At 39.2% G+C, this 42,637-nt stretch carries 35 protein-coding genes, 1 pseudogene and 1 riboswitch; of the genes and pseudogenes, 15 read left to right on the top strand and 21 right to left on the bottom strand.

Translation table 11 applies throughout. The annotated features are described in order from the left end of the window. Positions 1-152: 152 nt before the first annotated feature. The 5 genes from gmhB to H4J56_RS17485 form a co-directional block, all read right to left on the bottom strand. The gene (gene gmhB / locus H4J56_RS17505) at positions 153-689 is read right to left on the bottom strand and encodes a D-glycero-beta-D-manno-heptose 1,7-bisphosphate 7-phosphatase (protein WP_182217466.1); all 537 of its coding nucleotides are present in this window, start codon (positions 687-689) and stop codon (positions 153-155) included. 169 nt (positions 690-858) lie between these two features. Continuing rightward, entirely contained in the window at positions 859-1,620 is a 762-nt protein-coding gene (locus tag H4J56_RS17500; RefSeq protein WP_182217464.1) for an SDR family oxidoreductase, read from the bottom strand. Between the two features lie 19 nt (positions 1,621-1,639). Next, entirely contained in the window at positions 1,640-2,746 is a 1,107-nt protein-coding gene (locus H4J56_RS17495) for an enoyl-CoA hydratase/isomerase family protein (protein WP_182217462.1), read from the bottom strand. A 49-nt stretch (positions 2,747-2,795) separates the two neighbouring features. Next, positions 2,796-3,839, bottom strand: a complete 1,044-nt coding sequence (locus tag H4J56_RS17490; protein ID WP_182259668.1) for an oxidoreductase — start codon at positions 3,837-3,839, stop codon at positions 2,796-2,798. Positions 3,840-3,952: 113 nt separating this feature from the next. Beyond that, entirely contained in the window at positions 3,953-7,333 is a 3,381-nt protein-coding gene (locus tag H4J56_RS17485) for a methylmalonyl-CoA mutase family protein (RefSeq protein ID WP_182217459.1), read from the bottom strand. 192 nt (positions 7,334-7,525) lie between these two features. Between H4J56_RS17485 and H4J56_RS17480 the strand changes: the two genes are divergently transcribed. Both H4J56_RS17480 and recQ read left to right on the top strand, forming a co-directional pair. After that, positions 7,526-8,449, top strand: a complete 924-nt coding sequence (locus tag H4J56_RS17480) for an AraC family transcriptional regulator (protein ID WP_182217457.1) — start codon at positions 7,526-7,528, stop codon at positions 8,447-8,449. Positions 8,450-8,754: 305 nt separating this feature from the next. Then, positions 8,755-10,551: a DNA helicase RecQ gene (gene recQ / locus H4J56_RS17475; protein ID WP_182259667.1), complete on the top strand. Its 1,797-nt coding sequence runs from the start codon at positions 8,755-8,757 to the stop codon at positions 10,549-10,551. A 139-nt stretch (positions 10,552-10,690) separates the two neighbouring features. Here recQ and H4J56_RS17470 read toward each other — a convergent pair whose 3' ends face one another. Then, complete coding sequence (locus tag H4J56_RS17470; RefSeq protein ID WP_182217453.1) at positions 10,691-11,875, bottom strand: acetyl-CoA C-acyltransferase; 1,185 nt, start codon at positions 11,873-11,875, stop codon at positions 10,691-10,693. A gap of 251 nt (positions 11,876-12,126) precedes the next feature. On the opposite strand from H4J56_RS17470, the gene H4J56_RS17465 reads away from it, so the two are divergent. The 10 genes from H4J56_RS17465 to H4J56_RS17420 all read left to right on the top strand — a co-directional run bounded on the left by H4J56_RS17465 (position 12,127) and on the right by H4J56_RS17420 (position 22,857). Next, on the top strand, positions 12,127-12,528 hold the full coding sequence (locus tag H4J56_RS17465; protein ID WP_070376356.1) for a MerR family DNA-binding transcriptional regulator: 402 nt from the start codon (positions 12,127-12,129) through the stop codon (positions 12,526-12,528). A 39-nt stretch (positions 12,529-12,567) separates the two neighbouring features. Further along, positions 12,568-13,737 (top strand): isovaleryl-CoA dehydrogenase, encoded by a 1,170-nt coding sequence (locus H4J56_RS17460; protein ID WP_182217451.1) that lies wholly within the window; start codon positions 12,568-12,570, stop codon positions 13,735-13,737. Positions 13,738-13,860: 123 nt separating this feature from the next. Then, a complete protein-coding gene (locus H4J56_RS17455) occupies positions 13,861-15,468 on the top strand; it encodes a carboxyl transferase domain-containing protein (protein ID WP_182259666.1) in 1,608 nt (535 codons plus the stop codon). 11 nt (positions 15,469-15,479) lie between these two features. After that, the gene (locus H4J56_RS17450; protein ID WP_182259665.1) at positions 15,480-16,304 is read left to right on the top strand and encodes an enoyl-CoA hydratase/isomerase family protein; all 825 of its coding nucleotides are present in this window, start codon (positions 15,480-15,482) and stop codon (positions 16,302-16,304) included. Between the two features lie 34 nt (positions 16,305-16,338). Next, complete coding sequence (locus tag H4J56_RS17445; RefSeq protein WP_070377225.1) at positions 16,339-18,363, top strand: acetyl/propionyl/methylcrotonyl-CoA carboxylase subunit alpha; 2,025 nt, start codon at positions 16,339-16,341, stop codon at positions 18,361-18,363. After that, entirely contained in the window at positions 18,363-19,280 is a 918-nt protein-coding gene (locus H4J56_RS17440) for a hydroxymethylglutaryl-CoA lyase (protein ID WP_182217445.1), read from the top strand. The genes H4J56_RS17445 and H4J56_RS17440 overlap by 1 nt, the downstream gene beginning before the upstream one ends. A 68-nt stretch (positions 19,281-19,348) precedes the next feature. After that, on the top strand, positions 19,349-20,056 hold the full coding sequence (locus tag H4J56_RS17435; protein WP_182217443.1) for a CoA transferase subunit A: 708 nt from the start codon (positions 19,349-19,351) through the stop codon (positions 20,054-20,056). A 20-nt stretch (positions 20,057-20,076) separates the two neighbouring features. Continuing rightward, positions 20,077-20,733, top strand: coding sequence for a 3-oxoacid CoA-transferase subunit B (locus H4J56_RS17430; RefSeq protein ID WP_182217441.1), 657 nt, complete (start codon positions 20,077-20,079; stop codon positions 20,731-20,733). A 248-nt stretch (positions 20,734-20,981) separates the two neighbouring features. Next, positions 20,982-21,081, top strand: a riboswitch (cyclic di-GMP riboswitch). 63 nt (positions 21,082-21,144) lie between these two features. Continuing rightward, positions 21,145-21,504: a DUF3718 domain-containing protein gene (locus tag H4J56_RS17425; RefSeq protein WP_070376350.1), complete on the top strand. Its 360-nt coding sequence runs from the start codon at positions 21,145-21,147 to the stop codon at positions 21,502-21,504. A 198-nt stretch (positions 21,505-21,702) separates the two neighbouring features. After that, on the top strand, positions 21,703-22,857 hold the full coding sequence (locus tag H4J56_RS17420; protein WP_182217439.1) for a patatin-like phospholipase family protein: 1,155 nt from the start codon (positions 21,703-21,705) through the stop codon (positions 22,855-22,857). Positions 22,858-23,176: 319 nt separating this feature from the next. On the opposite strand, the gene H4J56_RS17415 is transcribed toward H4J56_RS17420, so the two are convergent. Next, a complete protein-coding gene (locus H4J56_RS17415; RefSeq protein WP_182243792.1) occupies positions 23,177-25,144 on the bottom strand; it encodes a monovalent cation:proton antiporter family protein in 1,968 nt (655 codons plus the stop codon). Between the two features lie 250 nt (positions 25,145-25,394). On the opposite strand from H4J56_RS17415, the gene H4J56_RS17410 reads away from it, so the two are divergent. Continuing rightward, positions 25,395-26,285: a GGDEF domain-containing protein gene (locus H4J56_RS17410; protein WP_182217435.1), complete on the top strand. Its 891-nt coding sequence runs from the start codon at positions 25,395-25,397 to the stop codon at positions 26,283-26,285. Between the two features lie 10 nt (positions 26,286-26,295). Here the strand turns inward: H4J56_RS17410 and H4J56_RS17405 are convergent, their stop codons facing one another. The 14 genes and pseudogenes from H4J56_RS17405 to H4J56_RS17335 all read right to left on the bottom strand — a co-directional run bounded on the left by H4J56_RS17405 (position 26,296) and on the right by H4J56_RS17335 (position 41,769). Continuing rightward, entirely contained in the window at positions 26,296-26,949 is a 654-nt protein-coding gene (locus H4J56_RS17405) for a hypothetical protein (protein WP_182217433.1), read from the bottom strand. Between the two features lie 20 nt (positions 26,950-26,969). Beyond that, positions 26,970-28,289 (bottom strand): DEAD/DEAH box helicase, encoded by a 1,320-nt coding sequence (locus H4J56_RS17400; protein WP_182217431.1) that lies wholly within the window; start codon positions 28,287-28,289, stop codon positions 26,970-26,972. A 79-nt stretch (positions 28,290-28,368) separates the two neighbouring features. Then, entirely contained in the window at positions 28,369-29,772 is a 1,404-nt protein-coding gene (locus H4J56_RS17395; RefSeq protein ID WP_220465352.1) for a sodium:alanine symporter family protein, read from the bottom strand. A gap of 153 nt (positions 29,773-29,925) precedes the next feature. Further along, positions 29,926-31,329: a Re/Si-specific NAD(P)(+) transhydrogenase subunit beta gene (gene pntB / locus H4J56_RS17390; RefSeq protein ID WP_182217430.1), complete on the bottom strand. Its 1,404-nt coding sequence runs from the start codon at positions 31,327-31,329 to the stop codon at positions 29,926-29,928. A gap of 11 nt (positions 31,330-31,340) precedes the next feature. Then, positions 31,341-32,876 carry a Re/Si-specific NAD(P)(+) transhydrogenase subunit alpha gene (locus tag H4J56_RS17385; protein ID WP_182217428.1) on the bottom strand — a complete coding sequence of 512 codons (1,536 nt, stop codon included), beginning with the start codon at positions 32,874-32,876 and terminating at the stop codon, positions 31,341-31,343. Between the two features lie 233 nt (positions 32,877-33,109). Further along, positions 33,110-34,447, bottom strand: coding sequence for a lipopolysaccharide assembly protein LapB (locus H4J56_RS17380; RefSeq protein ID WP_182217426.1), 1,338 nt, complete (start codon positions 34,445-34,447; stop codon positions 33,110-33,112). 10 nt (positions 34,448-34,457) lie between these two features. Beyond that, the gene (locus H4J56_RS17375; protein ID WP_070377222.1) at positions 34,458-35,075 is read right to left on the bottom strand and encodes an energy transducer TonB; all 618 of its coding nucleotides are present in this window, start codon (positions 35,073-35,075) and stop codon (positions 34,458-34,460) included. 15 nt (positions 35,076-35,090) lie between these two features. Continuing rightward, positions 35,091-35,504, bottom strand: coding sequence for a biopolymer transporter ExbD (locus H4J56_RS17370; protein ID WP_070376341.1), 414 nt, complete (start codon positions 35,502-35,504; stop codon positions 35,091-35,093). 27 nt (positions 35,505-35,531) lie between these two features. Next, complete coding sequence (locus tag H4J56_RS17365; RefSeq protein WP_070376340.1) at positions 35,532-36,062, bottom strand: MotA/TolQ/ExbB proton channel family protein; 531 nt, start codon at positions 36,060-36,062, stop codon at positions 35,532-35,534. A 3-nt stretch (positions 36,063-36,065) separates the two neighbouring features. Further along, positions 36,066-37,460, bottom strand: a complete 1,395-nt coding sequence (locus H4J56_RS17360; protein WP_182217424.1) for a MotA/TolQ/ExbB proton channel family protein — start codon at positions 37,458-37,460, stop codon at positions 36,066-36,068. Positions 37,461-37,470: 10 nt separating this feature from the next. Then, positions 37,471-38,262 (bottom strand): DUF3450 domain-containing protein, encoded by a 792-nt coding sequence (locus tag H4J56_RS17355; protein ID WP_182217422.1) that lies wholly within the window; start codon positions 38,260-38,262, stop codon positions 37,471-37,473. A 475-nt stretch (positions 38,263-38,737) separates the two neighbouring features. Continuing rightward, positions 38,738-39,391: a helix-turn-helix domain-containing protein gene (locus tag H4J56_RS17350; protein ID WP_182217420.1), complete on the bottom strand. Its 654-nt coding sequence runs from the start codon at positions 39,389-39,391 to the stop codon at positions 38,738-38,740. Between the two features lie 496 nt (positions 39,392-39,887). After that, positions 39,888-40,940, bottom strand: a pseudogene (locus H4J56_RS19820) (serine hydrolase domain-containing protein). A gap of 490 nt (positions 40,941-41,430) precedes the next feature. Then, the gene (locus H4J56_RS17335; RefSeq protein WP_182259662.1) at positions 41,431-41,769 is read right to left on the bottom strand and encodes a hypothetical protein; all 339 of its coding nucleotides are present in this window, start codon (positions 41,767-41,769) and stop codon (positions 41,431-41,433) included. A 43-nt stretch (positions 41,770-41,812) separates the two neighbouring features. Here H4J56_RS17335 and H4J56_RS17330 point away from each other — a divergent pair, with 43 nt between their 5' ends. Both H4J56_RS17330 and H4J56_RS17325 read left to right on the top strand, forming a co-directional pair. Then, positions 41,813-41,971, top strand: coding sequence for a hypothetical protein (locus H4J56_RS17330; RefSeq protein WP_182244839.1), 159 nt, complete (start codon positions 41,813-41,815; stop codon positions 41,969-41,971). A gap of 28 nt (positions 41,972-41,999) precedes the next feature. Beyond that, positions 42,000-42,637: transposase (locus tag H4J56_RS17325; protein WP_182259661.1), on the top strand; the 638-nt coding region annotated here is incomplete at its 3' end.

Below are 42,637 nucleotides of genomic sequence, written 5' to 3'. Positions count from 1 at the left end.
GATGTAGATAACTTATCAAAACAGCTCTTTCGTGGTTCGTTTTGACTGAACCCCTTGGAACTGGAGCGCATTCTAGACATTTCTCGCTGGGCGTCAACCCTTTTTTGTAATAACTTTGAAATAAACGTTTGTTCGCTTATTTATCGAACAATTTAGCTAATATACGCGCTAGCTTCGCTAATTTTATTGATACGGTCTGCTTTAATCGCCTCATTATCGCTATATTGATCAACAAGCAATATCCTACTTTTTATACCAGCACGCTCAGCAGCCTGCATATCTGATACTTTATCACCAATAAAAATACTCTTTGCCAAATCAATGTCATGCTTTTTAGCAGCTGATAAAATCATACCAGGTTCTGGTTTTCTACAATCACAGGCCACCTTGTATTCACCAACGCCTTTATCTGGATGATGAGGGCAATGATAGACATCTGCAATTACGATCCCTTTCGATTTAAATTGCTTTACCATCCACAGAGTCAGTTGATTAAATTGCTCAACAGTATATTTGCCTCTAGCAATACCCGATTGGTTAGTAATGACAAATATTTCATAACCTTTATTGTGCGCATCCAAACAAACAGTAAAGATATCTTCGACAAATTCAAATGCTTCTTTTTTATAAACGTAACCATGGTCAACATTGATAATGCCGTCCCTGTCTAAAAACAGTGCTTTTTTCATAGTTAATTTCTTTTGACTCAGCGGCTAATGATAGGTTTTTTGATAGATTAATTAATTAAGCCATCGCTCTTAAATATTTTGCTGCACGAATTAACAAATGATTTGCAGCATAGATATCTAAGAACGACATTTTGCTCAATATCTGCTGTTAATAAACAGCAGATAATTGTTACATGCAAAGACCGCCATCAATTTCTACGACACGGCCGGTAAAAAACTCATTTTCAAAAATATACTTTACGGTGTGAGCAATTTCATCTGCTTCACCTAAGCGGCCAACAGGTTTCATTTTTTCTAAACGGTCACGCATTTCTGGTTTCATCGCATCAGTCATTGCGGTGCGAATAACACCAGGGGCAATAGCACCAACGCGAATACCATGACGCCCTAACTCGCGCGCCCAAGTAACGGTCATCGCGACAACACCCGCTTTAGATGCAGCATAATTGGTTTGTCCCATATTACCGGCTCTTGCGATGGACGACATATTAATAATGACACCTTTACGTTTACCTTCAATCATGTGAACAGCAGCTTCGCGACCACATAAGAAAACACCCGTTAAATTAACATCGATGACTGATTGAAACTGATCCAATGACATTTTCTTAGCAACGACTCCATCTTTAGCTTTAACGAACATACCGTCACGTAAAATGCCGGCATTGTTAATTAAGCCGTCGATACCCGAAAAATCATCATTAATCTGGCTAAAAATAGCTTCTACTTCACTTTCATTGGTGACGTTGGCTAAATAATACTTTGCCGATGAACCTGCTGCTTCAATAAGTTTTACTGTTTCTTGTAGTAACGTTTCATTTAAATCGATTAACGCTAATTTAGCACCATTCGTTGCTAAGCTAATAGCCATAGAACGTCCTAGGCCTTGTCCACCGCCGGTGATGACGATAACTTTATCATTCAAATCCATTGTTTTTCCTTTATCTCTATTATATTTTTTCGTTGATAGCGCTAAAAAACCAATCAACTAATTTATGGTCAACATCACTAATATTTGAAAAAGCCCAATTTGGATTTTTGTCTTTATCGACTAATAATGCCCTAATACCTTCGCGAGCTTCAGTATACTGACAACAACGAAGGATTAAATTTAACTCTGAAGTAAAACATTCACTCAAACTTAGCGTTTTAGTCGTTTGTAACTGCCTATATATAATACAAGCACTCAATGGGCTACCCGCCAGTAATTTGTTTTTTGCCTTATTCAGCCAATTATTGTCTGTTTGTACATTTAAAATCGCTGTGTGTATATCAGCAATATTATCGAAAGCTAATAATTTTGCTATAGCCACTTCATTGTTTTTTACCTCATTGGGTAAATGGTGTTCAAAACGGTTCGAAAACTCGGTCAATGCTTGCTTTAGCAGAGAGTGATTTCGATTATTGTCTTGCCAGTCAACTGTTAGTAAGTGATCAAAAACACCATTTTTAGATGAACTATCAATAATATAATCCGACAAGCCAAGATAATTAGCATCTACGGCATTAAACACAGCACCGGTGATCCCTAAAAACAAACCAAGATCTTCTGGTGTTTTATTTAAAAACCAACTCGACCCTACATCAGGAAATAGCCCTATTGATACTTCTGGCATTGCCATCAAAGTGCGCTCTGTGGTTACACGATGACTGGCACCAGCAAATAAACCTATGCCGCCGCCCATGATATAACCATCTCCCCAGATCATAATGGGTTTATTAAAATTATGAATTAATTGGTCAAGTACATATTCTTCACTAAAAAATTCATTAGCGAAGCCTGATGTAATGACATCATCATCTATTGGTGTGTCTAGTTCGTGTAAATAGTGATACAGGCTAACAACATCTCCACCAGCACAAAACGCTTTTTCACCCGCGCCCTGTAAAATAACCATCGCGATATTGTCATCTTGCTGCCAAGACGACAGTTTTTTGGTTAACAGCTTAATCATCGAAAGATTTAATGCATTAAGCGATTTAGGCGCATTAAGTTCTGCTATAGCTATCAGTTTATTATTATTGCTGCTTAACTCTTTAAATATCACATCTGTCATTTAATTTAGCTCCGATTTTTTACGGGTTAATGTTCTCTTTGATAGCTATTTAAAGACTAGCATCAATCGCTACGACAGTTCGTCCGGTAACCGTGCCATCGACGTAAGCGTCAAATGCATTCCCTAAGTCTCGAAATTCAATGGCCGTAGGAGAAATCAGATCAAGTTTTGTTGGTTTTAAATCTGTTGCTAATCTTTTCCATCCTTGCGTGCGCACTGAAAGTGGCATTTCGACTGAGTTAATACCAAGTAGGCTCACGCCTCTTAATATAAAGGGCATAACAGTGGTCTCTAATTTGAAGCCACCGGCTAAACCAATTGAAGCAATATTTCCCCAAACATGAGTGGTGCGTGTTAACCAAGCTAACGTTTCACCGCCAACACTATCGACCGCCCCACCCCACTGTGCATTTTCTAGCGGTTTGCTGCCCATTTCAATATCATGACGACTAATAAGCTTAACCGCACCGAGCGCTTTTAAATAATCTTCTTGTTCTGTTTTACCCGTAAAAGCAATCACTTCATAACCAATATTTGACAGCATATTAATAGCAAAACTACCAACACCACCGGTAGCGCCAGTGACGACAATAGGACCTCGCTCTGGAATTTGACCATTATCTTCCATACGCTGAATAGCAAGAGCGGCAGTATATCCTGCGGTACCGAGTGCCATCGCATCACGTAAACTCATGCCTGTTGGCAATGCCACGACTGAATCTGCTTTTACCCGCGCATACTCACTGTAACCACCATCATAGAGTTCAGATAATTGTGCGCCGCAAACCAGCACTTTATCGCCGGCTTCAAACCTGTCATCAACAGAGCTAACCACAACACCCGACAAATCAATACCGCCTACTAAGGGATAAGTACGTAAGATTCTTCCTTTCCCTGTGGCAGCTAGAGCATCTTTATAATTAATGTCTGAATAGGCGACTTTAATAACCACTTCACCTGCGGTTAAATCATCAATACCAACTTGCTCAAACCCACTGGTGATTTTTTTCTTATCACCCTCTTGTATTTGATGAATACGAAAAGCCGTAAATTTTTCTGGTACTTGCCTTAACTCCGTGATCAACGTTGACATAATTATTCCTATTCAATTATCTAAATAAAGGTGTATGAAGAATTAACATCAAAGCATAAGTAGTGCACAGGCACTACTTTACTCTAATCTAATAAACTGACTATCTACTAGTGTTACATATTGCGACGATATTGACCGCCTGCTTCAAATAACGAACTAACAATTTGCCCTAAAGAACAAACCTTACAAGCATCCATCATTAATTCAAAAATATTTTCATGATTAATGGCGGCTGTTTGTAAACGCTTAAGTAAGACTTCTACTTCTGCTGCATTAGCTTTGTTTAAACTCGCTAACATATCAATTTGATAAGTTTTTTCTTCTTCGGTAGCGCGAATAACTTCTTCAGGCACAATCGTTGGCGAGCCCGTTGAACTAAGGAAAGTATTTACACCTATAATAGGATATTCACCTGAGTGCTTTAAATGCTCGTAATACATACTTTCTTCTTGAATTTTACCACGCTGATACATAGTTTCCATGGCACCAAGTACACCACCACGTTCGTTAATACGATCAAATTCAGTTAATACCGCATCTTCAACTAAGTCAGTTAACTCTTCAATAATGAACGCGCCTTGAATAGGGTTTTCATTTTTAGAAAGTCCTAATTCACGGTTGATGATTAATTGAATCGCCATCGCACGACGAACACTGTCTTCGGTAGGCGTAGTAATAGCTTCATCATAAGCATTAGTATGCAAAGAGTTACAGTTATCGTTTATCGCATAAAGTGCTTGTAATGTGGTACGAATATCATTGAAATCAATTTCTTGAGCATGCAATGAACGACCTGATGTTTGAATATGATATTTCAACATTTGTGCACGAGCATTGGCACCATATTTATTCTTCATCGCTTTTGACCAAATACGACGAGCCACTCGGCCAATGACAGCGTATTCTGGGTCGATACCGTTTGAGAAGAAAAACGATAAGTTAGGACCAAATTCATTAATGTCCATACCGCGGCTTAAGTAATATTCAACAAAAGTAAAACCGTTTGCCAACGTTAACGCCAATTGAGTGATCGGATTCGCACCAGCTTCTGCTATATGATAGCCAGAAATAGACACTGAATAGAAATTACGCACACCTTTTTCAATAAAGTACTCTTGCACATCACCCATTAAACGTAGGGCAAATTCAGTGGAGAAAATACAGGTATTTTGCGCTTGATCTTCTTTTAAAATATCGGCTTGTACCGTGCCACGCACTAGCGTTAAGGTTTTAGCTTTTATCGCTTGATATACCGCTGGAGGTAAAACTTGATCGCCAGTAACACCAATTAACATCAAACCTAAACCGTCGTTGCCATCGGGTAATTCACCTTGATAGCTTGGACGTTCACAGCCTTTGTCTTTATAAATTTTAGCTATGGTTGCGGCTACTTCTTTTTCCAAACCATTTTCGGTAATAAAACGCTCACATTGTTGATCGATAGCGGTATTCAAGAAAAAACCTAACAACATCGGCGCAGGGCCATTAATGGTCATGGAAACTGACGTCATCGCATGGGCTAAGTCAAAACCAGAATACAGTTTCTTGGCATCATCTAAACAACAAATAGAAACGCCGGCATTACCTATTTTTCCATAAATATCAGGACGAATAGCTGGATCGTTACCGTATAGGGTCACTGAATCAAATGCTGTTGATAAGCGTTTAGCCGGCATACCTTTTGAAACATAATGAAAACGACGGTTGGTTCTTTCTGGGCCGCCTTCACCCGCGAACATACGTGTTGGGTCTTCGCCTTCACGCTTAAAGGGGAATAAACCAGCGGTATACGGAAATTCACCCGGTACATTTTCTTGTAAGTTCCACTTTAAGATATCGCCCCACCCCTGATATTTAGGCATACTAATTTTAGGGATATCGCTACCAGAAAGTGATTTTGAATGAGTGGCTATCGACAGTTCTTTGTCTCGTACTTTAAATTTAAATTCAGGGTCTTTATAACGCTGAACTTTAGTCGCCCATTGCTCGAGTAATAATTTGTTTTTAGGGTCTAAGTCTAATTCGACTTGAGTATAAAGCGCTTCAAGTTGCGTCACTAAATCAGCAGAAACCACCGTTTCAGTGTCTTTTGCCGTTTCAATCGCCTGATGAATACCATAAAGTTTTTGTGCAACCGTTGTTTGTTTTTCAACCCAAGCATCATAACCGCGATTACTTTCTGATATTTCAGATAAATAACGAATACGATTACCTGGGATCACGCTACTTTTATTGGCTAATGTGCCTTCGGTAGAGAGAATATCGCCAACAATTAAGCCCGCTTTAGTGTTTAATGCTGTGATCACCGCATTATATAATTCGGTCATACCACGGTCGTTAAATTGTGAAGCTATCGTGCCGTAAACGGGTACTTCATCATCACCGGCTTCAAACATGCCACGGTTACGTTTATATTGTTTTTTCACGTCACGCAAGGCATCTAAAGCGCCCCGTTTATCAAATTTATTGAGCGCAATAATATCAGCAAAATCGAGCATATCGATTTTTTCTAATTGTGTTGCCGCGCCGTACTCTGGCGTCATCACATATAAAGAAACATCGGAATGTTCTTCAATTTCGGTATCTGATTGACCAATACCCGAAGTTTCTAGAATAATTAAGTCGAAATCGGTCGCTTTTAAAATTTCTAAAGTGTCATTAACATAAACAGACAATGCCAAATTTGACTGACGTGTGGCTAACGAACGCATGTAAACGCGATCATTGTTTACCGCATTCATACGAATTCGGTCACCGAGTAATGCACCACCGGTTTTACGCTTAGACGGGTCAACCGAAACAATGGCAATTTTGCTGTCTGCTGTTGCCATTAAAAAGCGGCGAATTAATTCATCAACTAGCGAAGATTTACCTGCACCACCGGTACCGGTAATACCTAATACCGGTGTTTTACTTGCTGAAGCAATTTTACGAATTTTCTCTAAATCGGCTTTATTTTCTTTTGGCGCATTTTCAGCCGCTGAAATTAAACGCGCAATCGCTTGTTTGTCATTTTTCTTTAAATTAGCAACATCGTCTTTTTTAACATTGACGCCAGTTTTAAAATCACAGCGCTCTAACATGTCATCAATCATGCCTAATAAACCCAGTGCACGGCCGTCATCAGGAGAATAAATACGGGTAATACCATAATCTTGTAGCATTTTAATTTCGTCAGGTAGTATCACGCCACCGCCGCCGCCAACGATACGAATATGTTCACAACCTCGTTCTTTAAGTAAGTCGTACATATATTTAAAATATTCGTTATGCCCACCTTGATAAGAAGTCATCGCAATAGCATTAGCATCTTCTTGAATCGCGGTATTAACCACTTCTTCAACACTGCGGTCATGGCCCAAATGAATAACTTCAGCACCACTTGATTGTAAAATTCGGCGCATAATATTAATCGCAGCATCGTGCCCATCAAAAAGTGATGCGGCAGTGACAATTCTAATTTTATTCTTGAGTTGGTATCTTTCAGTTGTCATTTTGAATTCTCTTTTATTAACTTACTCACCATTATAGGTGTAATATTTGTAGGTGTAATTTTTGGTGCTGAATTGCTATTTAAATTTTTTATTAATAATATTAAATCATAAAGAAAATGGTATTAACATTGATTTTATTGCTAATTTGATGGACTATCTTGTTATGGAATAAAAACGCGTAGCTTATTAATTATGCTTCAACAATCAAAGTCAGCAAAGCCGATAAAAACAGCAACTATCATTGATGATATTCGTTTACTTATTCCCGTTTTTTTATTGAAAAAATTGCAAGTTCATCCGCTAACCTCCAGTCTTTATCCATTATCGCTTGGGAAGCATTCAGATATTTCTTATCAAATAAATAAAAAAAACAGTGACCATCACAGCTTACTTTATTGTCAATCAACTAGCGCAACTCTAGACTATAAAAACAAAGTTAGAGAAGTTAAATCGGGCGATCTTGTTATTATACCAGCCAATGCGAGTTTTAAATTTACCGCCATTAACAGAGAAAATAACAGTGAAATTAAAAACAAGTCAGGAAAAGTCTATTGGTTAAATTTTAAAGGCGATCTCGCCAGTAATTTTGCCGAACGTTTATTAATGAAAATGGATGATGGCCTCGCACACGTCGGGAATGTAGATGAAGTGATCCGAGATTTTGACAATTTATTAGCGCTAGGTCGCCGCGGCTATACCGCTACTAATGTTATTCACGCGGTACATATTTTACAGCAAACCTTAAGCTTTTTAGCATTACAGTTGCGTTTAACTGACTTTAATAAAAGTTCTACTTTTGATATTGATGCGGTCGAACGTTTAATGCGCAATAATCTTCATCAAGAATTGAGTTTGGATACATTAGCGCATTACAGCCAGCTATCTAAATTTCATTTTTCAAAGAAGTTTAAAGAACTCACCGATACATCACCAATACAGCACTTTATTAATATGAAAATTCAACGCGCCTGCTCTGAGCTTGATAATAGCTCACAGACTATTAAAGATATTAGTGAGGGCTTGGGATATAGCGACCCTTACTATTTTTCACGCCTGTTTAAAAAATCGCTAGGAATGTCACCAAAGCAATATCGTGACTCTCGTCACAGTGCTTAAAAAAATAACTAGCAGTACGAGTATTAGCAATTTATTTAGCCAATAGCTAACTGTTGACCACAATAGCAAAGCGTTAACTATAGTAGTCTAATTTTACTCACCTTCATTTATAACGGCGTTGATGATACCTTTATCATATAATTGCTCGTTAAAAGTAAATAATCATTGCCTGCTATACTCAAGGTTACGCGATAACATCATCTATACTTAACTTTTAACCCGCTATTTAATACTCACCACTTAATATCACTTAATCTATGCTATTTAATTTCACTGACTTGTCTAGCGTTAAAAAGGAAATCAATATGGATATCAATACGGCAAAATCGGTTTTACAAAATACCTTTGGTTACGCTGACTTTCGACATCAACAAGCGAAAATAATTAGTGAATTAATCAGTGGCGCAGATGTTTTTACGCTTATGCCAACCGGTGGTGGAAAGTCATTATGTTATCAAATACCAGCGATAGTCCGTGATGGCGTAGGCATAGTGGTGTCGCCACTAATAGCGTTAATGAAAGATCAAGTTGATGCGCTAAAACTACAAGGCGTAAAAGCAGAGTTTTTAAATTCGTCGCAGGACCATGAAGAACAAAATCGTGTCGAGCAGCTAATAAGATCAGGCAATGTCGACTTATTGTACGTTGCGCCAGAGCGACTATTGAGTGATTATTTTCTAAACCTTATTGATAATATTACCATTGCACTCTTTGCCTTTGATGAAGCACATTGTGTTTCACAATGGGGTCACGATTTCAGACCTGAATACCAACAACTGTCCATTATTAGCCAGCGATATCCCCACACGCCTAAAATTGCCTTAACAGCGACAGCGGATATGAAAACGCGAGATGAAATTGTTCAAGTATTAAATTTAACGGCTGCTAAAATCTTTGTTCATAGTTTTGACAGACCCAATATTCAGTATCGGATCAGTGAACAAAAAAATAACAAAGAACAGCTCCTTAAATTTATCAATACCGAACATAACAATGATGCCGGTATCGTTTATTGTCTTTCAAGAAAATCTGTTGAGGCCACAGCTCAATGGCTGAGTGAACAAGGAAAAGTTGCTTTGCCTTATCATGCAGGTTTGGCCAATAATATTAAAGATAGCAATCAACAACGTTTTCTCAGAGAAGACGGCATCATAATTGTTGCCACCATTGCCTTTGGTATGGGTATTGATAAGCCCGATGTTAGGTTTGTTGCCCATTTAAATTTGCCTAAAAGTATTGAGGCCTACTACCAAGAAACTGGCCGAGCAGGCCGTGATGGTATGCCCGCCAATACTTGGTTAGCGTATGGCATGCAAGATGTTATTAAGCTAAAACAAATGACAAGTCAAAGTACTGGTAATGAACAGTTCAAGTTTATAACTCAACGTAAAATTGATGCCCTGCTTGGTTATTGCGAAGTGTGCTCTTGCCGCCGGCAAGTATTACTCAATTATTTTGGTGAAACGTTAGCTGAGCCTTGTGGGAATTGTGATAACTGTTTGAATCCCCCCATAACATGGGATGGCACTGCTGCCGCTAGAAAAGCACTTTCAACCGTTTATCGAACGGGCCAAAGATTTGGCGTAGGCCATCAAATTGATGTCTTGCTAGGTAAGCAAACCCCTAAAGTTATCCAGGTCAACCACCAACAACTTTCTACCTATGGTATTGGTAAAGAGCACAAAGCAGAGGAATGGCAAACGGTGTTTAGGCAACTCATTTCAATGGGATATTTAGCTGTAGAAATGGAATATGGCGCTTTAAAACTTACTGAAAAATCTCGACCTTTATTAAAAGGCGAACTGACCATACAACTCAAAGTAAAAGAATACGGTAAGGCGAAGCTTGCGCGAAAATCAAAACAACCTAATGCCAGCAATTTATCAGCACAAGAAGAAACCGTATTTGAAAAGCTCAAGCAACAAAGAGCATTATGGGCAAAAGAGAGAAATGTACCATCATTCGTTATTTTTCATGACGCTACCTTAATGGATATAGCCAGAGCTAATCCCAAAAACTCAACGCAACTATTAAACGTTAATGGTATAGGTAAAACAAAACTTGAGCTTTATGGTGAAAAAATTATCGCACTACTTCACTAGCTAAAACCCTTGTCTTTGTTCAAAATACCTCTGTGCAATCAATCGAACATTAATAAAAAAGCCGCAATGACTTAACATAGCGGCTTTACAAATTTAATTTTTATCAGCATGACCTGAAAATAACAGCGAACTTAATGGTCTAAAACATTTCAACCGCAATCGCTGTAGCTTCACCACCACCAATACAAAGAGAGGCTAAACCTTTTGATAAACCTTTGTTTTTCAATGCATGGATTAACGTTACCATAATACGAGCACCACTAGCACCTAAAGGATGACCCAGTGCACAAGCGCCACCATTGACATTGACTTTTTCAACATCTAAGGCTAATTCTTTAATCGCTAACATGGTAACCATGGCAAATGCTTCATTAATTTCCCATAGATCAACATCTGCAGCCGTCCAGTTTGCTTTTGCTAAAACTTTATTCATTGCGCCAACGGGTGCTACCGTAAATTCTTCAGGTTTTTGTGCATGCGTTGCATGAGCAACAATTTTACATAAAGGGCGTAGACCACGTTTTTCTGCTTCTGACTGTTTCATCATCACTAATGCCGCAGCACCATCTGAAATAGAGCTAGAGTTTGCAGCCGTAATAGTCCCGTCTCTTTTAAAAGCGGCACGTAATGAAGGTATTTTATCAGGGCGGGCATTACCCGGCTGTTCATCTATTGCAAAGACAGAGTCGCCACGACGAGATTTAATCGTTACTGGCGATATTTCATTTTCGAAAGCACCGGCAGCAATCGCTGCATTGGCACGTGCTAATGAGCGAATAGCATATTCATCCATGTCTTCACGAGTAAACCCAGCATCATCGGCAGTTTCTTGTGCGAAACACCCCATAGCTATACCATCATAGGCATTTTCTAAACCATCAGTCATCATATGATCAAGAATTTGACCATGTCCCATTTTTATACCACTGCGACCTTTAGGTAAAAGGTGCGGTGCATTAGTCATGCTTTCCATACCACCGGCAACAGCAACATTAATAGAGCCAGCCATCAGTGAATCATGTGCTTGCATTGCAGCTTTCATTCCAGAGCCACAGACTTTATTAATGGTGGTACAAACTGTTGATAATGCCAAATCAGCCGCCAAAGCTGCTTGACGAGCAGGCGCTTGTTTTAAACCTGCAGGCAATACACACCCCATGATTACTTCATCAACTTGATCGTTAGCAATATTTGCCGCAGCAAGTGCGCCGCGTATAGCCGTTGCGCCTAAGTCAGGTGAAGTTACAGCAGATAATCCGCCCATAAAACCACCCATAGGGGTTCTAGACGCTGAAACAATAACAATAGGATCTGTAGTAGACATGAAAGCTCTCCGAGATAAAAATAAAAAGGGATAAATTAATGATTAACACCATAACTTATATTTGACGTTTACGCCAACGTAAACTTTAATAGTAAGGACACAATTATAGCCAATTTATATAGTAACGATTTTAACTGAGCGGGTAAATTATTGACGGGATATTTATTAGCAGCTTGATGAAAAAAGCTCTTACTTTACGTTAACGTAAACTTCCTGTAAGGTGAGTGCATAACATAAATGTAGAGTTTTTCATGGCAGAATTAAAAGCACGGACTTTTTCAATCAGCGATCTTTCTAAAGAGTTCGATATTACGACTCGCAGTATTCGTTTTTACGAAGATCAAGGCTTGCTTGCCCCGACTCGCAAAGGACAAACTCGAATTTATAACCAAAGAGATAAAGTTCGACTAAAGTTAATTCTACGCGGTAAACGCTTGGGGTTTTCATTAGCCGAAACCGGTCGCATCTTTGAATTATACGATTTAGACAATACCAGCGCCAGCCAATTAAAACTGATGATGGATATTATTGAACAAAAAAAATCAGACTTACATCAACAACTCGACGATATAAAAGTGGTGTTGATGGAATTAACAAATTTAGAAGAAAGCTGTTTAGCTACTTTATCAGCTATCGACAATACAAAAACCTAACGCATAACTTTACGTAGCTAACTAAGCTAAGGAAATAACATGATTTCTACTTTTTCATCATTAAACTTTAATCTAGGCGAAACCGTTGAGATGATCCGCGAGTCAGTTAACGCTTTCTCTCGTGACGAAATTGCTCCACGTGCCGCACAAATAGATATTGATAACGAATTCCCAAATGATTTATGGCGCAAATTTGGTGATTTAGGCTTATTAGGCATGACCGTTGACGAAGAATATGGCGGTTCAGGCTTAGGCTATTTAGAACATATGGTGGCAATGCAAGAAATTTCACGTGCGTCTGCTTCTGTTGGTCTAAGTTACGGTGCTATGTCTAACCTTTGTTTAAACCAATTAAACAAAAACGGTTCGCATGAACAAAAAGCTAAATATTTACCAAAACTTTGTAGCGGTGAGCATATTGGCGCATTAGCGATGAGTGAACCTAATGCAGGTTCTGATGTAGTCAGCATGAAATTGCGCGCCGACAAAAAAGGCGACAAGTATATTTTAAATGGCAACAAAATGTGGATCACCAATGGTCCTGATGCCAACGTTTATGTTATTTACGCAAAGACTGATACTTCAGCGGGTTCAAAAGGCATTACTGCTTTTATCGTTGAGCGTGATTACCCAGGTTTTTCTCGTCATCAAAAATTAGACAAATTAGGTATGCGCGGTTCAAACACCTGTGAATTAGTTTTCCAAGACTGTGAAGTACCAGCAGAAAACATTTTAGGTGAAGAAGGTAAAGGCGTTCGAGTCTTAATGTCTGGCCTTGATTACGAGCGTATCGTATTAACCGGTGGACCTTTAGGTATTATGGATGCGTGTATGGACTTAGTTGTTCCTTATATTCATGACCGCAAACAGTTCGGTCAATCCATTGGTGAGTTCCAATTGATCCAAGGTAAAATTGCCGATATGTACACCCAAATGAATGCGGCTAAATCTTATGCTTATTTATGTGCACAAGCGGCTGACAGAGGTGAAACCACACGTAAAGATGCGGCCGGTGTTATCTTAGTTGCTGCAGAACTTGCGACAAAAATGGCCTTAGATGCTATTCAATTACTTGGCGGAAATGGTTACATCAATGAATTTCCAGCAGGTCGTTTGTTACGTGATGCTAAATTATATGAAATTGGCGCAGGTACTTCAGAAATTCGTCGTATGCTAATAGGTCGAGAGTTATTCGCCGAGTCTATATAAGGTTATAACTTGCTACAGCCTCTTGATTTAGAGAGGCTGATGAGAGCCACACTGCTCTTGTTTAGCTCGTAACATTAAAGCTAATGTTCTTACTGATAAAATTCCATAATAAAGGCAAATATCGTGGCTAAAATAATTTCAAAAATCAATGTACGCAGCCCAGAATTCATTGAAAACGCTGCTCATATGCAAGTTCAAGTAGACGATTTAAAAGTAAAGCTTGAGCAAATAAAATTAGGTGGCGGACAGCGCAGCCGTGATCGTCATTTATCTCGCGGTAAATTATTACCACGCGATCGCGTTAATGCCCTACTTGATGCTGGCTCACCATTTTTAGAATTATCTCAACTAGCCGCTTATGAAGTTTATGAAGCAGATGTTCCCGCTGCTGGTATTATCACCGGCATTGGCCGAGTTGGTGGACAAGAGTGTGTTATTGTCGCTAACGACGCTACCGTAAAAGGCGGAACCTATTTTCCGCTAACGGTAAAAAAACATCTTCGCGCACAAACGATTGCCCAAGAAAACAACTTACCCTGTATTTATTTAGTCGACTCTGGTGGCGCTAACTTGCCTAACCAAGACGAGGTTTTCCCTGATAGAGAACACTTTGGTCGCATATTCTTTAATCAAGCAAATATGTCAGCACAAGCCATACCGCAAATTGCTGTTGTTATGGGCTCTTGTACTGCAGGTGGCGCTTATGTACCCGCAATGGCCGATGAATCTATTATTGTTAAAGAACAAGGCACTATATTTTTAGCTGGACCGCCGTTAGTTAAAGCCGCGACTGGCGAAGTCGTTAGTGCTGAAGACTTAGGTGGCGCAGACATACATTGTCGTACCTCTGGTGTCGCCGATCATTTCGCACAAAATGATCATCACGCTTTAGAAATTGCCCGCAGTATCGTTGGTAATTTAAATCGTGTTAAACCGGTAACCATGAATATTCAACCTATTGTTGAGCCCGCTTACGACGCACAAGAAATATACGGTGTGGTACCCAAAGATGCCCGCCAACCTTTTGATATTCGTGAAATTATCGCCCGTGTCGTTGATGGTAGTAATTTTGATGAATTTAAAGCACTTTATGGCACGACTTTAGTGTGTGGTTTTGCACGGATATTTGGCTACCCCGTAGGCATTATCGCCAATAACGGCATTCTCTTTGGCGAATCAGCTCAAAAAGGTGCTCATTTTATTGAATTATGTGCACAACGAAAAATTCCTTTAGTCTTCTTACAAAACATCACCGGATTTATGGTCGGTAAGCAATACGAAGCAGGCGGTATAGCTAAGCATGGTGCAAAAATGGTCACCGCCGTTGCCACGGCACAAGTCCCAAAATTTACCGTGCTAATTGGTGGTAGTTTCGGCGCAGGTAACTATGGTATGTGTGGTCGTGCTTACGATCCACGCTTCTTATTTATGTGGCCAAATGCCCGTATTTCAGTGATGGGCGGTGAACAAGCGGCTGGCGTTTTAGCACAAGTTAAACGTGACCAAAAAGACAAACTCGGTGAACCGTGGAGCGAGCAAGAAGAAGCTGACTTTAAACAACCGATTATTGATACTTATGAGCATCAAGGCCACCCTTACTATGCTTCAGCTCGCTTATGGGATGATGGTATTATTGACCCTGCCGATACTCGTCAAATATTAGGTTTAGCCATTTCTGCTTCGTTGAATAAACCTATTGAGGATACCAAATTTGGTATCTTTAGAATGTAGGGCTGAACAAGATGACACCATTAAAAGAGATCAATACCGGTCAGGTATTATTTAACGTAGACCGTTATGGGGTAGCAACAGTTACCTTAAATAATCCTGACAAGCACAATGCTTTTGACGACAAAATTATCGCCCAATTAACGATGATATTTATCGAAATAGCCCAACGCGACGATATTCACCTGATGATACTCGCATCGACTGGCAAAAGTTTTTCTGCTGGGGCTGACTTAGCGTGGATGAAGCGCATGGCCAGTTACTCATATGAAGAAAACTTACGTGATGCTAACGCGCTTGCTCAGATGTTACATGCACTTAATTTTCTACCGCAAACCACTATTGCACAAATACAAGGTGCTGCTTTTGGCGGCGCAGTGGGTTTAGCCAGTTGTTGTGACATTGTTATCGCCAGCAATAAAGCTAGCTTTTGTCTCAGTGAAGTTAAATTAGGTTTAATTCCTGCGACCATCAGCCCTTATGTCGTCAATGCTATTGGCCAAAAAGCCAGTCGTCGATACTTTCAAACGGCAGAACGTTTCTTTGCAGACAAAGCGCAACAGTTAGGCTTAGTTGATGAGATTGTTTCGTTAGAAGCGTTAGAAAGCACCGTTATTGATATGGTGAGCACAGTATTGAGCAACGGCCCGAAAGCCGTTCGTCAAGCAAAACAACTTGCTTTAGATGTCGCTTATCAAGAAATTAACTTTGATTTACTTAGCATGACCAGTGAACGCATCGCATCAATTCGCGTTTCTGCAGAAGGCCAAGAAGGCTTAACTGCTTTTTTTGAAAAACGACCAGCAAGCTGGCAAAAAGAACCGACGAGTGAAGGATAAAAACATGTCTCAACTAACAACTAAAACAGCTAAAATGTTTACTAAAATTCTTATTGCCAACCGTGGTGAAATCGCCTGTCGCGTAATTAAAACTGCTCGTAAAATGGGTATTTTAACCGTTGCCGTATATTCTGATGCTGATGCTGACTCGCTTCATGTCAACATGGCTGATGAAGCCATTTACCTTGGTCCATCGCCCTCTCGCGAAAGCTATTTATTATCAGAGAAAGTGATTGAAGCAGCAAAACGTACTGGCGCTCAAGCCATTCACCCTGGTTATGGTTTTCTCTCAGAAAATGCTGACTTTTGTCGTCGATGTAGCGATGAAAACATCGTTTTTATTGGTCCGCCCGTTGCGGCCATTGAAGCGATGGGGTCAAAGTCTGCCGCTAAAAACATTATGGAAAAAGCCAATGTTCCCTTAGTCCCTGGTTATCATGGTGATGATCAATCCGAAGCCATCATTAAAAAAGCGGCTGACGATATGGGCTATCCGGTATTGTTAAAAGCTACCGCCGGTGGTGGTGGTAAAGGCATGCGACAAGTGTGGAGCGAAGCTGAGTTTAGTGAAGGTTTTGCTGCAGCTAAACGTGAAGCAATGTCATCCTTTGGTGATGATAGAATGCTGGTTGAAAAGTATCTAACACAACCTCGCCATGTTGAAATTCAAGTGTTTTGTGATAATCATCAACATGCCGTTTACTTATTTGAACGTGATTGTTCAGTGCAACGCCGTCATCAAAAAGTTATTGAAGAAGCGCCAGCCTTTAAAATGAGTGAAAAGCTACGTAAAGCGATGGGCGAATCTGCGATAAAATCTGCCCAGGCTATTGGTTATCAAGGCGCAGGCACGGTAGAATTTTTACTGGATGTTGACGGTTCATTCTACTTTATGGAAATGAACACTCGCTTACAAGTAGAGCACCCGGTGACTGAAATGATCAGTGGCCAAGATCTAGTCGAATGGCAATTAAGAGTTGCTGCTGGTGAAGTTTTACCAAAAACACAAGAACAGTTAGTCATTAATGGCCACTCTTTTGAAGCGCGAATTTACGCTGAAGACCCAAATAATGATTTTTTACCCGCAACGGGCACGCTAGATTTTTTACAACCGCCAGCAGAAAGCGCACATGTTCGTGTTGATACCGGTGTTCGTCAAGGTGATGAGGTGAGTGTATTTTACGATCCTATGATAGCTAAGCTAATTGTCTGGGATGAAAATCGTGAAAAAGCACTGCAACGCTTAACAAAAGCCTTGTCGGAATATCGTATTAAAGGTGTTACCACCAATATTGATTTTCTTTATAACTTAGCGACATCAAAACCGTTTATTAATGAAGAAATAGATACCAGCTTTATCGAGAAATACGACAGTGAAATATTTCATGATAACAAACAAGCGTTAGCCGACGAATTACCGATGGCAGCTTTGTATTTAGTGCTTTCACTGGCTGAACAAGCGAAACAAAAAGCAGCAACGACCAAAGATCCTTTTTCTCCTTGGAATAATACCTCGGCGTGGCGCTCTAACGAAGCGCATAATCACCGAGTAGTTCTTGCTCATAATGATATTGAATATCCAGTGACTGTTGAACAGAAACGTCAAGGTAATCGTAGTTACTATTTAATTTCAGTTGCAGGACGAACAGTTGATTGCCAAGGTCGAATTGCCGGTGACACACTCCATGTCAGTATTGATGGCTATCGCAGTCAAGCCACTATCGCCCACAACATTGACAGTTCAGGTGATCAAATTAGCTTATATCGTCAAAATGGCGTTTTTAACTTTATTCATATTAAACCTGATTGTGGTGACAATAATGCTGATGATAATCATGGCGGCCTATTAGCACCGATGAACGGTACTATGGTCAGCGTGTTAGTCAAAGCCGGCGATAGTGTGACTAAGGACCAACCCTTAATGATCATGGAAGCGATGAAAATGGAGCACACCATTCGAGCGCCTGAAGACGGTACCATTGATACCTTATTCTACGCCGAAGGTGACATGGTTGATGGCGGCAGCGAATTACTTGCTTTTACGCCACAGGAGTCATAATGAGCTCCCTTGCTAATAATACCTTACCTAAAAAAGTAAAAATCGTTGAGGTTGGCCCGCGTGATGGCCTACAAAATGAAAAACAACAAATCAGTGCAGAAGATAAAATTGCCTTAATTAATCTGCTCAGTGATGCCGGAGTCACTTACATTGAGAGTGGCAGCTTTGTTTCTCCGAAATGGGTGCCTCAAATGGCAACATCGACTGATGTTTTCAATGGGATAGCACGTAAAAAAGGGGTCACTTACGCTGCCCTCACGCCAAATATGAAAGGTTTTGAAGCGGCTGTAGCGGTTAATGCCAGCGAAGTTGCCATTTTTGGCGCGGCCTCTGAAGCGTTTAGTCAAAAAAACATTAACTGTTCAATTGCTGAAAGCCTTGAGCGATTTGAACCAATAATGGCTGCAGCCAAAAAATTAAACATTCCGGTACGAGGCTATGTTTCTTGTGTTGTCGGTTGTCCTTACGAGGGTGAAGTATCACCAGAAAAAGTGGCTGAAGTGGCTGAAAAACTTTACCAAATGGGCTGTTATGAAATATCGCTTGGCGATACGGTTGGTGTGGGCACACCTGTTAATGTACAGAAGATGTTACAAGCGGTTAGTGCCCGTGTACCTAAGGCTAAACTAGCGGTTCATTTTCATGATACCTATGGTCAGGCGTTAACTAACATTTACACCGCTTTACAAAATGGTATTGCCGTTATTGATAGTGCCATTGCTGGATCGGGTGGTTGCCCTTATGCTAAGGGCGCTTCAGGTAATGTTGCCACTGAAGATGTGGTTTATTTACTCAATGGTTTAGGTATTAATAGCGGTATTAATTTAGATAAGTTAGTCCATGCCGGTTGGTTTATCAGTGATAAATTAGGTAAAACCCCGGCATCTAAAGTTTCTAATGCCTACCGTGCACAGTAATAAATATAATAATAAATGACGATGTATGATAAATACTCTATAGAAATAAATGTAATGAGGATTAAATAATGGCCGGATTTGACAAAGTAGTAGCAAGCTATGAAGAAGCGATGGCAGGACTTGAAGACGGCATGACCGTTATCTCGGGTGGCTTTGGTTTATGTGGTATCCCAGAAAATCTAATTAGTGAAATAAAGCGCAAAGGCACTAAAGCATTAACGATGGTTTCAAATAACTGTGGTGTCGATGATTTCGGTTTAGGTGTGTTACTGCAAGACCGTCAAATCAAAAAAATTGTTGCATCATATGTTGGTGAAAACGCTGAATTTGAACGTCAAATGATGAATGGTGAATTAGAAGTAGAACTCACACCACAAGGCACTTTAGCTGAAAAAATGCGAGCTGGTGGTGCTGGTATACCTGCTTTTTTTACGGCAACAGGTTATGGAACACCGGTAGCAGAAGGTAAAGAAGAGCGTGAAATAGACGGTAGAATGTATATCCTTGAGCCCGCAATTAAAGGCGACTTTGCCATTGTTAAAGCCTGGAAAGCCGACCGTTACGGTAATTTGGTTTTTAGAAAAACAGCACGTAACTTTAATCCTATGGCAGCAACGGCAGGCAAAATTACCGTCGTTGAAGTTGAAGAGATAGTTGAACCTGGCGAGCTAGACCCAGACCAAATCCATACACCAGGTATCTATGTTAATCGATTGATTTTAGGTACATTTGAAAAACGCATTGAACAACGAACTGTTCGTACTGCTCAGTCATAAATAATTCCGGAGACTAAACAATGGCTTTAACAAGAGAACAGCTAGCACAACGTGTAGCACAAGAATTACAAGACGGTTATTACGTTAACTTAGGTATAGGTATTCCAACGTTAGTTGCTAACTATATTCCTGCGGGAATAGAAGTGATGCTTCAATCTGAAAATGGTTTACTTGGCATGGGACAGTTTCCCACCGAAGACGAAATTGATGCAGATTTAATTAATGCCGGTAAACAAACGGTCACGATGGCAAAAGGTGCCTCTATCTTTGATAGTGCCGAGTCATTCGCAATGATACGTGGCGGACATGTCGACTTAACAGTACTAGGTGCCTTTGAGGTCGATGTAAACGGTAACATTGCTTCATATATGATTCCAGGCAAGCTGATTAAAGGTATGGGCGGTGCTATGGATTTAGTTGCGGGTGCTGACAATATTATTGTTACTATGACTCACGCTTCTAAACATGGTGTTTCAAAACTTTTATCTAACTGCACTTTACCGTTAACAGGTAAGGGTTGTATTAAAAGAGTACTCACTGATTTAGCCTTTATCGAAATTAAAGATGGCAAGTTTCATTTATTAGAGCGAGCACCAGGGGTCAGTATTGAGGAAATAATAAAACTCACTGAAGGTGAATTAATTGTTCCTGAGCATGTCCCTGAAATGAAATTTTAATAACCTAGCGGCATATTAATCATACGATTAAATAAAAAAAGAGCTTTAGCTCTTTTTTTTTACTCTATATTTTAACATTACATTAAAGTTCACTTAATGGTTTTGATAGTCACCATTCGATTAAGCACATGTTCTATTTGAAAAAAAATTGATAAAAGTGTTTTTTTTATTAAATTTCTTTACGCATGTCACTAGCGTATTACACATTTTTCTTGCATTTATTGGCTCAATTCGCAATACTAAAAGGGACAAAGAAAAGGCAAAACACGTGAAATCGTGTTACGCAAAACCACCGGTCTAAGGGATTTATGTTTTATATATAAATTCTATGACAGCGGAGTCACCTCGTTATACAAGGTACATCCCGTGGTTTTTTCCTTTACTAACTAAATTAATTACAAGGTTACTAAAATGAAAAAATTATTACTAGCTTCTACCATCACTATTTTAACATTAACGTCTGTTGTATCGGCGCCGAAAGCACAAGCTGCTGACATCGCTCAAAGCGTTTGCCAGTATGTAGCTGCAGACGACAAGAAACGCATGCGTTCGTTCTTAAAAACGAATAGATTAAAAATTCGCACTATCTTTCATGGTATTGAGTGTAATGGACAGAATCTGTTGGCGTTTGCATCGTCTAATGGTTCAGTTAAAACAGGTTCTTTGATGATTTCAAAGTTACCAAAGAAAGTTGTTTCTGAAAACTTAGCTATTTTGCAAACCGGATCGCAACCATTGATAGACGCAGCTAACGAACGCGTTAGCAGCTAAACTTATTTTTTAGTAGATGTTATTTGTTCAATCAAGTGTACTGTTTTACTAGATAATAATTCTATGTCATTTTAAAAAGCCTGCTTCTGCAGGCTTTTTTTTGCCTTAGTCATTTCAATCTATTTTTTGACTCGTTAAGCTAGCACCAGGTTAAAAAACTGATTACACTTAAGTTATACGAAGAAGACTGCGATATACATGTTGAATAAAAGAAGTTATAAAGACAGTAAGAATGCTTTAGTACTTACTGGTGGTGGCGCCCGAGCGGCTTATCAAGTAGGTGTGCTTTCTGCCATATCAAAATTTGTCCCTAGAAATCATGGCATCCCCTTTCCCATTATATGTGGCACCTCTGCTGGTGCTATAAATACCACAGCGCTAGCCTGTTATTCTTCATGCTTTCATTTGGGGGTAAAAAAATTAGAATGGGTTTGGAAGAATATTAATACCAGTCGAATATACCATAGTGATGGTATTCGGGTTTTCTCACATTTGGCGAAAGGTATGCTGGCAAGTTTCCAAGCAGATTATGCCAATAAAAGTGCGCGTAGTTTACTAAACAACGCGCCACTTCGTGACTTACTGAATATGGTGGTCGACTTTAAACGTATCGACACCAATATTTTACGTGGCTATTTATCTGCAGTTTCTATTACTGCATCAAGTTACAGTAATGGCGATTCAATTAGTTTTTATCAATCTGATGAGTCTATTTCTCCTTGGTTTCGCGCTAAACGTCGTGGTGAGCCTTGCCAAATTAATAGTGAGCACTTAATGGCTTCTGCCGCTATTCCCCTTGTGTTTCCTTCAATCAAAATTCGCCAAGAGCATTATGGTGATGGGTCTATACATCAACTTTCACCGTTAAGCCCTGCGATACACTTAGGTGGAGAAAATTTGTTTATTGTTGGTGTTGATCAACCTAAAGCACCACTTCATAGTAAAGTGAATAATCCTCATCCTCCGACAACCTCTACTGTTGCCGGTCATTTACTTGATACTATTTTCTCAGATACATTACACAGCGATATTGAACGTCTAGAACGAATTAATGAAACAATAAAACTTATACCACCAGAACTTAGAAAAGAAAAAGATGGTTTAAAACCGATATCATCATTTCTCCTTAATCCCAGTCATGACTTTAATGCCATGGCCGTAGAGTATTTTTCAGACCTACCACTATCGATACGTTTATTATTACGCAGCGTAGGTATCTCTAATGACTCTGAATCAAGTATTGTTAGTTATTTATTATTTGAAAAAAATTATTGTCGGCAGTTAATTAAACTGGGATTTGAAGATGCTATGGAGCAAGAGACTGCGATTAGAAAATTTTTATCTCTTGAATAACGATCCATTGCTAAAGTAATAAAGTAAACGCCTTGTTGAACAAAGCGTTTATTGGCTTAGTACACTGCGGACAACCAAGAAAAAATTCCCCCTCTCTTGGATGAAATGTCCTGCTCGTTATACTCATCTAGACCTAACAACACTGCGGACATCCAAGAAAAAGTTACCCTCTCTTGGATGAAATGTCCTGCTCGTTATACTCATCTAGAGCTAACAACACTGCGGCAATCAAGAAAAAAATTCCCCCTCTCTTGGATGAAATGTCCTGCTCGTTATACTCATCTAGACCTAACAACACTGCGGACAGTCAAAGGAAAAGCTAAACTCCCTTTTGAACAAAGCGCTCTGCTCGTTCTACTCGTCGAGGCTTTCCGCGTACAATCAGGGTATCCTGAGCTTGAAGAATAGTGGCTTCATCGGGTTGCTCTGATTCAATATTGTTACGGCGAAGCGCAACCACCGTGACCCGTTTTGCCGATAAATTCAGTGACGCTATAGAATGCCCATTAGCATAAGAGTTTTCCGTTAATATAATCCCATTAGCGAATTCAATGCGATCCATAGCTTCAGGACTCATGTCAGTATGCTCACCCTGAAAAAACCCATGCAAATGGCTGTAGTGGTCTTTACGTTCTTTTTGTACACGGCGAATAATACGAGAGAAAGGCACTCCGGTTAAAGATAACACTTGAGAGACCAGCATTAAGCTGCCCTCTAAACTCTCTGGTACCACTTGATTAGCACCCGCTTCTTGCAATGCTTGTAGTTGATCGTCATTTCGAGTGCGCACAAGGATAGGAACATCGGGTGATAATGATCTAACTTTTTGAATAACCTCAAGTGATTGTTTGTCCTCACCAAAAGCAATAACAACAAGCTTAGCTTTCGACAAGTGAGCTGCTTGTAATAATTCAGTTTGTCTTGATGAGCCAAAAAGCACATTTTCTCCTGCTTCACGCGCTTTTGTTGCCCTAAGTGGGTCAATATCGATAGCAACAAACTTAATCGACTCTTGCTTTAAAAAGCGACTCACCGTTTGGCCAATTCGACCAAAACCACAAATAATGACATGGTCACTTAACTCTGTTTGCTCGGGAAGTTCAGCTAAATGATCGGTATCTATGGGCTTTTCGTTACTCAACATCAACGACCAACGACGAGCATTGTTAATCATATAAGGTGTTATCGCCATACTCAATACACCTGCGCCTAACAAGATAGAAGCAGTTTCAACCGGTAACAATTTAACCTGATTGGCTAAAGCGATAAGCACAAAACCAAATTCACCCATCTGTGCCAACATAATACCTGCAGCCCAAGCATCTTTAGCCGCTTCTCCTGCGCGTTTTGCTAAGAAGGCTATAATCAGTATCTTAACCACCATAAAGCTGACCATAACGCCGATAATAACCAATGGTGAGGAATAAACGATGCCGATGTCGAGTTTCATACCGACCGTTACAAAAAATAAACCTAGCAAGATATCACGATAAGGCCGAATATCGGCTTCAAGCTGATACTTGTACTGGCTTTCACCTAACATCATACCTGCGAGAAAAGCCCCTAAAGCCATAGATAAGCCAAACCATTGCGTCAATGATGATGCGACTAAGGTAACTAATAAGGTTGTTAAAACAAATAATTCATCGGTTCTAACTTGCGCCACTAAATTAAATAAACGTGGTAGCAACCATTTTCCGGCAAACATTAACAAGGTAACGACAAAGACGCCTTTAACTAGAGCAATCAGTAGCTCAACAACCATTGAACTATCAGACTCTTGGGCAAACATCGGGATGATAATTAATAAGGGAACAACGGCTACATCCTGAAAAAGTAAGATAGCAACAGAGAGCTGCCCAGACTTTCTTTTCATTGCGCCCGTTTCACTCAATTGCCGAATAACGATGGCTGTTGAAGAAAGCGCTATAATACCACCAATAATCAAAGCACTAGCAAATGTCTGACCAAACAACAAAGCAATGCCCATAAAAAAAGCTAGCGAAATACCTACTTGAAGACTACCAACCGCTAAGACCAGATGGCGCATGGCGATTAATTTAGGTAATGAAAATTCTAAGCCTAGGGTAAAAAGTAAAAAGACGATACCTAACTCAGCAAAGTGATCGTAATCCACTTGGTCTTGAACCAAAGATAAACCATGATCACCAACCAGCATACCTGCCACTAAGTAGGCTAAAATTGCCGGTAAGTGTAAACGGCGAAATAACCAAACAATAAGTACAGCACTTGATAGAATAGCTAAGAGTTCAAAATGACCTGTCACAAAAAATCCTTATTTTATCATTCGCATCGGTATTAAATTTATAAAAATAGAGTGAGCACTACTGAGTCTAAAGCAATTATCGGTAGTTTGACAGCGGCAACTCCTTGCCATTAATGAATTGTCAAAAATTCGTCAAAGATTTTATTAATATAAACTCATTTAATATCAATACTATAAAAATAACCACTTTAAAATAAATTTAGGTATAAAAATTGCTTAATCATATCTGATAAAATAATCAGGTGATGATATGCAGACATTAAATTTAGTAGATAATCAGGCTTTTCAATATAACGCTTTTAAAGTGTTTGATAGTCCTGACCATGAAAAATCTAATAGAAAATTAGCGTTAATGGAACAACTCCAAACATCGCTAGAGCTTGATCGTTTACTCAATATTTTTGCAATGGAAGCAGCTAAGTATGTCGATTTTTCAGGTCTATATTTCAAGAAAGGTGATATGACCGCTTCGATTAGAGGGAGTAGACAAGGTAAAAATGAACGTAGTTTTGAATTAAAACTAAACCAAAAGTTTGTTGGTATTTTGACCTACGCCATTAATTCACCAATAAGCATTACTAATTATAAGATACTTAACGAGTTACACCAGTATTTAATTCACCCATTAAATAATGCTTTACAGTATCAGGAAGCTTTGCTGTTAGCGATGCAAGATGGATTAACCTCTTTAAATAACCGTCGATGTTTTGATGAGCAGTTAAAGCGTGCTATGCACCATGCAAACCGCCAAAATAGTAAAGTCGGTTTAATCGTCTGCGACCTCGATAAGTTTAAATTAATTAACGACAGTCATGGCCACAATTTAGGTGATGATGTCTTGATTCAGTTTTCTTTGGCGCTTAAAGAAAGTGTCCGAGATTCTGATAGTTTATTTCGATTTGGTGGTGATGAGTTTTCAATCATTGTTGAAAATGCCACGCTAGATTCTCTACTCGTTATTGAACAGCGGATATACAGCGCAATGACTCGTGATCCTTTATTATCAAAACATCAAGTCAGTTGTAGTTTAGGGCATACTTTTATGGACAGGATGGATACGCAAGCAAGTTTTTTTAAACGCGCCGACAAAGCGCTATATCAAAGAAAAATATTTAAAGACCGTAAGCTAAGTTTAGTCTAGTGAGATTAACTTAGCTTAATTTTTCGTCTTCTGCAAAATAGCGAAGCGCTAATTTTTGTTGCTCTGGCGTTCTGCCAATAAGCAGGCGGCAAAACCTTACCGCTTTGCCAAATTTGTCAATGCCGACAATTGATAGTGCTTTTTTAAAGTTTTCAGCCGACAAGTCATAGGTTTCAATAAAGTGCTCAATAGCAAGATCAACACTTGGATAAGTTACCCCATCAAAAGTAAACTCGGTGCCAATATAATCAACATCGAGTTCGACGCCCTCAAGCGACAATAACCAACCTTGATAATTTAAGCGTTGTTTGGCTATTTCATACATCATCCAAGCACTTTTTTGAAAGCCAATAAAATTTCCGCTTTCAAACTCACTATCAGCAAGCTCTTCTTTCGTCCAATTGATACCTATCGCTAAATCTTTTTGATAGGTTTGTGCTAAAAAGTGCTTAACATTATTGGCAACAGCCCAAATAGAATGCTGCTTTGCCTTTCTCGCTAAAGAAGTACATTCACGACAACTAGGTACAGATAATGGTGGATGTGAGCAATCAAAAACTAGAAAATATTGATGCGGAAAGCCAAATGTTAATTCAGATGGCTCGCCACAAAACCAGCACTGATGGCGTTGTTCAAAGGGTATATCAACTAAGGTGTGTGCCATAAGTACTGTTCAACAATAAATTATCTACGTTTGCCGGTAGGCGCTGGTTTGGCTTTTTTGGCCACTTTTGCACGTCGTTTAGCCGCAGGCGTACTATCTGCCTTTTTACGGGCTATTAATTGGTTTTTCTCTTGTGTCGCTTTGTAGCGGCTTTTCTTTAGAGGTTTATCTTCTTTTTCAGCATATTGTGCTGGTAAAGCACGTTCTAGTTCATATCCAGGGACAATTGTTCGTTCAAAAGTTCGACCAATTAATGCTTCGATATTTTCTAAAAACTGTTCATCTTTAGGGCTAACTAGTGAAATTGCCGTACCAGACTTTCCTGCTCGGCCTGTACGGCCAATACGGTGCACATAATCTTCAGCAAGATAAGGCAAGTGAAAGTTAACAACGTAAGGTAAATCAGGAATATCTAATCCTCGAGCTGCAACATCGGTAGCAACAAGCACGCGAACTTTTCCTTCCGTAAATTGTTCAAGGGCTTTGTTTCTTGCGCCTTGTGTTTTATCACCATGACACAACGCCGACTTAATTCCGTCAAGCTTAAGTTCTTTAGCGAGTATATTTGCACTTTCTTTGGTACCTGCAAAAACAAGTACTTGCTGCCAATTATTAATACCAATCAATTCTGATAATAATTCACATTTACGTGTTTCTGATACCCAATAAACTGATTGTTTAACCTTGCCTGATGTTGAATTTTGGCGTGAAACTTCTAAGGTTTTTGGCGTATGCAAGACTTGTTTAGCTAACGTTTTCACTTTATTTGAAAATGTTGCTGAAAACATCAATGTTTGATGTTTTTGCTTAATAACACTGATTAATTGCTGAATGTCATTTAAAAAACCCATATCTAGCATACGGTCAGCTTCATCTAAAACAAGAAATTTAACTTGTGATAAATCTACATTTCTCGCCACTACATGCTCAAGTAGACGCCCAGGTGTAGCAACAAGTACATCAACACCTTGCTTTAACATTCTAGTTTGTGGTGGCATATTTACACCACCATAAACAGCACCGCAGCTTAATGGTAAAAATTCACTATAGCTTTCGATATTACGGGCAACTTGTTGAGTAAGCTCACGCGTTGGCGTTAAAATAAGTGCGCGAATAGTTTTTGATGAATTATTATCACTTGGAATTTTAGCTAAAGCCTCTAGTATAGGTAAACTAAAAGCGGCTGTTTTACCGGTACCTGTTTGCGCACTTGCCAGTAGATCAACCCCAGACCGAATAAGCGGTATAGCTTGCTGCTGAACAGGCGTCAACGTTTTATAACCACAGGCTTTAACTGCCTTTAATAGTTCAGCCGACAACCCTATTGCATCAACACTCATATATCACCACTTATCAAAAAAAAACGAAACCCAAAATTAAGGCGCGCATTCTAGCATAGTTTAAACATTATTCATCAGACTATTTTTGCCAGATCCCTTTCGTCAAATTAAAACGATTATGCTCGCTTTCACTTGGCTTATAGCTCGGCAATTTTCCTTGGTTATGTTGCTGATGATAGTCTTGAGTAATACTCACCACAACTTTAGACAAGAGTAATAAAGCCGTGACATTAACTACCGTCATAAGCCCTGTAGATAAATCAGCTAAAGCAATAACTTGAGGTAAACTCGCTACTGAACCAAAAATCAACATCGCCAAAAATCCACAACGTAAAAACCAATGTCCAAGTGGATTATCCATATTTAAATACTTCAAATTATTTTCAGCATAAGCAAAGTTGGCAACAATTGAGGTGAAACCAAACAGTAATATAGCGATAGTAATAAAATCGCTACCCCATGCGCCCACTTGATAAGCTAACGCTTGCTGAGTTAATTGTATCCCTTGTGCATCGCTACCTGTTTCTTTGAATAATAAAATAAGAAAAGCGGTACAAGAACAAATAACAATAGTGTCAAAAAACACAGCAAGCATTTGTATATAACCTTGTGAAACAGGATGAGGAGGATAAGGTACTGCGGCGGCAGCGGCATTGGGTGAGCTCCCCATCCCCGCTTCATTAGAATAGAGTCCACGTTTTATGCCTTGGACTATTGCCGCACCAACTAAGCCGCTGCCCGCTTCTTTTAAACCAAAAGCAGAAGCAAATATATCGCTAATAATGGCAGGGATTTTTTCAATATTTAAAAAGATGACCGCTAGACAGACTAATAAATAAGCAAGCCCCATAAAAGGTACCGTTATTTCTGCAAAACGAGCGATGTTTTTCAAACCACCAAAAACAATAAAGGCCGTTGCTATAGTAATGACAATGCCGGTAAATAACGGGTTAATACCAAAAGAGCCGTCAAAAGCACTGGTAATTGAATGGGCTTGCACTGAGCTAAAAACAAAACCATATCCGAAAAATAAACACAGCGAAAAAGTCACCGCAAGTTTTCTACTTTTTAAGCCTTTGCTCATGTAATAAGCAGGACCACCACGAAAGTTTCCGTTGGCATCTTTTTCTTTATAGAGTTGGCCTAATGCACTTTCAGCAAAGGCAGTTGCCATACCAACAAGAGCAATAAGCCACATCCAAAAAACAGCACCAGCGCCACCTAAGGTAATAGCGACAGCTACCCCCATTAAATTTCCGGTGCCGACACGGGCGGCAAGCGAAGTACATAATGCTTGAAAAGAAGAGATGCCTTGGCTGTCTGTTTTACGACTTAATTTAAGTAACGTAAACATGTGAGTAAAGTGAGTTATTTGCAGGCACTTTAATCGCCAAGTAAACCAAATACCACAACCGGTCAGTAAATAGATAAGCACACTGCCCCATAAATAACCATTGATCGTACCTATCCATTGTTCTATCAAAATATCTTTCTCACCTTTTTAGATTATTACTAATTATCATAACAAACAAAGTACTACCAGCGTTAGACCCTATTAGTGTTAAGAAAACAAATAGTGCTAAGCAAAAAAAACCAGTGAACGATCACTGGTTTTTATTACTCAATGTAAAGTTAATTACAGTGCTTTAAATATTTTTTCAACAGAGTCTTTAGCATCACCAAATAACATCTGAGTATTTTCTTTAAAGAATAATGGGTTTTGAACCCCAGCATAACCGGTACTCATTGAACGTTTAAAGACAATGACTTGTTTAGCATTCCATACTTCTAGCACTGGCATACCGGCAATAGGGCTGGTTGGATCTTCTGCAGCTGCAGGATTTACCGTGTCATTTGCCCCAATCACCAAAACAACATCGGTTGTAGGGAAGTCATCATTAATTTCATCCATACTAAAAACAATATCATATGGAACTTTTGCTTCCGCTAATAAAACATTCATATGTCCAGGCAAGCGCCCTGCAACCGGATGAATAGCAAAACGCACATCGATCCCTTTCGCTTTTAACGCTTGAGTCATTTCATAAACAGGATATTGAGCTTGCGCTACAGCCATACCATAACCTGGCGTAATAATAACGGATTTAGCTCCGCGCAACAGATCAGCAACAGCCTCGGCATTTATTTCAATGTGATCGCCATAATCAGTATCGTTATCAATAACAACATCGGTACCAAAACCTCCAGCAATAACACTAATAAAAGAACGATTCATCGCCTTACACATAATGTATGACAGTATTGCCCCTGATGACCCCACCAAAGCGCCGGTTACAATTAACAAATCGTTGTTAAGCATAAAACCTGCGGCTGCGGCTGCCCATCCAGAATATGAATTGAGCATAGAGACAACAACAGGCATATCAGCACCGCCAATTGAAGCGACTAAATGCCAACCAAAGACAAGTGCAATAAAGGTCATCATGTATAGTGGATTAATAGCGCCATCACTTTGAACAAAGCTAATAAGTAAAACTAAAGTAACAATACCTGCTACTAAATTTAACTTATGGCGATGTGGCAACATCAATGCTGAAGAGCTAATAACACCGCGTAATTTAGCAAAAGCGACAATTGAACCGGTAAAGGTTACCGCGCCAATAAAAACACCTAAGAATACTTCAACTAAATGAATGTTGGTCTCCATTTGTTGGGTGTCGGTTAGGTTAAACGCTAAAGAGTGGTCCATTTCAAAATAACTGTTAAAGCCAACAAGTACCGCCGCTAGGCCAACAAAACTATGTAAAATAGCGACCAACTCTGGCATCTGCGTCATTTCAACTTTTTTGGCTAAATGTAAACCAATAAAAGCGCCAACTGACATGGTAATAAATATCACTAAAACATTATCGACACGTGGGTCGGCAATGGTTGCGATTAAAGCAACGGCCATACCCGTGATGCCATACCAATTACCTGTTTCAGCCGTTTCTTGCTTACTTAACCCTGAAAGACTAAAAATAAATAATAATGCAGCAACAATATAAGCTGCGCTAATTAACCCTTGAGAAAATTCCATCAATGCGCCCCTTATCTTCTAAACATTTTTAACATACGTTTGGTCACTACAAAGCCACCAACAATATTTATTGTGGCAATGAGCACCGCAATCCCCGCAAGTATTTGTATCAATATATTGTCTTGCCCTATTTGTAACAAAGCGCCAACAATAATAATGCCCGAAATGGCATTAGTAACACTCATTAAAGGCGTATGCAGCGAATGACTGACATTCCACACCACGTTGTAACCAATAACACAAGAAAGCACAAAAACAGTGAAATGAGAGAGAAAATCCGCGGGAGCAACACTGGCCACCCAAGCAAACAATAACGCGCCTATTGCCATAAACAGATGCTTTTTAGTTTGTGATGCGGGTTCTTCTTTCACATCGACTGCTTTAATTTTTACTGGAGCAGGTTTAGTGGGTGCCGCACTGACTTGAATTGGTGGTGGCGGAAAGGTAATTTCATCATGATTAACGACGGTCATATTTCGAACCACTTGATCTTCAAAATCAACCGTAATGGTACCGTCTTTATTTGGACACACTAATTTAGTTAAATTAACCAAATTATTTGAATAGAGCTGTGATGCTTGATTGGGTAAACGAGAAACTAAATCTGTGTAACCAATAATTTTAACACCACCAACATTAGCAACTTTACCCGGAACGGTTAAGGCACAATTACCACCACCCGCGGCCGCTAAATCAACAATAATTGAACCGGGTTTCATTGAATGAACCATGGCTTCTGTAATTAACTTAGGCGCTGGTTTGCCCGGGATCATCGCTGTGGTAATAATAATATCAACATCTTTGGCTTGTTCTGCAAAGAGTGCCATTTCAGCATCAATGAATGCTTTACTCATTTCTTTTGCATAACCATCGCCTGATCCCGTATCTTCGGGTTCTTCGTAGTCAAGCTCAAGAAACTCTGCGCCCATACTTTCAATTTGTTCCTTTACTTCGGGGCGCGTATCAAAAGCGCGAACCACAGCGCCTAAACTTCCAGCGGTACCAATAGCAGCAAGACCTGCAACCCCCGCACCAATGATCATTACTTTTGCAGGAGGCATTTTACCCGCAGCTGTAATTTGTCCTGTTAAGAAGCGTCCAAAAAGATGGGTTGCTTCAATAACAGCGCGATAGCCGGCAATATTTGCCATTGAACTTAGTGCATCCATTGACTGAGAGCGAGTCATACGTGGCACCATTTCCATGGCAAAGGTCGTAATTGATTTTTCGCGTAAGGCTTCGAGTAACTCTGGACTTTGCGCTGGTGCAATAAAACTGACTAAATGTGCGCCATCTTTCATTTGTGCAACTTCATCAAGTGAAGGTGCATTTACTTTAAAAATAATATCTGACTGCCAGCATATTTTTTTAGTGACTAATGAAGCTTCTGCGTCGGCAAACTCTTCATCAGTAAAACTGGCTTTTGTGCCAGCTCCTTTTTGTACTTGGACACTAAAGCCAAGCTTAAGTAGAGCAACTACCGAGCTTGGCGATGCTGCTACTCGGTTTTCCCCTGTTAGTGTTTCTTTAGGTATTCCAATATTCATAAGCCACCTTTTTTAAAAGGTCGCAACTTCAACGTAAATTAAGATAAAGCTGCAACATATTACTTTTCTTATGGGTTTTATAATTAATGTTTTACCATCAATTGAATGAATTTCATACACCTAAAAATAATAACGGCTATTTTCATAATAAATATAGCCAGCTCCCCCTGAACTAACTTTTTATCCGTCAAGGGGATGTTCGAAGAGGAGAATAAGGTAAAACTACGGAATAATTAATTTAACATCGCCAAATTTTGCTTAGTAACTTGCTCTTTTTTAACATACTGAAACCATTGTTTAGCTGTTTTAGCCGAACTTTTAATTTTTTTAGCTTGTTCAAAGGCAGATAAAGATTCGCCAAATTTTTGCAGATTAAATTCCGCCATACCTTTGGCTAAATACATATTACCTAGACTAACTTCTGAAGCTAAGTCACCACGACTTAGTGCTTCATTAGCTGAATTAATAGCAAGTTGCCATTTTTCTAAGTTTAAATAAGCTTGTGCTAAAGCAGCATCAAACTTACCTGTTTCAGAAATTTCTGCTGCTTTAATTAATACCGGAATTGATTTTTCATCATCTTTTGCCGCTATGTATGCATTAGCCAGCATCTCTAAATATTTTTCTTGGGCGATAACTTGACCACTGTCTATTGCTTCAGCGAGTAGGTTTGCCGCTTTAATTGGCACGTTATGAAAGCGATACAGCTGCACTAAGGTGATAATGTCAGTTGACTGAGTCACATAGCCCGCTTGCCAAGCGCTTTCCATCACCGCAAGCTGCTTATCTTCTTGGCCAATTTCACCATACATTGCTGAAAGCTGTAACCAATATTTAGGTTTATTGTAATAACGAACCAGATTTTCTATCACAGCGGTTACTTCAATTGGCTGCTTTAATTCAAAGTAATTTGCACGTTGTAAAATCAACCAATTTTCTTTAGGATTTTCATTGGCTGCGATACTTTGTTCAATAGCCTGTGAAACATAGTGCAGAGACTGCTGATATTGTTTATTTTGATAATGAACTTGGGCAAATAAGACTTGTTGAGTATCGGTAATGGCTTTGTCGTTAGTTGCTTGCCACAAAACTAAAAACTTTAAAGATTGTGGAAAGTTTTGCATTTGCATTGATAATTGCGCTAAAGAGTAAAGTGTCGACAGCCTTAATGTTTCAGGGATCGCCTTTTCATCGATAACTTTTTCAAAGCTATCAATGGCTGAAGCGACATCGTCATTACCGTAATACATAAAGCCATAAAAATTCCATAACATCGCACGTTCGTAACTGTTTAAACTATCAATGCGGTCTTGCACTTCATCAAGTACATCAAAGCCCTCTAAACCGTTACCCTCATCAGCAAGTTTTTGTGCTCTTGCCAATTGCGTATAAACACGGTTACGCATCGCGGGTACTTTCACTGAGGTTGTTTCTTTACCCAACTGTGCTGATGATTGCGCATTTGCAATACTGCCACCCATATTTTGGTTAAGTATTACCGGAGCGCTAAAGAGAAGCGCGATTGAAAGGCAAGATAGCGCTTTTCTTTTTAATGTTGTCATTTTAGTCATCCCCGACTCCTTAACCTTCTATTTGGAAAGAAATTTTATTCTGCACGCCAGCAACTTCCATAGCGACACCATCAACTACCCGTGGTTTGTACTTAAATTTTAATGCTGCCGCCATTGCCGCTTGATCAAAAATACCTTCAGGTTTAGCTTCAACAACTATAGCGTCCCGTACTGAACCATTTTTAGTGACAATAAATTCAACAATAACATACCCTTCAATGCCACGAGATTGAGCACGACGTGGGTAAATAGGTGAGACTTTCACTATGGGCAAATAGTCGCCATCACCGCCACTTAAACTTAATCCCCCAGCTAAACTTAAATCGGTTTGAATATCAGCACCAAACCCGCTAGCAGTGCTTAATGCATTGGGATTAGCTTGCTGCATTTGTGGTTGCTGCATTTGCGGTGGAGGTGCTTTAGGTGCTGGTGGTTTTTGCGGTTTACGTTCTTTTTTTGTAAGTTGCTGCTCTTTTTTCAATCTAATAAAATCGAGTACATTACCGCGAGGCGCTTCAGTTAAGGCATTATTACCACCAGAAATAAGCGCTTGCATCCCCCATAAAAGAAAGAAAGTCATCACCACAGCAAGTAATAAACCTATGCTGTAACGGGCAGGAGTGTTCATCACTGTTGCCATGACTTAGCCCTCTTGAGCAGCAATTGAAACATCAAAAACACCCGCTGAACGAGCAGCATCCATCACTTTAATTAACGTATCAGTTGTCGATGCTTTATCGGCTTGAATAACAACAGTACCCTGTGGGTTTTCTGCCTTTAAGCGCTCAATATTGGCTTGTACGGCTCGAATATCAATACGACGCTTATTGATCCAAATATCGCCTTTATCACTAATTGCAACTAAGATATTGGCTCGTTCCTTTTTAACGGCAGTAGCCGCTTCTGGTCGATTCACTTCAATACCCGCTTCTTTAACAAACGAGGCGGTAACAATAAAAAATATCAATAAAATGAAGACCACGTCTAACATAGGCGTCATGTTAATTTCTTCGGCTTCTTCTTGTTCTTGTAAAATATTTGATAGTTGAGAACGCATAGCGTTACTCCTTAATTAAACTGCTAATTATTGGTGAGCCATCGGAAGACTGTCTTCCATTTGCTCAGTTCTACGTTTCGTTTTACGCTGTAACCATGTCACCATAAATACACCAGACAAAGAGCCGACCATGCCAGCCATTGTTGGAATAGTCGCGCGCGAAACGCCTGAAGCCATTGACCGTGCATTACCACTGCCCGAAATTGCCATAACGTCAAACACTTCAATCATACCGGTTACCGTGCCCATCAAACCAAGCAGTGGACACAAGACAACTAAACATTGAATTAAGGTAACGTTAGTTTTAAGCATTTCAGTGGCTCTTGATATATGAGCAATTCTTATATGCTGGGCATTCCACGAATGTCGTTCTGGGCGTTTAAACCAACTTTTAATGATGTTTTCTTTCACCGTTTTATAACTGTGCAAGTAAAAAAATAATCGTTCAAAAATAAGTAACCACATTAAACAAATAACCGCGGCGATAACGCTTAACACTAGCCCCCCCGTATCCAAAAATTCTTGGATACGATTCATCATTTCGATGAAGAGGATCATGGTTTATGCTCCTTGCTTTGATGTCAGCGGTTTTTCAGAGCTTTCTGAGCGTTCAGCTAAAATCCCTGCACTTTGTTGTTGTAAAATATTAATAATACCGCGACTTCGGGTGTTGAGCAGTGTAGAAATAAAGACCATGGGAATAGCAACAACTAAGCCCAGTACCGTTGTTACTAACGCTTGAGAAATACCACCTGCCATTAGTTTAGGGTCACCTGTGCCAAATAAGGTAATCGCTTGAAAGGTATTGATCATCCCTGTAACTGTGCCTAACAAACCAATTAAAGGCGCAACTACTGAAATGATTTTGATGAAAGTGAGCCTAGTTGTTAATACAGGGACTTCTTTTAAAATACTTTCAGAGAGCTTTAACTCTAAGGTTTCAACGTTATCAAGGGGATTTTTATCTTGGACTAACATAACCCGACCCAGTGGATTGTCATTTGATGCTTGATCGCTCTTTAATTGACGATTGACTTTACTGCCAATGAAAAAGAGTGTGATAAAACGTTCAATCGCAATCAGTAAACCAATGAGACCAATCGCTAAAATAACATAACCAACCGCACCACCTTGTTCAACGCGTTCTTGTAAGTCAGGTGCTTGTACTAATAATCCTAGGATTGAACCACCTGTTGGGTCTAAAGCAAAAGGAACGACTTGATTAGTGCTTGAAGTGAGTGCATTAGCACTTGATAAATAACGACTCGATGGTTGTCTCATTAATTGTGCAACAGAAGCTGTTTCATCAATATATTCAAGATACTTTCCTTGTGAAACTAGATTAAAACCACCAACACGCACCACATCTGCTTGGCTTTTCTCACCGTTTGCTAACACAATTTCTCGGCTAAATTTATGTACTTTTCCACTTTGTGTCATTTCACGTTGTAATTCAAACCACAAACGTTCAATTTCTTCAATCGAGGCTAATTTTGATGAGGAGCCCATACTTTGCGCAAACTCATCAAGAAACTGACCTCGACCAGGAATTTGTGCCGAAATAACAGAAGTTTGAAATTTACTGCGCGTATCACCAGCGACTTGTTGTAATACACCAAACAATTCTTTTAATTCACCCATACGCTTATTGAGCGCATCGGTATTATTACCTAAGGTTACATCGTTATCTTGAAAGTTTTTTTCAAGTTGTGTACTTAAGTTAATCGCTTGATCTCGCTGCTGTCTTGCTTGGTTTAATAATTGGGTTTGTTGGCTTTTTTTCGCATTGAACTCTGCTTCTCTATCTTGATTTTGCTTACTTTGTGCAATTTTTCCTTGCGCTAATTGTGACAGTAAGTCATCTAAACTCGTTGCTTGTTGCGCGATGGCATTGCCACTGAATACTGAAACAGCTGACAAAGTTATTGCCGATATTAATAGAAGTAATTTTTTCATGGGTTATTCCTTATTCGGCCGAGTTTTGCGTTACGGGGACAATAATTAAATCGGGGGCAAGTTGTTTACGAGCAATGCGTAAACCTTTATTAATATCTAAACGATATTGCGCTGAAAGAGGCTGCCATGATTTAGAAGCGTTATCCCACAAACCTAACTTTTGACCATCACGTGTTTGATACACTAGACTTACGCGGCCAATTCTGAGGAAATCAACATTTTGCTCACTACCGTCAATATCAATTAAGCCAGAATACGCCTCTATTGTTCGACCATAATCAACTTCAATTTGATAAGCGGCGAGTACTCGGCGAAACTTTTCAGAAATAGCAACATCAGCGCGTTCCATCATACTGTGTAAATCAGCAATACGTTTATTACGCTCGGTTGTTAAAAATTGCACATCCAAGGTAATAAAGTTTGCTAAGGTTTCAATCATACGCGCCATTAACGGTGAAACTTGTCGTTCTATAATACTCACTTGTTCCATTGACACGGCTATTTGGTCAAGCTCTTTCAATTGGTTCGCCACTTGGGTTTTCATTTGCTGGTTATAAACAGTTAAGCCATCAATTTCCTTGTTAATGGTTTTAAAATGTTGTGACTTCGTTTGTATTTGCTCGTTAATAGCATTAACGCGCTGTTGAGACTGACTGGCCGATTGGTTGATTTCTTTACCAGCATCAACGACTTGGCTGAGCTGTTTATCATTATCCGCTAGTGTGGGTGTTGCATCGCTAATTAAGCTAGTTGTGCTTAAGCTCAGTAATAAACAAGCTTGTGCAATTTTCGAAAGAGTCATAAAAACCTTTTGCCTTTGTTTGAGCTAATCAGATCTTATTTGATTACCCCTAAAATTAATGTCGATAATATTAATGGCTAAATATGACAATTAAGTTTCAGGAATATTGCCGATTTATTAAATGACAAGGTTGTGACATTTTTCTTACTGTGGAAATTCAGATTGATATTAATAATTTATCTTGAGGGAATGCGGAGGAGTCATTAAAATTAAAATCGTGTCAATAAATCAGAATTTTATCATTGCACACGATGCTTGAGTTAATGACTGCTTCAAGATAATAGCTGGCGTTGGTACTTGTCATTTAAACGACAACCTTGCGCGAGCAGCGGACGATTAAGCAGGCAAGCGTACGGTTATTATTACCTCAACTGGGGTCATTAACTCTTGTTGGTTAAAGTTGATTCGATTCAGGTTTTGCATCGCTATTTTGTCGCACTTCAACCTTGATACTAAGTAATTGTTACTTTAAAAATTACTCTACATTATCTTTAGCATCGACAATAGCTTGAATAAGATAGTTTGGCTGATTCGTTCCTAACCTAATAAATGAACCTCCCTTTAGTTCAATTTCTATACCTAAAAGCCCCGAAACATTATAAATCCAACCAGTTCCAAATGAGTGTATACCGAATCCCATCCATATTGGATTTTTCACATTATTGCAGTTCGCAATCTCTTCCAGTGCTATTTGTTTTTTAAATACTCCCGGACCAAAATACCAACTGACTTCACTTTCATTAACTTCAATTGTCATAGAGCTAAATATAATAGCAACTATAGTTAGCACACCGAAAATAATCCCTAGAGCTTCCGATGGTAAAAATTTATACCCATCATTTATTCCTAGTATTGCAGCCGCTAAAATAAATATAGCGGTGAATGTAACAATTCCCCATTGCTTGTGCTTATATGCTTGGTAACACCCATCACGCCAGACAAGAGTAGCGGCATCTACTTCAAAAACAGATGCTAGTGACATGATTGTTTCGGATGAACAACTTCCGCGAGACTCCAACCTTTGAATAGTCCTTAAGCCAAGCCCACTTACTTTTGATAAATGCTCTTGCGACCAGAGTCTTTCCGTTCTGTATTTTCTAATAAGTGATGATTTTACTTTCATATCCATAATTCATAACCTCAGTTAAATAGAGGAATGAAACTACCCTAATATTATCAATTTCTGTTACGCCACTTCACCGTCAATACCCCGCCTACTTCACTATCTAACTGATAATTAGTAATAATCGAATATTGAGTGGTGTATCTGACATAACGCTCCATTAAGCCGGTAAAAAGGGTTGGCTATAATCGCGAAGCGATAGCCAACTGTTATTATCCGTTTAAGCAACTTGTTATTTGCAGCCATATCCGTATTAAACACCATAGAGCAAAGCTCGTTATTTAATTTTATAAAGTCTAAACCTTTCAGCTACCAATAAACCACTGACATTATCAGCTTGATCCCGATGGAATACAAACGGGTTCATTTCAGATTAAACATTAATAAATGTCACCTTATTGGAAGGTATTAGTCGTGAAAACAGCGCTTCATGTTTTTCTTTAACTTTAGGCAGCCCATCAATAATTTTGACCTCCACAATGAAGCCACCAGTTATCAGTTTCTACTCTCCTATAAAGCCCTTGAGATTGTTCATAAATAAAGTTAACGGTTCTATGCTCTTTCGTGAGTGAAAGCCCATTTTATAATATTTGGAGATAGCGATCATAATTTTTTGATTAATTTGCCGCGCATTATCACCATTACTCATTACTACCATCCCTTCGCCTCTATTCACGAAGGCTTTAAATTCATTAGTAAAACCAAGGTTTTTTCCAGAATGAGAAAAAACAAGTTGATTGTTAACTTCACTCATCGCCGGCCCTAGCCCCCAATTTCCTTGATGCTTACTGAACATAGCTGTTACTGTCGATTTATTTACTATTCCGTCATTCTTTCCTGCCATTATTGCTTGCATATGAATAGCATAAATCGCTAAGTCTGACGGGGTAGTCCATAATCCCGCTGCGGCCTTCTCTGCGTAGTCATTGTATATTGCTGGATACATTTCACCATTAGAGTCATAAGCTGCACTGGTATGTTGTTTTAATTTTTTGGGTAACACATGTTGAAAGGTACTATTGAACATGCCCATAGGTTTAAGAATTTAATTGTCAGCATATTCAGAAAATGGCATTCCTGTGACATCTTCTACTATTTTTTGCATTATAGTATAGCCACCACCTGAATACCGCCATTTACTTCCCGGCGCTTCATTGACCTCAACTTTATCGGTATTTCCTTTACCACTTAGCACATCAGTTGTACTTGGTATTTCACTACCTGTTGCATATCCGGGAAAGCCGTGAACACTAATACCGCCAGTGTGGGTAAGAAGGTGACGTAAAGTAACAGGATTTTCTTTAGTTAATAAGTCTCCCTTAACCTTCCAGCCTTTTAGATATTGATTAACATCAACATCAAGATCTAACTCTCCTTGTTTAACCAATTTTAGCGCAGCAAGGGCTGCAACGGGTTTACTAATTGAACCCGCTTGAAATAAAGTATTAGAGTCTACTTTCCTTGTGCCATTAGCAATACCGTAACCTTTTGACCAATCAATTTTTCCTTTATGAATTACCGCAATACTAAGGCCTGGTACATTTAACTGCTTCATAAGATTTACGATTGAATCACTCGAGTCGGTTTTGCCGTTAATCTTTATATTACTTTTTAAATTATTCTCAATGATCTCAATGGATTCACTGCTCGCATAAACTGCACTTGTAAATATTAATAGAGTGAGTGAAATAAGCGAAGAAAAGATAAAATCGGTGGTTTTAGTTTTATATTTCAATGATAGTTCCTTTATTAAATAATATTATGTATTGTAAAAACAATTCCATTTTAGCTACTCTGAATGAAGGTTTTTTTCAACTCATTCATCCGACTAGTTTCCCCGCGAGCCTCATGCCGAGAACAACCAAGTAAAACAATAAAAAATTAATTATCAATACGATAAACATCAGGTAATAAACATAGACTTCGTCATATTACTTAGGCTTAAACCTGCATATAACGCTTTGCTAAGCGGCTAAAATGGCTGGCTATAATACCGAAGGGCGAGCATAGCCAGCTGCTTGTCCGTTTAAGCAGCTGGCTATATTTTATTTTACACTTATCTCATTTATTTTTAGGACTTTTTTAAAAGCTGAAAAAATAGCTTCAAAATATTGATGTTTTAAATAATCTTTAGCAATGTAGGCGTGACCATCGTAACCATACTTGATAATCAAATTGCTAGGTATCCCTTGCCTACCTTCGGCAAAGTACACTTCGGTAATCTCTGAAAATTTAAGCTCGATGACTTTTAAAGAATCACCCAACTCAGTAAAAATCATAGATTTAACATTAATAGTAATTACACGTTTATGACCATGTAATCTAAAATATGTTTTAATACCGCAATCAAGCCACCCATAATAACTTGTTTGTTTTTTCAACAATAAACTACACTTAATTTACCCTCTTATAAGTGTGGTGATTGTTATGCCCAAGCCTCGTTCACAACAAATTAGTTTATCTGATACGCCGTATTATCATATTTGCAGTCAAACCGTTCGAAAAGCCTTTTTATGTGGTATTGATTACCGCAATCAAGCCACCCATAATAACTTGTTTATTTTTCCAACAATAAACTACACTTAATTCACCTCTTATAAGTGTGGTGATTGTTATGCCTAAGCCTCGTTCACAACAAATTAGTTTATCTGATACGCCGTATTATCATATTTGCAGTCAAACCGTTCGCAAAGCCTTTTTATGTGGTATTGATAAAGAAACAGGTGTCAGTTATGAGCACAGGCGTCATTGGATTGAACAACGTATTTTTACATTATCTCAGGTCTTTGCTATTGATATTTGTGCTCACGCTGTCATGAATAATCACTTACATTTAGTCCTTCATGTTGATAGTGAAAAAGCTAACAACTGGACGACGCTCGAGGTACTGTTCCGTTGGCATAAGTTGTTCAAAGGCACCCTATTAACCCGTCAATATCAGCAAGAGCAATCATTAACGACATTCGAAATGGAAATGGTTGAAGAAACAGCACAAGTCTATAAACAGCGCTTAATCGATATCAGTTGGTATATGCGGGCATTAAACGAGCCTATTGCTCGACAAGCCAATAAAGAAGATAAATGCACAGGACACTTTTGGGAAGGACGCTTTAAATCACAAGCCCTGCTCGATGAAGGGGCATTACTTGCTTGTATGGCTTATGTAGATTTAAATCCAGTGCGTGCGGGCATTGCTCCAACACCTGAGCAATCGAATTTTACCAGTATTCAACTGCGTATCAAAGCAGCCAT

The sequence above is a fragment of the Colwellia sp. BRX8-4 genome (assembly GCF_014077345.1).
Taxonomy (GTDB): Bacteria; Pseudomonadota; Gammaproteobacteria; order Enterobacterales; family Alteromonadaceae; genus Colwellia_A.
Note: the sequence above shows the minus strand (reverse complement) of the source record. Positions and strands in the feature narration are given on the sequence as shown.

What these genes read in the sequence shown, in the direction of transcription:
- H4J56_RS17470 (WP_182217453.1), bottom strand. Translation starts at nt 11,875, where the DNA reads ATGTCTACTACAGATCCTATTGTTATTGTTTCAGCGTCTAGAACCCCT.
- H4J56_RS17370 (WP_070376341.1), bottom strand. Translation starts at nt 35,504, where the DNA reads ATGCGTTCTCAACTATCAAATATTTTACAAGAACAAGAAGAAGCCGAA.
- H4J56_RS17360 (WP_182217424.1), bottom strand. Translation starts at nt 37,460, where the DNA reads ATGAAAAAATTACTTCTATTAATATCGGCAATAACTTTGTCAGCTGTT.
- H4J56_RS17495 (WP_182217462.1), bottom strand. Translation starts at nt 2,746, where the DNA reads ATGACAGATGTGATATTTAAAGAGTTAAGCAGCAATAATAATAAACTG.
- H4J56_RS17385 (WP_182217428.1), bottom strand. Translation starts at nt 32,876, where the DNA reads ATGAATATTGGAATACCTAAAGAAACACTAACAGGGGAAAACCGAGTA.
- H4J56_RS17425 (WP_070376350.1), top strand. Translation starts at nt 21,145, where the DNA reads ATGAAAAAATTATTACTAGCTTCTACCATCACTATTTTAACATTAACG.
- H4J56_RS17480 (WP_182217457.1), top strand. Translation starts at nt 7,526, where the DNA reads ATGCTTCAACAATCAAAGTCAGCAAAGCCGATAAAAACAGCAACTATC.
- H4J56_RS17485 (WP_182217459.1), bottom strand. Translation starts at nt 7,333, where the DNA reads ATGACAACTGAAAGATACCAACTCAAGAATAAAATTAGAATTGTCACT.
- H4J56_RS17450 (WP_182259665.1), top strand. Translation starts at nt 15,480, where the DNA reads ATGACACCATTAAAAGAGATCAATACCGGTCAGGTATTATTTAACGTA.
- H4J56_RS17435 (WP_182217443.1), top strand. Translation starts at nt 19,349, where the DNA reads ATGGCCGGATTTGACAAAGTAGTAGCAAGCTATGAAGAAGCGATGGCA.
- H4J56_RS17445 (WP_070377225.1), top strand. Translation starts at nt 16,339, where the DNA reads ATGTTTACTAAAATTCTTATTGCCAACCGTGGTGAAATCGCCTGTCGC.
- H4J56_RS17460 (WP_182217451.1), top strand. Translation starts at nt 12,568, where the DNA reads ATGATTTCTACTTTTTCATCATTAAACTTTAATCTAGGCGAAACCGTT.
- H4J56_RS17500 (WP_182217464.1), bottom strand. Translation starts at nt 1,620, where the DNA reads ATGGATTTGAATGATAAAGTTATCGTCATCACCGGCGGTGGACAAGGC.
- recQ (WP_182259667.1), top strand. Translation starts at nt 8,755, where the DNA reads ATGGATATCAATACGGCAAAATCGGTTTTACAAAATACCTTTGGTTAC.
- H4J56_RS17465 (WP_070376356.1), top strand. Translation starts at nt 12,127, where the DNA reads ATGGCAGAATTAAAAGCACGGACTTTTTCAATCAGCGATCTTTCTAAA.
- gmhB (WP_182217466.1), bottom strand. Translation starts at nt 689, where the DNA reads ATGAAAAAAGCACTGTTTTTAGACAGGGACGGCATTATCAATGTTGAC.
- H4J56_RS17375 (WP_070377222.1), bottom strand. Translation starts at nt 35,075, where the DNA reads ATGAACACTCCTGCCCGTTACAGCATAGGTTTATTACTTGCTGTGGTG.
- pntB (WP_182217430.1), bottom strand. Translation starts at nt 31,329, where the DNA reads ATGGAATTTTCTCAAGGGTTAATTAGCGCAGCTTATATTGTTGCTGCA.
- H4J56_RS17400 (WP_182217431.1), bottom strand. Translation starts at nt 28,289, where the DNA reads ATGAGTGTTGATGCAATAGGGTTGTCGGCTGAACTATTAAAGGCAGTT.
- H4J56_RS17430 (WP_182217441.1), top strand. Translation starts at nt 20,077, where the DNA reads ATGGCTTTAACAAGAGAACAGCTAGCACAACGTGTAGCACAAGAATTA.
- H4J56_RS17420 (WP_182217439.1), top strand. Translation starts at nt 21,703, where the DNA reads ATGTTGAATAAAAGAAGTTATAAAGACAGTAAGAATGCTTTAGTACTT.
- H4J56_RS17380 (WP_182217426.1), bottom strand. Translation starts at nt 34,447, where the DNA reads ATGACTAAAATGACAACATTAAAAAGAAAAGCGCTATCTTGCCTTTCA.
- H4J56_RS17405 (WP_182217433.1), bottom strand. Translation starts at nt 26,949, where the DNA reads ATGGCACACACCTTAGTTGATATACCCTTTGAACAACGCCATCAGTGC.
- H4J56_RS17410 (WP_182217435.1), top strand. Translation starts at nt 25,395, where the DNA reads ATGCAGACATTAAATTTAGTAGATAATCAGGCTTTTCAATATAACGCT.
- H4J56_RS17330 (WP_182244839.1), top strand. Translation starts at nt 41,813, where the DNA reads ATGCCCAAGCCTCGTTCACAACAAATTAGTTTATCTGATACGCCGTAT.
- H4J56_RS17440 (WP_182217445.1), top strand. Translation starts at nt 18,363, where the DNA reads ATGAGCTCCCTTGCTAATAATACCTTACCTAAAAAAGTAAAAATCGTT.
- H4J56_RS17490 (WP_182259668.1), bottom strand. Translation starts at nt 3,839, where the DNA reads ATGTCAACGTTGATCACGGAGTTAAGGCAAGTACCAGAAAAATTTACG.
- H4J56_RS17365 (WP_070376340.1), bottom strand. Translation starts at nt 36,062, where the DNA reads ATGATCCTCTTCATCGAAATGATGAATCGTATCCAAGAATTTTTGGAT.
- H4J56_RS17355 (WP_182217422.1), bottom strand. Translation starts at nt 38,262, where the DNA reads ATGACTCTTTCGAAAATTGCACAAGCTTGTTTATTACTGAGCTTAAGC.
- H4J56_RS17350 (WP_182217420.1), bottom strand. Translation starts at nt 39,391, where the DNA reads ATGGATATGAAAGTAAAATCATCACTTATTAGAAAATACAGAACGGAA.